Annotated in this window: 58 protein-coding genes, 9 tRNA genes and 1 pseudogene (2 of these 68 cut by a window edge); 23 read left to right on the top strand and 45 right to left on the bottom strand. The window is 54.9% G+C overall.

What is annotated here, in order from left to right; genetic code table 11:
- On the top strand, positions 1–770 hold the 3' portion of the coding sequence (gene uppS, locus TCELL_RS00330; RefSeq protein ID WP_014736740.1) for a polyprenyl diphosphate synthase. It extends 61 nt beyond the left edge of the window; the window shows 770 of its 831 coding nt (coding positions 62–831); the start codon falls outside the window, past its left edge; its stop codon occupies positions 768–770.
- On the opposite strand, the gene TCELL_RS00335 is transcribed toward uppS, so the two are convergent.
- The 5 genes from TCELL_RS00335 to amrS all read right to left on the bottom strand — a co-directional run bounded on the left by TCELL_RS00335 (position 771) and on the right by amrS (position 5,671).
- Entirely contained in the window at positions 771–1,679 is a 909-nt protein-coding gene (locus TCELL_RS00335) for a coiled-coil protein (RefSeq protein WP_014736741.1), read from the bottom strand.
- Positions 1,680–2,393 (bottom strand): acetate--CoA ligase family protein, encoded by a 714-nt coding sequence (locus TCELL_RS00340; protein ID WP_014736742.1) that lies wholly within the window; start codon positions 2,391–2,393, stop codon positions 1,680–1,682.
- Complete coding sequence (locus TCELL_RS00345; RefSeq protein ID WP_014736743.1) at positions 2,390–3,775, bottom strand: acetate--CoA ligase family protein; 1,386 nt, start codon at positions 3,773–3,775, stop codon at positions 2,390–2,392. Before TCELL_RS00345 ends, TCELL_RS00340 begins: the two co-directional genes overlap by 4 nt.
- A gap of 61 nt (positions 3,776–3,836) precedes the next feature.
- On the bottom strand, positions 3,837–4,616 hold the full coding sequence (locus TCELL_RS00350) for an ATP/GTP-binding protein (protein ID WP_014736744.1): 780 nt from the start codon (positions 4,614–4,616) through the stop codon (positions 3,837–3,839).
- A gap of 14 nt (positions 4,617–4,630) precedes the next feature.
- Positions 4,631–5,671 carry an AmmeMemoRadiSam system radical SAM enzyme gene (gene amrS, locus TCELL_RS00355; RefSeq protein WP_048163467.1) on the bottom strand — a complete coding sequence of 347 codons (1,041 nt, stop codon included), beginning with the start codon at positions 5,669–5,671 and terminating at the stop codon, positions 4,631–4,633.
- A gap of 142 nt (positions 5,672–5,813) precedes the next feature.
- On the opposite strand from amrS, the gene prs reads away from it, so the two are divergent.
- The 4 genes from prs (at position 5,814) to TCELL_RS00375 (ending at position 8,927) form a co-directional block, all read left to right on the top strand.
- Positions 5,814–6,704 (top strand): ribose-phosphate diphosphokinase, encoded by an 891-nt coding sequence (gene prs, locus TCELL_RS00360; protein ID WP_274379106.1) that lies wholly within the window; start codon positions 5,814–5,816, stop codon positions 6,702–6,704.
- Positions 6,701–7,699 (top strand): TRM11 family SAM-dependent methyltransferase, encoded by a 999-nt coding sequence (locus tag TCELL_RS00365; RefSeq protein ID WP_014736747.1) that lies wholly within the window; start codon positions 6,701–6,703, stop codon positions 7,697–7,699. Before prs ends, TCELL_RS00365 begins: the two co-directional genes overlap by 4 nt.
- Positions 7,696–8,448 carry a ribonuclease Z gene (locus TCELL_RS00370; protein ID WP_014736748.1) on the top strand — a complete coding sequence of 251 codons (753 nt, stop codon included), beginning with the start codon at positions 7,696–7,698 and terminating at the stop codon, positions 8,446–8,448. Before TCELL_RS00365 ends, TCELL_RS00370 begins: the two co-directional genes overlap by 4 nt.
- Before the next feature lie 215 nt (positions 8,449–8,663).
- Positions 8,664–8,927 carry a hypothetical protein gene (locus tag TCELL_RS00375; protein ID WP_048162780.1) on the top strand — a complete coding sequence of 88 codons (264 nt, stop codon included), beginning with the start codon at positions 8,664–8,666 and terminating at the stop codon, positions 8,925–8,927.
- Here the strand turns inward: TCELL_RS00375 and TCELL_RS00380 are convergent.
- From TCELL_RS00380 to thpR, 3 genes are read right to left on the bottom strand one after another with little or no spacing between them, the layout of a single operon-like run.
- The gene (locus TCELL_RS00380; protein ID WP_238529022.1) at positions 8,896–9,669 is read right to left on the bottom strand and encodes a serine/threonine protein kinase; all 774 of its coding nucleotides are present in this window, start codon (positions 9,667–9,669) and stop codon (positions 8,896–8,898) included. The two genes, TCELL_RS00375 and TCELL_RS00380, sit on opposite strands and share 32 nt — an antisense overlap.
- Positions 9,645–11,054 carry a CCA tRNA nucleotidyltransferase gene (gene cca, locus TCELL_RS00385; protein WP_014736750.1) on the bottom strand — a complete coding sequence of 470 codons (1,410 nt, stop codon included), beginning with the start codon at positions 11,052–11,054 and terminating at the stop codon, positions 9,645–9,647. The genes TCELL_RS00380 and cca overlap by 25 nt, the downstream gene beginning before the upstream one ends.
- Positions 11,051–11,617, bottom strand: a complete 567-nt coding sequence (gene thpR, locus TCELL_RS00390; RefSeq protein WP_014736751.1) for an RNA 2',3'-cyclic phosphodiesterase — start codon at positions 11,615–11,617, stop codon at positions 11,051–11,053. The genes cca and thpR overlap by 4 nt, the downstream gene beginning before the upstream one ends.
- 84 nt (positions 11,618–11,701) lie before the next feature.
- Here thpR and TCELL_RS00395 point away from each other — a divergent pair, with 84 nt between their 5' ends.
- Positions 11,702–12,277: an AAA family ATPase gene (locus TCELL_RS00395; protein ID WP_014736752.1), complete on the top strand. Its 576-nt coding sequence runs from the start codon at positions 11,702–11,704 to the stop codon at positions 12,275–12,277.
- Positions 12,237–12,626: an RNA-binding domain-containing protein gene (locus TCELL_RS00400; RefSeq protein ID WP_014736753.1), complete on the top strand. Its 390-nt coding sequence runs from the start codon at positions 12,237–12,239 to the stop codon at positions 12,624–12,626. Before TCELL_RS00395 ends, TCELL_RS00400 begins: the two co-directional genes overlap by 41 nt.
- 18 nt (positions 12,627–12,644) lie before the next feature.
- Here TCELL_RS00400 and TCELL_RS00405 read toward each other — a convergent pair whose 3' ends face one another.
- On the bottom strand, positions 12,645–13,856 hold the full coding sequence (locus tag TCELL_RS00405) for an HsdM family class I SAM-dependent methyltransferase (RefSeq protein WP_014736754.1): 1,212 nt from the start codon (positions 13,854–13,856) through the stop codon (positions 12,645–12,647).
- A 58-nt stretch (positions 13,857–13,914) separates the two neighbouring features.
- On the opposite strand from TCELL_RS00405, the gene TCELL_RS00410 reads away from it, so the two are divergent.
- Positions 13,915–14,020: transfer RNA gene (locus tag TCELL_RS00410), tRNA-Pro, on the top strand.
- A 5-nt stretch (positions 14,021–14,025) separates the two neighbouring features.
- Here TCELL_RS00410 and TCELL_RS00415 read toward each other — a convergent pair.
- The 4 genes from TCELL_RS00415 to gins23 form a co-directional block, all read right to left on the bottom strand.
- Positions 14,026–14,415: a thioesterase family protein gene (locus TCELL_RS00415; protein WP_014736755.1), complete on the bottom strand. Its 390-nt coding sequence runs from the start codon at positions 14,413–14,415 to the stop codon at positions 14,026–14,028.
- The gene (locus TCELL_RS00420; protein ID WP_048162783.1) at positions 14,399–14,668 is read right to left on the bottom strand and encodes a hypothetical protein; all 270 of its coding nucleotides are present in this window, start codon (positions 14,666–14,668) and stop codon (positions 14,399–14,401) included. The genes TCELL_RS00415 and TCELL_RS00420 overlap by 17 nt, the downstream gene beginning before the upstream one ends.
- 169 nt (positions 14,669–14,837) lie before the next feature.
- Positions 14,838–16,961 carry a minichromosome maintenance protein MCM gene (gene mcm / locus TCELL_RS00425; protein ID WP_014736757.1) on the bottom strand — a complete coding sequence of 708 codons (2,124 nt, stop codon included), beginning with the start codon at positions 16,959–16,961 and terminating at the stop codon, positions 14,838–14,840.
- Positions 16,954–17,535, bottom strand: coding sequence for a DNA replication protein Gins23 (gins23, locus tag TCELL_RS00430; protein ID WP_014736758.1), 582 nt, complete (start codon positions 17,533–17,535; stop codon positions 16,954–16,956). The genes mcm and gins23 overlap by 8 nt, the downstream gene beginning before the upstream one ends.
- Before the next feature lie 40 nt (positions 17,536–17,575).
- Between gins23 and TCELL_RS00435 the strand changes: the two genes are divergently transcribed.
- Together TCELL_RS00435 and TCELL_RS00440 are read left to right on the top strand one after the other, a co-directional pair.
- Positions 17,576–18,580: a replication factor C small subunit gene (locus TCELL_RS00435; RefSeq protein WP_014736759.1), complete on the top strand. Its 1,005-nt coding sequence runs from the start codon at positions 17,576–17,578 to the stop codon at positions 18,578–18,580.
- 9 nt (positions 18,581–18,589) lie between these two features.
- A complete protein-coding gene (locus TCELL_RS00440) occupies positions 18,590–19,873 on the top strand; it encodes a replication factor C large subunit (RefSeq protein WP_014736760.1) in 1,284 nt (427 codons plus the stop codon).
- Here TCELL_RS00440 and TCELL_RS00445 read toward each other — a convergent pair.
- The 3 genes from TCELL_RS00445 to TCELL_RS00455 are packed head-to-tail and all read right to left on the bottom strand — an operon-like array spanning position 19,860 to position 21,836.
- The gene (locus TCELL_RS00445; protein ID WP_014736761.1) at positions 19,860–20,051 is read right to left on the bottom strand and encodes a hypothetical protein; all 192 of its coding nucleotides are present in this window, start codon (positions 20,049–20,051) and stop codon (positions 19,860–19,862) included. The two genes, TCELL_RS00440 and TCELL_RS00445, sit on opposite strands and share 14 nt — an antisense overlap.
- A gap of 1 nt (position 20,052) precedes the next feature.
- Positions 20,053–21,294, bottom strand: a complete 1,242-nt coding sequence (locus TCELL_RS00450; RefSeq protein ID WP_014736762.1) for an ORC1-type DNA replication protein — start codon at positions 21,292–21,294, stop codon at positions 20,053–20,055.
- Positions 21,295–21,332: 38 nt separating this feature from the next.
- The gene (locus TCELL_RS00455; protein WP_014736763.1) at positions 21,333–21,836 is read right to left on the bottom strand and encodes a hypothetical protein; all 504 of its coding nucleotides are present in this window, start codon (positions 21,834–21,836) and stop codon (positions 21,333–21,335) included.
- An 86-nt stretch (positions 21,837–21,922) separates the two neighbouring features.
- Between TCELL_RS00455 and TCELL_RS00460 the strand changes: the two genes are divergently transcribed.
- Positions 21,923–21,998: transfer RNA gene (locus tag TCELL_RS00460), tRNA-Gly, on the top strand.
- 410 nt (positions 21,999–22,408) lie between these two features.
- Here TCELL_RS00460 and TCELL_RS00465 read toward each other — a convergent pair.
- The gene (locus TCELL_RS00465; protein WP_048162789.1) at positions 22,409–23,620 is read right to left on the bottom strand and encodes a hypothetical protein; all 1,212 of its coding nucleotides are present in this window, start codon (positions 23,618–23,620) and stop codon (positions 22,409–22,411) included.
- Positions 23,621–23,853: 233 nt separating this feature from the next.
- On the opposite strand from TCELL_RS00465, the gene TCELL_RS00470 reads away from it, so the two are divergent.
- From TCELL_RS00470 to rpiA, 4 genes are all read left to right on the top strand, one after another.
- The gene (locus tag TCELL_RS00470) at positions 23,854–24,615 is read left to right on the top strand and encodes a hypothetical protein (RefSeq protein ID WP_048162791.1); all 762 of its coding nucleotides are present in this window, start codon (positions 23,854–23,856) and stop codon (positions 24,613–24,615) included.
- Positions 24,616–24,678: 63 nt separating this feature from the next.
- A complete protein-coding gene (locus TCELL_RS07530; protein WP_238529023.1) occupies positions 24,679–25,881 on the top strand; it encodes a right-handed parallel beta-helix repeat-containing protein in 1,203 nt (400 codons plus the stop codon).
- 20 nt (positions 25,882–25,901) lie between these two features.
- Positions 25,902–26,471 carry an HD domain-containing protein gene (locus TCELL_RS00480; RefSeq protein WP_014736767.1) on the top strand — a complete coding sequence of 190 codons (570 nt, stop codon included), beginning with the start codon at positions 25,902–25,904 and terminating at the stop codon, positions 26,469–26,471.
- A gap of 4 nt (positions 26,472–26,475) precedes the next feature.
- Positions 26,476–27,207: a ribose-5-phosphate isomerase RpiA gene (gene rpiA / locus TCELL_RS00485; protein ID WP_014736768.1), complete on the top strand. Its 732-nt coding sequence runs from the start codon at positions 26,476–26,478 to the stop codon at positions 27,205–27,207.
- Positions 27,208–27,458: 251 nt separating this feature from the next.
- Here the strand turns inward: rpiA and TCELL_RS00490 are convergent, their stop codons facing one another.
- From TCELL_RS00490 to TCELL_RS00520, 7 genes are all read right to left on the bottom strand, one after another.
- The gene (locus TCELL_RS00490; RefSeq protein ID WP_014736769.1) at positions 27,459–29,279 is read right to left on the bottom strand and encodes a peptide-N4-asparagine amidase; all 1,821 of its coding nucleotides are present in this window, start codon (positions 29,277–29,279) and stop codon (positions 27,459–27,461) included.
- Between the two features lie 204 nt (positions 29,280–29,483).
- A complete protein-coding gene (locus tag TCELL_RS00495; protein ID WP_052307190.1) occupies positions 29,484–30,020 on the bottom strand; it encodes a translin family protein in 537 nt (178 codons plus the stop codon).
- 113 nt (positions 30,021–30,133) lie between these two features.
- Positions 30,134–30,263, bottom strand: a tRNA-Tyr gene (locus tag TCELL_RS00500).
- Between the two features lie 68 nt (positions 30,264–30,331).
- Positions 30,332–30,420 (bottom strand) — tRNA-Val (locus TCELL_RS00505).
- A gap of 97 nt (positions 30,421–30,517) precedes the next feature.
- Positions 30,518–33,511 carry a hypothetical protein gene (locus TCELL_RS00510; RefSeq protein ID WP_014736771.1) on the bottom strand — a complete coding sequence of 998 codons (2,994 nt, stop codon included), beginning with the start codon at positions 33,509–33,511 and terminating at the stop codon, positions 30,518–30,520.
- Between the two features lie 138 nt (positions 33,512–33,649).
- Positions 33,650–34,216 carry a hypothetical protein gene (locus TCELL_RS00515; RefSeq protein WP_014736772.1) on the bottom strand — a complete coding sequence of 189 codons (567 nt, stop codon included), beginning with the start codon at positions 34,214–34,216 and terminating at the stop codon, positions 33,650–33,652.
- Positions 34,209–34,793 (bottom strand): hypothetical protein, encoded by a 585-nt coding sequence (locus TCELL_RS00520; protein WP_014736773.1) that lies wholly within the window; start codon positions 34,791–34,793, stop codon positions 34,209–34,211. Before TCELL_RS00520 ends, TCELL_RS00515 begins: the two co-directional genes overlap by 8 nt.
- 179 nt (positions 34,794–34,972) lie before the next feature.
- Between TCELL_RS00520 and TCELL_RS00525 the strand changes: the two genes are divergently transcribed.
- A tRNA-His gene (locus tag TCELL_RS00525) sits at positions 34,973–35,072 on the top strand.
- Between the two features lie 277 nt (positions 35,073–35,349).
- Here TCELL_RS00525 and TCELL_RS00530 read toward each other — a convergent pair.
- Both TCELL_RS00530 and ade read right to left on the bottom strand, forming a co-directional pair.
- Entirely contained in the window at positions 35,350–36,498 is a 1,149-nt protein-coding gene (locus TCELL_RS00530; protein ID WP_014736774.1) for an MFS transporter, read from the bottom strand.
- 69 nt (positions 36,499–36,567) lie between these two features.
- Complete coding sequence (gene ade, locus TCELL_RS00535) at positions 36,568–38,325, bottom strand: adenine deaminase (RefSeq protein ID WP_238529065.1); 1,758 nt, start codon at positions 38,323–38,325, stop codon at positions 36,568–36,570.
- 77 nt (positions 38,326–38,402) lie between these two features.
- Between ade and TCELL_RS00540 the strand changes: the two genes are divergently transcribed.
- Positions 38,403–38,476 (top strand) — tRNA-Met (locus tag TCELL_RS00540).
- Between the two features lie 137 nt (positions 38,477–38,613).
- On the opposite strand, the gene TCELL_RS00545 is transcribed toward TCELL_RS00540, so the two are convergent.
- Positions 38,614–39,543, bottom strand: coding sequence for a D-2-hydroxyacid dehydrogenase (locus TCELL_RS00545; RefSeq protein ID WP_014736776.1), 930 nt, complete (start codon positions 39,541–39,543; stop codon positions 38,614–38,616).
- The gene (locus tag TCELL_RS00550; RefSeq protein WP_014736777.1) at positions 39,540–40,685 is read right to left on the bottom strand and encodes a pyridoxal-phosphate-dependent aminotransferase family protein; all 1,146 of its coding nucleotides are present in this window, start codon (positions 40,683–40,685) and stop codon (positions 39,540–39,542) included. Before TCELL_RS00550 ends, TCELL_RS00545 begins: the two co-directional genes overlap by 4 nt.
- Before the next feature lie 215 nt (positions 40,686–40,900).
- Here TCELL_RS00550 and TCELL_RS00555 point away from each other — a divergent pair, with 215 nt between their 5' ends.
- Together TCELL_RS00555 and TCELL_RS00560 are read left to right on the top strand one after the other, a co-directional pair.
- Positions 40,901–41,221: a hypothetical protein gene (locus TCELL_RS00555; protein ID WP_014736779.1), complete on the top strand. Its 321-nt coding sequence runs from the start codon at positions 40,901–40,903 to the stop codon at positions 41,219–41,221.
- 95 nt (positions 41,222–41,316) lie between these two features.
- A complete protein-coding gene (locus TCELL_RS00560) occupies positions 41,317–42,099 on the top strand; it encodes an inositol monophosphatase family protein (RefSeq protein WP_014736780.1) in 783 nt (260 codons plus the stop codon).
- Between the two features lie 37 nt (positions 42,100–42,136).
- On the opposite strand, the gene TCELL_RS00565 is transcribed toward TCELL_RS00560, so the two are convergent.
- Positions 42,137–43,234, bottom strand: coding sequence for a M24 family metallopeptidase (locus tag TCELL_RS00565; RefSeq protein WP_014736781.1), 1,098 nt, complete (start codon positions 43,232–43,234; stop codon positions 42,137–42,139).
- Between the two features lie 109 nt (positions 43,235–43,343).
- Between TCELL_RS00565 and TCELL_RS00570 the strand changes: the two genes are divergently transcribed.
- The 3 genes from TCELL_RS00570 to TCELL_RS00580 all read left to right on the top strand — a co-directional run bounded on the left by TCELL_RS00570 (position 43,344) and on the right by TCELL_RS00580 (position 45,626).
- Positions 43,344–43,568, top strand: coding sequence for a hypothetical protein (locus TCELL_RS00570; protein WP_014736782.1), 225 nt, complete (start codon positions 43,344–43,346; stop codon positions 43,566–43,568).
- A 116-nt stretch (positions 43,569–43,684) separates the two neighbouring features.
- Positions 43,685–44,020, top strand: a complete 336-nt coding sequence (locus TCELL_RS00575; RefSeq protein ID WP_014736783.1) for an FHA domain-containing protein — start codon at positions 43,685–43,687, stop codon at positions 44,018–44,020.
- Positions 44,021–44,033: 13 nt separating this feature from the next.
- Positions 44,034–45,626, top strand: coding sequence for a protein kinase domain-containing protein (locus tag TCELL_RS00580; protein ID WP_014736784.1), 1,593 nt, complete (start codon positions 44,034–44,036; stop codon positions 45,624–45,626).
- Positions 45,627–45,688: 62 nt separating this feature from the next.
- Here the strand turns inward: TCELL_RS00580 and TCELL_RS00585 are convergent.
- From TCELL_RS00585 to TCELL_RS07450, 13 genes and pseudogenes are all read right to left on the bottom strand, one after another.
- Positions 45,689–45,762, bottom strand: a tRNA-Thr gene (locus tag TCELL_RS00585).
- A gap of 65 nt (positions 45,763–45,827) precedes the next feature.
- On the bottom strand, positions 45,828–46,013 hold the full coding sequence (locus TCELL_RS00590; RefSeq protein WP_014736785.1) for a 50S ribosomal protein L40e: 186 nt from the start codon (positions 46,011–46,013) through the stop codon (positions 45,828–45,830).
- Between the two features lie 27 nt (positions 46,014–46,040).
- Complete coding sequence (locus TCELL_RS00595; RefSeq protein ID WP_048162803.1) at positions 46,041–46,589, bottom strand: nucleotidyltransferase; 549 nt, start codon at positions 46,587–46,589, stop codon at positions 46,041–46,043.
- Positions 46,590–47,062: 473 nt separating this feature from the next.
- Positions 47,063–48,730, bottom strand: coding sequence for a hypothetical protein (locus tag TCELL_RS00600; protein ID WP_014736788.1), 1,668 nt, complete (start codon positions 48,728–48,730; stop codon positions 47,063–47,065).
- A gap of 74 nt (positions 48,731–48,804) precedes the next feature.
- A complete protein-coding gene (locus TCELL_RS00605) occupies positions 48,805–49,272 on the bottom strand; it encodes an RpiB/LacA/LacB family sugar-phosphate isomerase (protein ID WP_014736789.1) in 468 nt (155 codons plus the stop codon).
- 375 nt (positions 49,273–49,647) lie between these two features.
- Positions 49,648–49,722 (bottom strand) — tRNA-Arg (locus tag TCELL_RS00610).
- A gap of 55 nt (positions 49,723–49,777) precedes the next feature.
- Positions 49,778–49,862, bottom strand: a tRNA-Leu gene (locus TCELL_RS00615).
- A 5-nt stretch (positions 49,863–49,867) separates the two neighbouring features.
- Complete coding sequence (locus TCELL_RS00620; RefSeq protein WP_014736791.1) at positions 49,868–51,295, bottom strand: ribonuclease FAU-1 family protein; 1,428 nt, start codon at positions 51,293–51,295, stop codon at positions 49,868–49,870.
- Positions 51,296–51,320: 25 nt separating this feature from the next.
- Complete coding sequence (locus TCELL_RS00625) at positions 51,321–51,599, bottom strand: stationary phase-response protein (protein ID WP_048162806.1); 279 nt, start codon at positions 51,597–51,599, stop codon at positions 51,321–51,323.
- 176 nt (positions 51,600–51,775) lie between these two features.
- Positions 51,776–51,913, bottom strand: coding sequence for a hypothetical protein (locus tag TCELL_RS07535; RefSeq protein WP_014736793.1), 138 nt, complete (start codon positions 51,911–51,913; stop codon positions 51,776–51,778).
- A 7-nt stretch (positions 51,914–51,920) separates the two neighbouring features.
- The gene (locus tag TCELL_RS00630) at positions 51,921–53,207 is read right to left on the bottom strand and encodes an IS200/IS605 family accessory protein TnpB-related protein (protein ID WP_014736794.1); all 1,287 of its coding nucleotides are present in this window, start codon (positions 53,205–53,207) and stop codon (positions 51,921–51,923) included.
- A pseudogene (locus TCELL_RS07580) lies at positions 53,182–53,388 on the bottom strand (recombinase family protein); the annotation flags it as partial. The gene TCELL_RS00630 and the pseudogene TCELL_RS07580, both read right to left, overlap by 26 nt.
- Before the next feature lie 453 nt (positions 53,389–53,841).
- Positions 53,842–54,060 carry a hypothetical protein gene (locus TCELL_RS07450; RefSeq protein WP_157864669.1) on the bottom strand — a complete coding sequence of 73 codons (219 nt, stop codon included), beginning with the start codon at positions 54,058–54,060 and terminating at the stop codon, positions 53,842–53,844.
- 286 nt (positions 54,061–54,346) lie between these two features.
- On the opposite strand from TCELL_RS07450, the gene TCELL_RS00640 reads away from it, so the two are divergent.
- On the top strand, positions 54,347–54,721 hold the full coding sequence (locus tag TCELL_RS00640) for an Sjogren's syndrome/scleroderma autoantigen 1 family protein (protein WP_014736796.1): 375 nt from the start codon (positions 54,347–54,349) through the stop codon (positions 54,719–54,721).
- Here the strand turns inward: TCELL_RS00640 and tmk are convergent.
- The 3 genes in view from tmk to TCELL_RS00655 are tightly spaced (each overlapping or abutting the next) and all read right to left on the bottom strand, a layout consistent with a single transcriptional unit that may run on beyond the window.
- Positions 54,711–55,328, bottom strand: coding sequence for a dTMP kinase (tmk, locus tag TCELL_RS00645; protein WP_014736797.1), 618 nt, complete (start codon positions 55,326–55,328; stop codon positions 54,711–54,713). The two genes, TCELL_RS00640 and tmk, sit on opposite strands and share 11 nt — an antisense overlap.
- The gene (locus TCELL_RS00650) at positions 55,309–55,698 is read right to left on the bottom strand and encodes an aconitase X swivel domain-containing protein (protein WP_014736798.1); all 390 of its coding nucleotides are present in this window, start codon (positions 55,696–55,698) and stop codon (positions 55,309–55,311) included. The genes tmk and TCELL_RS00650 overlap by 20 nt, the downstream gene beginning before the upstream one ends.
- Positions 55,682–56,790: the 3' portion of an aconitase X catalytic domain-containing protein gene (locus TCELL_RS00655; protein ID WP_014736799.1), read on the bottom strand. The gene runs 70 nt beyond the window's last position; only the last 1,109 of its 1,179 coding nucleotides appear in the window; its start codon lies off the right edge, out of view; it ends in the stop codon at positions 55,682–55,684. The genes TCELL_RS00650 and TCELL_RS00655 overlap by 17 nt, the downstream gene beginning before the upstream one ends.

The following is a 56,790-nucleotide window of genomic DNA, read 5'->3' on the forward strand; positions in this document are numbered from 1 at the left end:
GCTTCTTCGAGAAGAGAGTTCTTGAAGACATCTACGAGAGGTGGCTGTGGCTCCAGATCAAAGACGGCCCGTTTCCTACGCACATAGGCATAATCCCAGACGGGAACCGTAGGTGGGCCAAAAAGTTCGGTTTAGACCCTTTGACAGGGCACGAGACCGGCTACGAGAGGATTAAAGAGGTCTTGAACTGGATCTGGGAGCTAGGTGTGAGGTACGTAACGATCTACGCTATGAGTAGCGAGAACTGCAGGTTCAGGAACCGCGAGGAGTTCTATCACCTGCTCTCCCTGCTCAGGAGAGGAATTAGAGAAATACTGGAGTCGGGCGAGATCGATAAGAAGAGGATCCGAGTCAGGGTGATTGGGGACTTAGACATGCTCCCGCCGGACCTCGTCGACGAGATCAAGAAGCTGGAGGAGAGGAGTAGCTCGTACAAGGACAGGACGTTGATGATCGCCGTATGTTATGGCGGTAGACATGAGATAGTCGAGGCCGTTAAGAAGATTATTAAAGAGTACGAGGAGGGAAAAGTCGGCTTGGACGACATAAACGAAGAGACTTTCTCAAAATACTTGATGACGAGCGATATCCCAGACCCTGACTTGATCATAAGGACAAGCGGGGAGGTGAGGATAAGTAACTTCTTGTTATGGCAGTCCGCCTACAGCGAGCTCTACTTCTGCGACGCTTACTGGCCTGAATTCAGGAAAATAGACTTCTGGAGAGCTATAAGGAGCTATCAGGCCCGCGAAAGAAGGTTCGGGAGGTGATCACGCTTCCTCGCTTAACTCGTCGGGGTTCGAGTAGAGCAACTTTAGATCCTCGAACGTGAGCTTCTTAACACCAGACTTCAACTTCTCTTCGACCTGCTTCTTCTTTTCCTCGATTATCTTAGAGGTCTTCGTCCTCCTCAGCTCTTCTAGCTTCTTGTTATACAGCTCCCTTAACTCCCCTAGTCTAGACCTGTACTTATCGATCTCGCCGTTAATTTCGTCCAGCCTCTTCTGCTTCTCGTTTATCGTGTTCGTTAGGTCGTTAACAGCCTTCGTCTTCTCGGTCAGCTCCTGCCTCATCTTCGTAAGGCTCTCTTTGGCTTTCCCAACCTCCTCCGTCAACACGCCTATGTTGTTCTTCAGGTCGCTTATCTGTACACGCAGTGATGTTATGTACGCTCTCAGTTCCAGGTACTGGTTCTTCTCGTTTACAGCCCTACGAGCCTTCTCGAGCAGCCTCTCGTAGCGTTTTATCTTGTTGATGATCTCGTTCTCCTGCTCGAGTGATAGAACTCTCGTCTGCAGACTCCACTCGAGCCTGTTTATCTCGTCGACGATGGCGCTTATAGGTATCCTGACCTCCTTGTTTAGGTTCTCTACCTCGATCTTCTTACTCCTAGCTAGCTCTATAAGAGAAGAGTACTCCTCCTTCTTCGACTTCAGCTCCCCGATCAGCCTTCGCCTCTCCTCCACCAGCTTCTTGTACTTCTCCTTCAGGCCCTTGTACTCCTCTCTTAGCTTTTTGATGCTCTCGATCAGCCCTCTACGCTGGGTCCTTAGAGTTTTCAGCTCTGCTACTAACCCGGCTCTCTGCTCTTTAAGCTGAGAAATCAAAGCCCTCGTCTTGGACATCTCGTCTCCTATTGCCGTAAGAGACGGGTCCTCGTTAAAGCCGTTCTCGGCCACTCAACGATTCACCACACCAGCTCTGCTAACTATGACTCTAGCGTCGACGACGACCGCCCCACGGCTATAGGCTATTATGGGATTTAAATCGACCGAGATAATATAAGGATTATCCTCCATTAATTTAGAGAGCGACACGATCATGCCGGCGATAGCCTCCTTGTCCACAGGGGGTTGCGACCTGTACCCTTCGAGTATTCTACTCGCCTTGATCTCCCCTAGCATCTCGATAGCTTCCTGGTAACTCACGGGAGCCACTCTAAAGGTGACGTCTTTTAACACTTCCACGAATATACCGCCGAGCCCGAACATGATGACGGGGCCGAACACCTGGTCGCGTGTAGCGCCAATAATTACCTCCACGCCTGGCGGCATCATTTTTTGTACGAGGAAGCCCGTCAGCCTAGCCCCGGGTTGCCTCTCCTTGACGTTCTTCGTTATAGCCTCGCAAGCACGCTCGACTTCCTCGCCACTCTTCAAGCCTAGTACAACACCGCCGACGTCTGTCTTGTGGCTGATATCGGGTGAGACGACCTTTACAACAACCGGGTAACCTATTTTGTCTGCGACCTCCCTGGCCTTACGGCCGGTCTCCGCGAAGCCGTAGTCGGCGACTTTGATACCGTACAGCTCCATTAACCTCATTGCTTCGTGCTCGAGTAGCTTGGACCTCCCCTCTCTCAACGCCGCCTCTATAATACTGCCAGCGTTCAAGACACGCCACCTTGCATTCTAATTCGCGAGTAAGTATATAAAGCACTCAAAGCCCTCGCAAGTCTCTCGGGGGACTCGAACACCGGTATACCGTTCTCCTCGAGGAACTTTTTGTACTCCAGCGTGAGCCCTCCTCCTATTAGGACTACGAGCATAGGTTTACCGTACCTCTTGGCCGTCACAAGGTACTCGAAGAGCTCGCCTCTCAGGCCCGGAACCTGGGGTAGGGCCACTACGACGACTGCGTCCACGTCGTTTCTCGGCAGCAGCTCGTTCAACACGGTCATGAACCTCTGGTCGTCTGTGTCACCCGTCAAGTCTATCGGGTTCTCGACTATACAGTGAGGCGGGAGGACACTCCTCAGTCTCTCCTTGAGATCGGCGGGTGTCTCTGGTACCTCGAGGCCGTTGAGCTCGATGGCGTCTGTTAACATCACTCCTACACCCCCAGCGTCGGTCACGATGTAGACCCTCCTACCCTTCATCAATGGCTGAGTGGACAAGACCTTGACGAGGTCCATAATCTCGTCGAAGCTGACAGCCTCTAGAAGCCTGCTCTGCTTGAAGACCGTTGTGTAAAGAGTGTAGTCGCCGGCTAAGGCGGCCGTGTGGCTGGCTGCGGCGATACCTCCCCTCTTGGTCTTACCCGCCTTGTAGACAACGACGGGCTTAACCCTTGAAACCTTTCTCGCGGTGTCGATGAAGTCTCTACCCCGCCCTTCTCTGACGCCCTCTAAGTAGAGGAAGATAACGTTCGTGGTGGGGTCTTCCACTAGGTAGTTCAGCAGCTCGACCTCGTCTACGTCGATCTTGTTCCCGAAGCTTATGGCCTTCGAGAGGCCGTAGCCGTGGTGCGCCATCCAGTCGAGTAACGCCGACGCGAAAGCGCCGCTCTGGCTTATCACACTCACGTAACCCTTGGGCGGTCTCTTCATTTTGTCCTCTGGGAGGAAGAAGGTGTCAACACCGCTCCAGTTGTCTAGCACCCCTATACAGTTGGGCCCTATCACCCTAATACCGTGTTTAGCTGCGACCCGCTTTACCTCGTCCTCTAGCATAGCACCCTCTTGAGTACCGGTCTCCCTGAACCCCCCGCTTATTATTATAGCGCCCTTCACGCCTTTGACGCCCGCGTCTTCCAGTACCCCAGGGACTGTCCTAGCGGGGGTGGCTATCACTACTAGGTCCACTCGCCCCGGTATCTCCTGTACACTCGCGTAGGCCTTTAGCCCGAGGATCTCCTGGTAGTGCGGGTTAACCGGGTATATCTCGCCCTTGAACTTGTTCTTGAAGTTCTCCAGTATTACCCTGCCTACCTTACCCTCCTTCGGGGTCGCCCCCACGACCGCTACGCTCGAGGGGTTAAAGAAGAACTCGAGCACCTAGAGCACCACTATCACGTAATTTAGGCGAGGTAAAATAAGTTTTGTCTACCAATCACGCTCAGAGAACGGGGTTGGGCTCCTCTGTGTAGTAGTCCTCGCCGCCCGCCAGTACCCTCTGTAGGGCCGCGTATAGCTCGTCGAGACCCTCTCCCGACACGTTCGAGACTTTCACTACATCAAAGAGCATGAGCTTCTCGAGCAGTAGCTCTATCTCGTCTTTACTCCATATGAGGTAACCCGGCGAGTTTAGTGCCTCGGCCAGACTGTAGGGGTCTTCAAAGTACTCGTCTATTTTACCCAGCTCGTCGCCGGGTATCAAGTCCGTCTTCGTCACCACGTTGATCTGCGGGTATGCCAACCTAGCGTGAACAGAGGCCGACAAGAGGAGCGACGACAACAGGTTGTTTGGGTTCACGACCTGGAGACCGTCTATCAGGAAGAGGGAGGCTCTCCTGTTCTCACCTATTATCGAGTTGAGTATAATCGGCCCCGTCTCCCTGAACGCGAACACCTCCATCTGACCCGGGGTGTCTATGATGAAGTAGTTCGGGCGGAGCCCCTCGATCTCCTCTCTGAGGTCGTTTATTTTCAGAGCCAACATATCCATCGAGGCTATGAGAGCCCCGTTAGGCCCAAGCCCGTACTTCTCCATGACCTCTCGCGCGTCGACGTAGTCTCTCACGTCTACGTCCGGGTCATAAGGTAGTTTTTCTACGGCTGGATCGAGGTTCACAATCGCCGCGTCTAGGCTGTGGTCTTCCAGGTACTCGCGTAAACTCCCAGACAAGGTCGTCTTGCCACTGCCTGCTGTACCCAGCACCACGATGTAGTATGGCATGAGCTACACCTGCATTATATGTAGAATAGCCTTCTACCAGTACTACCCCAGTACCTCCCTTTGAAGTTCAGCTTGTACCCGCACTTCGGGCAGGTCAAGTCTTCTCTCAAGCCCCACTTGGTGATGAAGAACCCCTCTCTTTCGACAACCAGGGTGCCACACCTAGGACAGTAAGTGTTCTCTAGGGGGTGCCCCCACACGTTGCCTATATACACGTGCTTCAAGCCATGCTCTCTGGCCAGTTTCGCTAGTCTCTCCAGCGTCTGAACAGGCGTAGGGGGCACGTCGGACATGAGGTAGTCCGGGTGGAACCTCAAGAGGTGGAACGGCGTCTCGTCTCCAAGGTTCTCCACTATCCACTTGCTCAACCTCGCAACGTCCTCTTCTCGATCCCCGTAGACCGGCACCACCAGGTTTGTGATCTCGATCCACCAGCCTTGCCTCTTCATCTCGAGGATTGTGGAGTATATGGGGGTGGGGTCCCACACCCCCATGAACTTCCTGTAGAACTCAACGTTACCCCCAGCCTTGAAGTCCACAGTAGCGGCGTCCATGTAAGGTCCGATCTCCCTAACAGCCTCTTCAGTCATATACCCGTTTGTTACCATCGTGTTGAACAGCCCGTGCTTCTTCGCCAGTTTAGCAGTATCGTACATGAACTCGTAGAACACCGTTGGCTCGTTGTACGTGTAGCTTATACCCTGACAACCCAGTTGTAGAGCCCTCTCCACAACATCCTCGGGTTCAAACGGCTCTCCGTAGAGCCTATCTCTCCTAGACTGGCTCAAAACCCAGTTCTGACAAAACCTGCAATAGAAGTTGCAACCGACGGTCGATATCGAGAAAACACAGGCACCAGGGTTGAAATGCATAAGGGGCTTTTTCTCTATCGGGTCGGGGTTCGCGGCTGTCAGTAGACCGTAGACTAGCGTGTACAGAACACCGTCCTTGTTATATCTAACACCGCAAGCCCCGTACGCTCCCGGTACTATCACGCACCTCTTGTGGCAAAGATTGCACTTGACACGCCCTCCCTCGAGTCGCTGGTAAAACATCGCCTCTCTTACACCAGGTCTCTCGAGCAAATACACTCAAACACCCTCCAATGTGTATTGATTAGAGAGTCTCATAAACGTGTGGTTACGGTTTATTATTCCCGTGCGTTATTCCTCTCTTGGTGAGACCTCTTTGCTGATCGTGCCTGGCTCCAACTTTACTAGACAATCGATGGAACTGGCTAAGCTCCTCGCGGCAGAAGTGGTCGAAGTCGAGAAGAAGGTCTTCCCCGACGGAGAGGTCTACGTGAGGCTCAAGGGCTTGCCGTCCGACCTCGGCTCCACCTGTGTCACAGTGGCGAACACCATGTACCCGAACCAGGACACCGCTCTCGTCGAGACGCTCTTGCTACTAAACGCGGTCCACAAGGCGGGTGGGAGAAACGTTGTTCTCGTCGCACCATACCTCCCGTACATGAGGCAAGATAAGGTGTTTCTCCAAGGAGAGCCCGTATCGGCGGAGGTGGTCCTAGAGGTGCTAACAAGGACAATAAAACGGGGTCTGGTAGTCGATGTACACAACCCGGGCATTCTCGGGAGTAGACCCTGGATCAATATACTAGTATCCGACATATTGGTAGCCCAGGCTTTGAAGTACGTCGCCGACCCCATTGTCATGGCCCCAGACAGGGGGGCCTTGGAGAGAGCCAGTTTTGCCGCCAGCAAGTTGAACCTAGAGTTCGACTACTTGATAAAAGAGAGAGACAGAGTGACTGGTGAAGTTACTGTGAAACCGAAGAGCGTGAGCGTGGCGGGGAGAGACGTGGTGATCGTAGACGACATAATAAGTACCGGCGGGACGTTGGCGGAGGCTGCTAAGTTCCTGCGTTCGCAGGGAGCACGCAGGATCGTCGTGGCGGCCACGCACGGTCTACTAGTTGGTGGAGCCATGAAGAAAATCTATGAGGCCGGGTTCTCTAAAATAATACTCGCAGACACTCTGGGGGTCACTCACAACAGCCCGAGTATCAACTACGTAAGCGTTGCGGAGAGGATTAGCGGTTTCCTGAAAGAGGTCTGTTTAGAGCAATGAGTACTCTCTACTACATCTTGTCGGGCGAGAATGAGGACATCTCGGAAAGCGAGCTTAAGACACTCCTGGAGCTCTACGACAGGGGGCACAGCGTCTTCTGCTGGCCGATGATATGCGTGGTGAGGCACTCTAACGAGAGTGCTTGGAAGAGGGTTGCCGAGAGAGCTAGTAATGTGCGAGAGGTTGGTCAGGTGTATGACCTCGGATCTCTAGCGGGCTGGGAGGACGTAAACGTACTAGCTGGTAAGCTCAGGGACCTGGCAAAGGGCTCCGAGTGGATCCACGTAACACAGCTCCACAGTTACTGGGGGGGCGAGGAGCTGAAGAGGCTAGCGGGGGTGTTAGAGGAGAAAACCGGGCTAACGACCAGGTACCGTCGAGGGCCTTCACTCAGGCTGATTTTCTCGGGCGGGATTGTAGTAGTGGGTAGGACGCTGTTCAGAGCTAAACGTAGACCGGTCTACACGAAGGTCTTCGACAGGAGTTTCGCGATTACTCCGTCGCTCGCGAGAACTCTGGTAAACCTATCAGCGGTTAAAGAAGGTGGAGTCCTACTAGACCCCTTCGTTGGAACAGGGACGATAATCCTGGAGGCGCGCTCGATCGGGGTGATCGGAATAGGGGTGGACATAGACTGGAGTATTATAAACGGGCTCGCGAGGAACCTGAGGCACAACAAGAACCCTTCTATACCTGTTTTGTCAGACGGGAGTCGCGCCTCCTTCGCGAACATCGACGCTGTCGTCACAGACCCTCCCTACGGTAGAGGTGCTAGCACCAGGGGGGTCGAGCTACGGGAGCTCCTCGAGAACTTCTTATCCAGGGCTCTCGAGAGTGTGGTTAAGTGGGGGCGGGTCGTGTTCATGGTCCCAGCGGAGGTCGAGCTCGAAGTAGACGACGTTATCACACGTGTAGGTGGTTTAATAAAGAGTAAACACTATATGTACGTTCACAGTAGTCTAGCCCGAGTAATATACGTGGTCGTACCGGTTTGAACAGTAGGATCGTTTTCCTAGGGACGGGGGCGGCCATACCTATCAATAGGGGTTTACCCTGCGTAGCCCTCAAAGTAGACTCATCCATCTACTTGCTAGACGCAGGTGAGGGGTGCCAACACAGGCTGTTCAAAGCAGGGCTCAGCCCGCTCAAGGTCAAGACTGTCTTCATAACGCATGGCCACGGAGACCACTACCTCGGCCTTTTCGGCTTAGTACAGTCAATGAACCTACTGGGGAGGGAGAGCGAGCTAAACGTGGTGGCACCAGAGCAGGTAGTGCAACTGATTAGTGGAGTTCTCGAGAGCATGTTGGAGAAAGTTGGGTTCGAGGTCAACGTTGTAGTTGGCAGAACAGGAGAAGTGTACAAGGAGAACGACCTCGAGGTAACCCCGTACCCAGTGTGCCACACCGTGGAAGCCCACGGCTACTTGGTTAGAGTCGGGGACAAGACTGTGAGCTACACGGGCGATACCAGGCCTTGCCCCAGCATAGTGGAGTTCTCAAAGAACGCAAAAATCCTGATACACGAGGCTACATTCGCGAGCGAGTACTCGGAAGAGGCCCTGAAGCAAGGACACTCTACAGCAAGGGACGCTGCTTTAGCCGCCAGCGAGGCCGGTGTAGGGTTGCTAGTGCTAACGCACCTTAGCTCCAGGTACAAGGACGACACCGCGATTTTTGTTGACGCGTACAGGTTCTTCAAGAAGCTAGTCGTGGCAAGAGACTTCATGACCCTCATACTCTAGACGTTCAACTAGACGGCCCTACTCTCCCTAATTAGTTTCGCCTTACTGCTTCAAGATTTAAGGGAGATGGCTTTAACTACATTACACGACCTATTTAAAACTTGAATACTACTTAAAGGCTTGCCACGGTTCAGATTTAAACAAGGGAGTAAATTAATATGTACCTACTCCTTATACCGCGGTATTACCGGCTTATTATACATCGGTGCATTCTGATGCCAATCAAGTACGTGTGCAGCCACTGTGGTGAGGTCATTTTCGAGTTCAGATATGTGGGGCAGGACTACTACGGTATCCCCACTCCTCAGGAGGTCTACAACCTATACGGTGGTGTATGCCCCCACTGCCACAACGAGCTGAGGATTCCAACAGTAAAGGACATCACGATCAGGCCTAGGCTTTACAGCCTCAAGCTGGCTAGACTACCAACAAGCCTCTCTGCCAGTACTATAGCTGTACCAGCCCAAGGCACCGCTTGACGTTATTCAGGTTTTCTTCGTTCACTGAGTTCTTGTACGCCCTAAGCGTCTCCAGCACAGCGTCCTCTTTTATATTGAGTGCCCTCTTGAGTTGGTCGGAGTATTTGAACCTGTGGAGGAGGTACGAGACGAGCTGGGTTAGATTAGAGGGCTTACCACTACGGCTCGCAGACTCCCAGTCCAGTACCTTCACGCCACCTTCGCACACCATTATGTGTGAGCCGGGCCTGTTTAGTTCTCTATGAAATAAGCCGTGCTTGTCTAGGAGGAATAGAGCGTCGAGCACTCTCGACACTGCACTCCTTACCCCCTCGACGTCCCCTTTTACGACCAGCCTAGCCAGGCTCTCCTCGAAGGGGGTGCATTTACTCGAGTCGAGGTACTCCATGAAAACGTAGTCGTCATCGTAGTAGTAGACTCGTGGCGCGACTCCGAGCGTGCTCGCATAGGAGAGGAGCTCTCCTTCAGTGGCGAGGCTTGCCCTGCGGCTATCCAGCCTCCTGACCTTTAGAGCACCTAGTCCGTGCACCGCGTGTAGTGCTAGTACGACTACTGAGGTGTAGCCTTTCCCCAAGACCCTGATCCCCTGGAACAGTTTGCCCTCCTCGACTAGGCTTAGAAATCCTGCCCTGACCAGTCTCGAGACGCGGTCACTTAACTCGGCGCAGCTCGGTTTAGGAAAGCACAGTACTCTGGAGACGTAGGTGTCCTGCTTCTCTAACTCGTGCACTCGAGAAGCCAAGACTCGACCTTCCCCAGTGACGCCCGCAGGAACTCCTCACCGTACTTGGAGGCTATCTCTTTAAGCTTCGCAGGTGTGAGCTCGTAGACTGTGGGGCTGCTAGCCTTGAAGTGTGGTGATACAAGGTATTCGCGCTGTTTACTCTCTAGTAACTCGACAGCTCGTAGAACAGGTCTTCTGGACACAGACATCAACCTGCCATCCCTATCCAACCACAACTTAACGGACTTACCAATGTGCTTCGAGACAAAGTCTGACACTCTGTCCAGCTCGGAGAAGGGCGGCCCCTCGTACAACTTGTACGCGGGTTTAGCGCATTCGTCGAGCTCTACGACAATGACCCCTTTCCTGGAGTCGTCTGTCCAGGCCGACGAGTGATAGACCAAGAAGTCGTGCCCAGACAGTAGTTTTACACAACGGTCTCTAACCCTGTCGACTTCACCCCATACAACCTCGGGTGGGAGCGGTTTCTCGGACTCGACCTCAACTACCACGATACACCTACCTCCTAGCGAACTCTCGAGAGTCTCGAGGTCGTACTCGACACGGTTCTCGAAGAAGGTCTTACTCGGGTGTCTCAGGAAGCACTTCGAAGCTAGTATGAACCTCGCCAACTTCTCGAAGCTCACGGCCGCGGTGACGTTCCTTGCGTGGTCCACGGGATCCGGCATGTAGATGACGCTGTCAGGGTACCTCTTCGTGAGTACTTCCACGGATCTCCTAAACAGCCACTCCTCGCCCAGGGTGTTCACGTACACCGGCGGTCTCCACTCGGATGCCGCACGCAGTACGTCCAGGAAACCCCCGTAGGCGATCACTAGTAGCTCTACAGCGTAACCCGAAAACCCCTTTGTCTTTATCTCGGCCCCGTACGAGCCAATACCCTTCATAAACTTCTTGAGTAGCCTCACGTCGTTGTTTAAACCCCCCTTTAGATGGGAGTTCACAAACTCTGTGTGGAAGGGTGTCCTGTCCACGGCCGTCCTTATTCGAGATGGAGAACTCAACTTGTAAGCCGGGACTATGTCTGCCTCGACGTCCTCCACGAATACTCTAATATAGGGGTGCTCGGCGTATCTTATCTCGACCCTCCCGACGTCTCTAACAGCCTCCTTGATTAATTCGAAGCCCTTGGTCTTCACATCCGCGACAGACCAGTCCTCGGGGTACAAGACGAAGACGTCGATGTCCCGGTCTCCCCTGAGCCAGGTGTCGTGTGCCACGCTGCCTTGTAGGGTGACCTCAGCCCACACGTTGTTCCTTCTTAGGTGCTCTTCTAACCTGGTCTTAATGATCTCGTAGACTCTTGTGATCTTCTCTCTCTCGTGGGGTGTCGGGGTGATCTCGTCCAGTACGCTCTTCAGCAGAGCCTCGAGGTCCGTCACTTCAGCAGCTCGACCTCGCACACGTCTTTATATACCGGCCCCCTCGGCGTGAGGAAGCTCTCCTTTAACACCACTCTATCTGCTGTGAAGCTCCCGAAGTCTATACCGGTAGAGGCCTTTATCAGCCTAACAAGCTCACTTATACCTCTACTACTCCTAACTCTCGCCAGCGTTACGTGGGGTATGTACTCCTCCCTGTCTGGCTGAACACCCAGCTTCCTTAGCTTCTCCTCGTAGAAGTCGTGTATTTTTGTTAACTCACTAGACCCCTCTAGTACTCCAGCCCAGACGACTCTAGGTCTCTCAACAGAAGGGAAGGCGCCTACACCGCTAACGTGTACAAGGAAAACCTGGTGTCTTAGGCTTTTCACGACGTCGCATACACGGGATACTACCTGGTCGTCCACTTCGCCTATAAACCTTATCGTGATGTGCAAGTTCTCGTCCTCGACAGGTTTGACGTCCGCTCCCGTCGACACGATCTCTCTAATGTACTTCGCTAAATTCGCAAGAACCTGCTTGTCTCTTATGTCGACGGCTATGAATATCCTGTGTAACGGCACGCTAACGACACCCTCGTCGTGTAACTCTAGATAAATACAAGGTTTGATATATTCGATTAATAGGCTTTTACCCCGTGGTCTGAGATGATACTGGTACTCTTGACCGGAATGCCTGGAGCAGGGAAGAGCATAGTAGTGAAAGCAGCAGAGGAGATGGGACTGCCGGTTGTCAGCATGGGCGACGTTGTTAGAGAAGAGACCTTGAAAAGGTACGGGATTATCACCCCCGATCTGATGCTGAAAACTTCTTCGGAACTCAGAAGAGAGCACGGAGACGACTACATCGCGCTCAAGACCATAGAGAGGCTCCCGAGAAAAAGCGGGATCGTAGTCGTAGACGGTGTCAGAAGCCTGGTCGAGGTAGAGACCTTCAGAAGAGCAGGTGATACGGTGATAGTAGCCGTACACGCCTCCCCGAAAACCAGGTTTAAGAGACTCCTTAAGAGAAACAGACCAGGGGATCCCAAGAGTATAGAGGAGTTTAACGCCAGGGACTCCCTAGAGCTGAGCTTTGGGATCGGCTCGGTTATAGCCCTCGCCGACTACCTCATAGTCAACGAGGGGAGTTTCGAGGAGGCGTATAAGGAGGCTAAGAAGATATTAAGCAAGGTGGTCTCGAATGCCAAGGGTAACAGTGGAGGCCGAAGTACGTCCGACTGAAAGCGTAGAGAAGGTCAAGAGGGCGGTCCAGAACTTCTTCGCAGGGGATCTACTGGTTTTAGAGGTAAGAGAGGGCTGGTTTATAGTGAGAGGGGTTTCAGACAGCATTGAGTCCCTGCGTGCTCTGCGGGACAGGGCAAGGGCTGAAGGGATCGAGCCCGCTCTGAGGAGCTACCTTGTCAAGAATAGGAGGGGCAATACAACGAGCCTTATGCTACACAAACAAGCAGCGTATGTTGGTAGGATATCACTAATAGACACGCCAAAGGAGTCTCCTCTAGGCCCAATCACGATAACTATAGAGGGCGACGACCTAGACCAGTCTATTGACTACTTAACCAGCTCGTAGAGGTGCCGGCATCCTAGGTCAGTCTCGACCCACCAGTCTGAGCGGTATCGGTACTAGGTTCTCGAGCTCGTTCTTCGAGACCTGCGTGTTACCCGTTATGGCGCTGACCAGCCTGTTCACGAGGCCCGAGTTCAAGTACTCTACCAGCCTCTCCAACTCCTCGAGTCTCGCCTGGCTCGGCGGGTAGACCACGTTGACGTGGTTCTCCGCGACGAATACCACGCCGGGTGGTACCAGGGCGGCCTCTAGTCTGAGCCTCTTGGGGTGGCCTGTGACCCTCTTCACGACTATCGCAGGACCCCTATCCACCGGCCCGCCCCACCTTATGTACTGGGGTCTCCGCCCGCTGCCAAGGACTAGCCTCCCGCTCCTGATGTTGTGGGACCATATGAGGAGGACGCCCTGTCTGGGGTCGTCGGTCAGCTTGTCCTTGTGCTGGTTCCATACAACCCTGCCCGTCTGGACTCTGTAGCCCAGCCCCCCTAGGGTCGCTGAGCCCTCGAATACTTTCTTCAGCTCCTCCGCCTTCTCGGAGAATATGAGTGTGTTTCCCCGCCTGAACACGTACCTGCCCGTGTTCGGCGCCTTCCTCAGGACTAGCACCTGGAATGTGTGGTTGACCTCCTCGAAGACGTAGGGGTCGTCTACGACCCTCATGTAGGCTATGTCCGCTACCCTCACGATGTACTCCCTGAGCTTCTTGAAGTAGGCCCCGTTGTTCATAGAGGAGGAGACGACTAGGCCCAGCCAGCCGCCGGGCTTTAGTAGCCTGAGGGAGAGGTAGACGAAGAGGGCGTAGACGTTGACACGCCCCCAGATCACCTCCCTGAACTTCTCCCTTACCCACTCGCTGGGCTTGAACTCGTAGTACGGGGGGTTCGTGACCACTACGTCGAACTCCTCCCTGAACGGCTTTGTAAGCGAGTCGACGACCTCGACCCTAGCCTCGGTCACCACCCTCCTAGCTATTTCAGCCAGCCTGGGGTCCACCTCCCAGCAGTAGAGCTCGGGCTCCACGAAGTACCCCCGGGCAGACAGCAGGAACTCACCAGTCCCGCAAGCCGGGTCGAGGACTCTCGGCCCCACGAGGCGGGGGATGTGCTTCAGCACCTCCTCCCTCAGCCACCTAGGCGTGAAGAACTGGCCCCTCCGAGACCTCTCCTCCAGCGGGAGGGCCTCCAGCACCCTCAGCGTCTCCGGGTGGAGTTCGCCCTCTAAGTTAACTCTCATTAGATATACCCGTGATTAGGTTTAATAGAAGGGTGTAGACTAGTATAATAGTACTCGAGGGGCCGTCGTCTAGCCTGGCTAGGATGCCGGCCTGGGGGGATACCCCGCCTAGCCGGGTTGTCCCGGAGCGCCGGTGGTCCCGGGTTCAAATCCCGGCGGCCCCATTACCTCAACGGGCTTTAACTTTACCCAGGAATCTCTCCTTGTCGACTATGTATCTCTCGTGTAGCCCTTTGCCTATTGTCTCATTGTTGTACAGGGCTTCGACTTCGAAAAGTATTCTCTTACCGTCGAACTCGACAACTTTGGATTTCACTACAACCTTACCTCCAAGAGGTGCTGGTTTTAGGTGTCTCACGTTCACCATGGTGCCAACAGTTGTATACTGTGGAGGCAGGTACTTCTGGACGCAGTTTAGGCTCGTCTTCTCCATGAAAGCTATCATGCTGGGGGTAGACAGGACTGAGACTGTGCCTGAACCTATATGCGATGCGGTGTGTTTCTCTTCTACGACGAACTCTTCTACGCACTCCTCGCCTACTTTAACTTGGATGCTCATTTACACCTCCTTGTTTCTGGAGGTACCACTTGACTCTGCTATTCCACATCGAGGGGGGAGTCCAGAGCACCCAGGCCGGTACAGCCTTAATCAGTTCGTAGGCCTCCTCCCAGGACTCGAGGCCTAGTTTACGGGCCAGCTCGTCCAGGCTCATGGGCGCTTTCAAGTAATCTCTCAACACAGCGAGCGTGTTCTCGTTAATCTCGACTTCCTTTCCACCGACTTTAACGACGAACACCACCTCTTCGCTCATACCGTAAACACCCATAGTTTGAGGAGATTAAACGGATTTTATAATCTTTTACCTATAATTCTACCCGATGATGACGCGTTCCAGCACAGACCTGTGAAGAGCTCCTTACGCCCCACTGAGTGTTTCAAGTAGTTCCTGCGGGAACTACCCGAGCATGACTGCCTATAAGTCAGTATCTCGAAGTCTTTGCGAGCTTCCCAGGCATCGGCTCGTAAAGTTCCCCGCTATTCTTGAGGTACTGGATCATCTCGTAGACGAAGTCTTTCTCGAATCCTTTCTCTCTAGCCAGTTTAACTAGCTGGCTCACCTCGATTTCTGGCACCTGCTCGAATGTCTCGTTGAGGAACCTGACAAACTCCTTCATTTTCTCCCGCTTGCTCCTTGATACACCTGTCTCAAGGACGTCAATGTCGATGGTTTTCGACTCTATGTCGAATCCGACCTTCCTCAGAGTAGCGTACATTAGCCTTATAGCCTCCTCGACATCTTCTATAGTGACCTTGTCTTTCAGCGCCATTTTAGCGTGCGCCTCAGCCAACCTGATCAGGCCCTCTAACTGCCTGGGCGTTATAGCTATAGGTGGTGGCGTCTTCAAGTCCTCGCCCTTGATACCGCCTTTACGCATAGCCACGTAGAACTCCTCTATCAGCCTCATGGCCTCCGGGGTCAACTGTGGTCTAACGTACTTCCTAGCGTAGCTCACGTACTTCTTCAATAGTTGCGGGTCTATGAAGGGCTTAGCCTTCTCAATATCGCTGTGTACTCCTAGTATGTGCCTCGCGAGCCTCCTGTCCTTTTCGGGTAACGGGACGTCCTGGATAACGAAGATGAGATCGAACCTGGATAGGATCGTGGGCGGCAAGTCGATGTTCTTACTTATAGGCTGGGTGAGGTCGTAACGCCCAAACCTCGGGTTGCCCGCCGCGAGGACACTGGCTCTAGCGTTCAGCCTGGCAACTATACCCGCCTTCGCTATACTGACTGTCTGCTGCTCGAGGGCCTCGTGTATTGCGCTCCTGTCCTCCTCCCTCATTTTGTCGATCTCGTCTATGGCGGCCACCCCACCGTCGGCGATCACCATCGCCCCCGCCTCCAGGTAGTACTCGCCCGTGGTCTTGTCCCTTAAGACCGTGGCCGTGAGGCCGGCCGCCGTGGAGCCCTTGCCACTCGTGTAGATACCTCTCGGCGCTATCCTGGCAGTGTACTGGAGGAGCTGGGACTTTGCCGTACCCGGGTCTCCTACGAGTAGTACGTGTATGTCACCCCTAATCCTGGTACCGTCGGGCATCACCTTCGGTACCCCGCCGAAGAGCAGTAGGGCGATCGCCTCCTTTATGTCGTGGTACCCATAGATCGACGGGGCGATGCTGGCAACGATCTTCTCCCTAACCCAGGGGTCTCTGGCCAGCTCTCTGATCTTCTCCTCGTCTTCCCGCGTGATCTCGATCTCTTCCAAGACCTTCTGTTGGACGTCGACGTGGTTTGCCTCTATGTAGAACGAGAAGACCGACCTACCCATAGCCTTCTGTACTGCTTGTGTCGGCATTACTCTCAGAACTCCCGTTATGAGCGCTCTGTCGCCGGGCCTGGCAGAATCCACCAGGTCGCCTGTTAACACTACTTCGATACTCCTCGGGATCTGGCCGGGCGGTATCTCCTCGGGCCTCTCCTGGACCACGACCTTCTGCCAGTCGACGAACTTGCTCTTCTCTAGGTCGATCTCGAACCTGCCCGTCCTGCCGCAGACAGGGCACACGACGGGCTTCTCGATCCTCTCCCCCATCTCTCCGTGCTCCGGGAAGTCAAATTCATGGGTATCCCCGTCTGGCGTTACGTGGATGTAGTGTGCTTTAACGAGCTTCGCCTCGACTCTCGTGACCCTGGTGACGATCCCCTCGACAGCGACGAACTTACCTATGTAGTCGCTCGTCAGCTCCCTTATCTTCAGCACTCTGGGCGGCTGCCTGATCCTGACGTAGACCTTGCCGACTACCTCCTTGTACTCCGGCTGCTCCTTCTCCAGGTACTCCATCAGCGCCGAAGAGAACTCCTCTAGAGCCTGGTCGGGTTCTTCCTCGACGTGTCTGGCCAATTCCCTGTCATACAGGATCACGTCGCTGAAGTCCACCACTAAGCTCTTTTGCATCATGTGGGTCATTCTAAATATTCTCTCTCTGTACTTGAAGACGCCCGCGGAGTCCCTGAAGTCCTGGAGGAACTTGTAGAACTTCAATTTCCAGTCTACGGCCCTCTTGACCTCCCTGCCCTGTACCGCCTCGACCACGCTACTCACCAACCTTCTTCTTCCAGAGGGCCACTATTGCCCGTAGTGTCTTCAAGAGGTACTTCTCCTCCTCGCTAAGCTTCTCTTCAACGTCTTGCTGCACGTCTGGGAGGAGCGAGTAGTTGACCAACTTCCTAACCCGCGACTTTAGGAGAGAGTCCATTGCGTCCTCTATTTTCTTCAACTCCTCGAATTTCGACAGGTCACCCGTAGTCTTGGCCTCCTCGGTTAAGTCGCGCCTCGCCTTGAACATCGTCATGTAGAAGAACCCTTTCAGCTTGTTGGTGAGAGGCTTCGAGTAGGCGGTCTCCTCGTTGTAGGCCAAAACAGAGAGGCTCTCCACGGGTATCCTGGCGTCTTTTATCTTGACGTAGCCTTTCTTCGCAAGTAAGTCCGCGAGCCATCTCGGGACGGTGTACTCCCCACCTTTGACAAGCTCTAGAACCCCCTCGAAGGTCGTTAGCCTTAAACCGTCTTTGTAAACCTCGATCTTCACCGAGTCCTCCTCGAAATCCCTCTTAAGGAATTCCATTACTCTCCCAAAAACCAGCTCGAAAAGCATCCGCGCCCACACCACTATCATATCCATTAAAAGTGGTTTATTTACCCAGTACCAGATAGAGATGAACAGGGGTCGATCTTATTTGAGCGAGCAACCCCTCCTTTTATGGGCTGAGAAGTATAGGCCCAGAACCCTCGACGAGGTCGTAAACCAGAAAGAGGTCGTGGCAAGGCTCAAGAAGTTTGTCGAAGAGAAGAACATGCCCCATCTCCTGTTCGCAGGACCGCCTGGCACAGGAAAGACAACCCTAGCCCACTGCCTTGCCCACGACCTCTACGGTGATAACTACAGGCAGTACATGCTGGAGTTGAACGCGAGCGACGAGAGAGGCATCGACGTGATAAGGAGCAAGGTGAAGGAGTTCGCGAGGACGAGGGTTGCCGGCGAGGTACCGTTCAAGATCATACTACTGGACGAGGCCGACAACATGACAGCCGATGCCCAGCAGGCCTTGAGGCGGCTCATGGAGCTCTACACCGCGACGACGAGGTTTATCCTGATAGCCAACTACCCGAGCAAGATAATAGAGCCTATACAAAGCAGGTGCGCGGTGTTCAGGTTCACCCCGTTATCTAGGGAAGACGTTGTAGAGAGGCTGAAGTACATAGCCGAGAAGGAGAACGTGAAGTATAACACAGAGGCACTCGAGACTATACACGAGCTCTCCGAGGGGGATATGAGAAAGGCGATAAACATTCTACAGGCCGCCTCTGCCCTCGGCGAGGTCACAGTAGAAGCGGTTTACAAAGTCGTCGGGCTAGCACACCCCAAAGAGGTGAGGCAGATGCTACAGCTGGCTCTAAGCGGCAACTTCACCGAGGCCAGGAGCAAGCTAAGAGAGCTCATGTTGAACTACGGCCTCAGCGGCCTAGACATAATAAGGCAGATACACAGGGAGATCTTCTCCAGCGACATAAAGTTGTCCGACGAAGCCAGGATCATGATCGCCGACTACGCCGGCGAGATACAGTTCAGGCTAGTAGAAGGTGCAGACGACGAGATCCAGCTAAACGCCTTCCTCGCACGCCTCGCGTTCATGGGGAAGAAGTTCAGGCCCACATCGTAGGGTGGTTTATTGAGTGAGCGCTTACCGTGGATAATCAAGTACAGGCCCAAGAACTTGGACGAGTTCGTCGACCAGGAGGAGGCTAAAAAGGTTTTTATAAGCTGGTACGAGGACTGGAAGAAGGGGGAAGTCAAGAAGAAGGCTGCCCTGCTATACGGTCCTCCGGGGACCGGTAAGTCCAGCTTCGTACAAGCCTTCGCGGCAACCTACGGGCTTGAACTCTACGAGATGAACGCGAGCGACTACAGGCGTAAGGGCGACATAGACAGGCTACTGAGAGTCACCGCCTCTTCGGGTAGCCTCAGCGGAAGGGGCAAGCTGATATTTCTCGACGAGGTAGACGGGCTGAACCCGAAGTCCGACGCCGGGGGGCTGGAGGCGATACTTCAGCTAATCGAGAACTCTAAACACCCCGTTGTCATGGCAGCCAACGACGCGTATAACCCCAACATAAGGCCTCTCAGGGACGTGTCTCTCCTAATCGAGTTTAAGAGACTGAGGGAAGGCGCCGTTGTGCAGTTGCTGAGCAGGATCTGCGAGAAGGAGCGAGTCCGCTGCGACAAGGACGCCCTAGACGTGATAGCGAAGAGGAGCGAAGGCGACTTGAGGAGCGCTATTAACGACCTCGAGGCCATCGCGGAGGCCTATGGTAGGGTCACGAAAGAACTGGCCATGTCCGTGAGCACTTATAGGGACAGGGAGTACGCCCCGTTTGAAGTGCTGAGAAGAGTGTTCAACGCCAAGTACATCTTCCAGGCGAAAGATGCCGTGAGCTCCGCCAACATAGACTACGACACGCTGAAGGTTTGGATCAACGAGCACATACCCACCTACTACGAAGACCCCGAGGAGGTCTCGAGGGCCTTTGAAGCCCTGAGTAGGGCGGACGTGTACATGGGCAGGATCATCAAATCCGGGTCGTGGGACCTACTGAGCTACGCCATGGAGATGATGGGGCCCGGAGTCGCCTACGCTAGAAAGACTTACAGTGGGAAGTTCAAGGCGTTCAAGTACCCTGAGAGGTTTAGGCTGCTATCCGAGACCAAGAAGGTCAGAGAAGTAAGGGATAGCATTGCCGAGGCCCTAGCTAGGAGGCTACTAACAAGCAAGGCTACTGTGAAGTCTGACGTCATACCATACCTGAAGGTCATCTTCACGTCAAACCCGAAAATGGCCGCCGGCATTGCTAAGGCCTACGGCTTGAGCGAGGACATGGTCAAGTTCCTCGCGGGGAGTAAGGCCAGCGAGGTAATGTCTTACCTGAAGAAGCATGCTAGAACTAGGAAGACCTGAGCTTGACGATCCTTAGCCTACCGTACCTCTTCTCCTCGACTACCCCCTGCTCGACCAGCTCCACAACGATCTTCTCTAGGACAGAGAAGTGTATCCCGGTCAACCTAGACAGCTTCGTTATGTTCAGCTCGCCGTGTTTCCTAAGGGTTTCTATGACCAGTTTTCTCCTGTCGATCATTCTAAGTCGCACCAATCGCGATCTTCCTCTTGATCAAGTCCAAGAGGTACTGCTCGAGCATGTCTAGGGGGCCGTAGTTTATCCCTATAAGTGTCGTCCTACCTTTCATACCTTTCCCGCTAGACTTTGCTTCTATTACACCCGCCTTCTTAAGGTTCATCACGTACTCGTATACCTGGGTGTGTCTTCTGGGCTGCTGGCCTAGAGTCTCGCAGACCAGCTCGTACTCTTTCTCGACATCGCCTATCTTGACGTACGGGTTGCCGGTTCTCCTCAAGAGTCTCACCGCCGCGAGGAGGATGAGCAGTTCGTGTAGGGAGCTGTAGTTTATCGCCTCAGACACGTTGACGATGTCCCTGCTGATTTTCATGATCGCCTTTCTCGCGTGCTCCAACGTGATCCTCTTAGCCCCTTCGTTCTCGGCCATTACGCCGGCTATCATCAGGACTTCTATGGCGTGCCTAGCGTTCCCTCCCCCACCCTTATCGTGCCCCTCGTAGTCGGCGATGAACTTCAGTACTGTGTCGTCGTAGGTACCCTCGTAGAACGCCTTGCTGGCCCTGTACCTCAGTATGTCGAGTAACTGTGCCGAGGTATAGGGCTCCAGCTTAATCATGTGCCGTAGCAGGTAGCTCTCGAGCGAGGGGTCTAGAAGAGAGAGCTTGGCGGTGTCCTGGGAGATGAAGATGAAGTTTAGCCTCTTGACAGGTGTCTCGAACACGTCGTAGGCCCGGACTATGAAGTAGACAGCGTCCCTCCCGGCGAGGCTTGCGAAGTAGTGGAACTCGTCCAAGGATATTATTGCGTACTGGTCTGTCTCGTCCAGGTACGTTAAAAGAGCCTCGAACATCTCCCTCGCGGACAGCCCCCTCGAGGGCAGGGGGGCGTTTAGCTGCCTGGACATATCGGCTACAACGTTGTAGAGCGTCCTGTTGCTGTGGCAGTTCACGTGGGCGTACTTCACCTTGTAGCCCTTGGTTAGCGCGTACCTAGTGAAGTCCCGGCCGAAAACCCTAGCGGTAGCCGTCTTACCCGTCCCGACACCGCCTATTAAGAGGACTCTCTGGGAGAAACTACCAGGCGAGGATACGAGGTGCTTAAAGTAGGACGCTAGCTCCTTTAACTCCTTCTCCCTGTGGGGTAGGGTGTCGGGTATGTACTCTGGTGTGAGGCTCTCCTTGCTCTTGAAAATCGACGGCCTCTCAACTTCCTCTTCTATTATCTTCCAAACGTCCTCGCCCAATGAAAAGGACACCTGAAACTTTCAGCCTTCTAATAACACTACGTCTCCTTAAAAACCGCCTTGCACAGCCCTTTCCCAAGCAGTATAGACTCCTTGAACACCATTATGTAGAGACAAGTCGGGGAAGACTTGTCTACGAGACCCCCTGCTCTCTCAATGTACTCTACGGCCATACGCCACACCTCGCTTGAGACCCCCCTTACACCAAACGACTTTACTCTCAACCTGACCCTCTCACCCGCGCGGACGATCAACCTGATCGCCGCTTCCAGTTCCTCTAGCCTAGAGAGAACTCTGTCCACGGGAACAATGTTCTCTACAAACCCGTACTCTCCTCCCTTGGCTCTGTTGTATAGTAGTCTTGGCTCGGCACTAGAACACACGACCAGCACATCTGGGAACCCCGTCTCGACGACAACGATATCGGGGCTCACTTCGAACAAGACGTCGCCTATTTCTTCCTCGCACCAGGCTCTGGTACCAGTCCGGCAGGTTACAAGCAGGGCGGGTCTCCACCCGTCATTAGGGCACTTCAGAGGCAAGCCCCCCTCCTCACTCCACTCGCTAGGGCGTCAGCTCTCTCCGAGGTAAGTTTTAAAAGCAAAACCATTTAATTAACTATGGTTGAGCGGCGGTCGTCTAGCCTGGACTAGGACGCCGGCCTGCCACGCCGGAAATCCCGGGTTCAAATCCCGGCCGCCGCACTAAAAACAACCACGGCTTCTCAAACCGTGCCCGAGACCTTGTTTATCACGGTTACAGCAACCTACTCGCCAACGAAGGCTCCGACACTAACATCCATGATACAGATGGGCTTGCCATCGAAACTAGGTACTTTAATGCGCGCCCTCCTCCAAGAGTCACTGGAAACGTGGCTCCGACGCTCCACGCGGTAAAAGTCGTGAGAGTATCAGCCGCACAGTCTTGAAGAAATTAAGTGACACTTTGATACGTTAACCGCTGTGCACCCAGCACCACGTGCTTGTTAGTTGCGCGTTTTTGCACAAGCGAGTTGACAGCAGTTAACACCGTACAGAGCCCTGTGAAACAGGCTGTGACTACTAGGCGGCCGATGACCACAGTATTCTTAGTTGTTGAGAGTACAGTCACGCCTTCAAGTCTTGTACAGTAAAATTGGGTAGCTCAATGTCTCATTCAAGTCCTCCAATTTCACGTTCAATACAGCTAACATTACATTGTTGACCTCGAAGACCTTGTCTACCCCGCCTCTTCTTCCAAATATCATCTGGAGTTTTCTTCCACTTACTCTAGCTTCCGAGTACTCCGCTTCTAGCTCCTCTTCCCCTATGATCTTCAGTGAAACTGTTTTCTCGTCAATCTTCAACTCATTGTCTAGTAAATATGCATCTATTGAAACTGTAAGCTCGCCACCCTTAATCTCTGCTTTGTGAGGTTCTATGCCCTTGTCTGTAGACTTATTCATGTAGACTAGTAGGGGAGGCTTAATGCTCTTTAAGTGTAGGAGGGACCCCTCTTCTCTAGATAATCTCCATGGAACATATATGGCTAAGTGTATGTGTTTTTCCTCGTCAGCGACGACACCTATAGCTTTTCTAATTCCATAAAGGTAGTGGAGGTCTGCTATTCTCTTTAACTCCATAGACAGGTTGTATTTACTATTATAGTAGTATGTTGGTTGCTTAGTCTTGGAATCAATCCACCCACCCTTAATATCGACTACCAAATTTTCTTCGAATAAGTAGATGTCCCCTGATGATAGGCCTGGTCTCACGTGTGAGGGTACTATGGGAGCTTGCATTATCGAGAAGGGTAGAAACGGCTTCCTGCGATCTATGAGGACGTAGCAGGCCTTAAGCTCGTTCTTCAGTCCTGCTAGATCCTCAAAGGCCATACGCTCTAGTTCAATAGGCTCTTTCTCCATGCCAAGAACTTCCTTGATGATCTTGCTTAGCTTGCTTAAGGTATCTTCATCCCCATGAGCCACGCCCATTACTTCGCTCCACAGGAAGACATACTCTTTTGATAATTGCCTATAGATTTCAGAGACTAAGTACCTCCCAAGAGCCCATCCACGTTTTCTAGACCGCTTAATCCACTTAATGAATCCATCCAAATCAGGCTTAATAGTGAAGTAAAGCCATTGTAGTGTCCTGTAAACGGGCACTCTAAAACCATAGTCTATATAAGCCCAAGGGTATGATTGTGCTTGCTCGGCCAAGGACAGGAAAACTAAGTAATCGGCAATATGACCGCTGGATCTCGAAACGTGCTCATAGAAGCTCTTGAGAATCTCGCCGACTTTATTAAATCTACTATACCAGAAGGAGGCCACCACGGATTCCAAGGCTCATACCCACATGGTATTCCAGCACAGGCCCATTATATACAAGATCCTCCACAGCGCTTACTTGAAGGTGTCACCTTGTAAGAGCACGTAAACGGCTAGTTCGTCTCCTTTCTACAGTTGGTGAGAGAGGTACACAGCAATGTTCCTTCTACACGCGCCGGTCGACTCTATGTTGGAAGATTTATGTGTCTACACTTAATCACTACACATAGGCTACGGTGTATAGGAGTTTGCCCCACGTGTTCTTCGAGGCTAGGGGGCGGGTGCCCGGTGACTTCCTGTCCTTTGTAGAAGAGGTGGTCTCGGATTTTTACAACGCGGTGGAGACAGCGCCAGAGATACTGGAGGTCTATGTGTTCGAGTCTACGTGGCTTAAGAGGCGGTTCCTGGAGGACGAAGCCCGGGAACTCGGCGTCCTAGTCGTAGGGGACTACCCCGTCTCCCACGACGCGTGGCGTGGGTGGCCTAGGATCCACTTGGACTACGAGAAACTGAAGAACCTGCAACCACGCACTGTAAGGGCCCTACTCGCGCACGAGTGCGCCCACGCTATACTACACGGCTCGCTATCGAGTTACTTGATACGTGTAGAGGGTTGGACAGAAGAGGAGCTAGGAGAGGGCTTCATAGAGGGCCTCTACCTGGCCTCGACCGTTGTAAAAGACCTTGAAGTAAGCGCGTTTCTGAAAGAGAGGGGTCTCTACGACGTGCTAGCGGACTACTACAGCTATGTTAGGGAGGAACTAGCGGGTACGGATTGTGAGGGTCTCCACGGCCTCTTAGACTTCGCGAAGCTCGCGACTCCCTGCGCCTTAATAGACTGCGACCCACCCCCGTGTATACTGGCGAGGGGGTGTTGCGCTAAGCGCTGTGAAGATATAGTAGAGGTCTTACGAGAGGTCTCCAGGCTGAAGACGGGTCTCAGTGAGAGAGTAACCTTTCTATTAAGGAGGATAAAGGAACTAGTGGGAGAAGAGAGAGTGTGCTTGTAGGGTGGCCGATGTGCGGAGGGTCTGGGGTTGAACGTGGGGGATGTCATTCCTATATTAATCCTCGTGACCTGCGTACTACCCGCTGCTCTCTCGGGCCCCCTTTCAGTCCACGCAACTCTTAGCAATACCCCGCCCAGCTCTTGCGATAACGGGGTTGGTCTCGCCGTCGTTAACGCTGTTGGAGTAGTGATAAGTGGACACAATATGACAAATTGCCTCTACGGCGTGTACATTGCTAACTCGAGCCACGTTACCGTCCGGGACCTCTTCGTCTCAGACAACGTTGTAGCAGTTGTCGTAGTGAACTCCCAGGACATCTCCATCGTGGACACAGTTGCGGTGAGGAGTCTAACCGGGGTCGAGATCGTTAACTCTAGCGTCACAATCTACAATTCTACGGTCGAGTCGAACATGGACGGGGTTGTCGTCTTAGCCTCCCCTAATTTCACCATGCACGGCACCATAGTAGCTTATAACACCGTGGGGTTGAGGGCCTACAACACCTCGGGCGGGTTGGTTTACGGGAACGCCTTTATCAACAACGTACAGCAAGTGGCGTTAGAGAACAGCGTTCTCCAGTGGAATAGCACCTACTACGGGAACTACTGGTCGGACTACAAGGGGGTAGACGCCGATGGAGACGGTGTAGGCGACCAACCCTACACCATCGACGAGTATAACGTGGACTGGAAGCCTCTCGTGCGATACCCGCCGTTAATCGGAGGGCAGGTCAACACGAGCACGACCACAACCACCACTACACCACCTGTTACCGAGACAACAACAACGGCGACCACGACAACGGCGCCTACCACGACGAGCACAACGGTCCCCACCGAGAGCGCTCACACTACGACGGCTACAACGACCACGGGTACCACTACAACTATATTCTCCACAACCACTACCGCACCGCCGTTCTCGTCTACCCCGGTTCATACAACGGTAACAACTGCACTGCCAACACCTCCTTGGTCGTCAACCACCAGCGGGGGTGAGAGAACAAGCACGAGCAGTCTACAGAGCACGACCACCTCTACGACAACGCAACCAAGATACACGGCGTACAGCACTTCTACCACTCTTCAGAGTTCGCCGTGGACCCAGCAGAGTACTCCGCAGACTACTGCCCCTGCAACGAGCCCTGAGAACCCGGGTGCTACGACCCTCCAACCTAGCCAAGTAGCTGCCTACCTGGCCTTGGGCCTAGCCTTACTAGTCGTTGTTTTAATAGCGAGAAGTGTTACTAGAGTTCGGAGGAGGTAAGTAGTCCGTCGGGTGGTCGGTTGTCTAGTAGAGACGAGTTGGACAAGCTACTGGCCTTGTACAACATCCCCAGGGCTGGGTGGCTGATCAGAGGTGTGCCAGCCGCCTTCGCCGAGGATGTGGCTTCTCACTCGTACCTCGTAGCTGTCCTAGCTCTGAGAATCGCGCACGAGGCTAGAGGCTGCGGTGGGGGGATCGACGAGGGTAAGGCCTTGACCATGGCCTTAATACATGACTTGCCCGAGGCGCTCACCGGCGATATACCGAGGCCCGTGAAAGAGAGGCTGGGAGACGTGGTGGGGAGACTAGAGGAGGAGGCCCTGGGTAAGCTTGGCTTCGAGTACCTCAAAGACCTGTACGCGGAGATGGAGTCGGCTACTAGTGTCGAAGCCATACTCGTCAAGATAGCAGACGACCTGGCCACCTACCTGAGAGCCGTGTCCTACCTCAACAACGGGTTCGAGGGGGTAAGGGACATCGTCGAGAACACGCGGTCTAACGTGATGAGCCTGGTACCGAGGCTTCCCGGAGGGTTAAGGGAGTGCGTGCAGAAATACGTCGCAAGCCTACTGGAATACAAAGCCAGGTGAGCGGGTGATCGGTGTGGAGACCGAGGTGGCGAAGAGGAACGCCGCGTATAGGGCTGTCGATATCGTCCTAGAGAGAGGGTACAAGCTTATCGGCGTCGGTACGGGGAGCACGGTGGAAAAGTTTATCGAGGAGCTCTCGAAGAGGCTCGGAGCTAGGGAAGGCGTCCTCTTCGTGCCGTCCTCTATTAGTACAGCACTCTTATTGAGGCGAGAAGGGTTCAGAGTCCTAGACGCCTCGACCGTGGACTTTGTAGAGGTATACGTCGACGGGGCCGACGAGGTCTCGGAGGACGGCTCGATGATCAAGGGCGGTGGCGCGGCCATGACTCTCGAGAAAATACTGGCATACAGCTCGCTGTTCAACGTCTTCATAGTGGACTACACTAAGAAGGTCAAGAGGCTCGGCGAGAGACACCCACTACCAGTCGAGGTCGTCCCGCAGGCGCTCAACATCGTGTTACGCAAGCTTAAGTCGATGGGCCTCGAGGCGGATGTCCGCGTATCTGGGAGAGGCAAGTACGGCCCCGTGGTCTCGGACTTGGGGGGCGTCATCGTCGATGTGAGAGTGCCCGAGAAAGCGGACTTGAACGAGCTGTCTGAGACAATAGAGTCGATACCAGGAGTTGTGTCGACCGGGTTCTTCAAGGGGTTTACCGACCTGCTAATAGTAGGGTACAGTGACAGGGTCGAGGAGTTGAGGTTTACCAGGAAAAAAGGTGTTCACCTGGCTGAGTAGACCGTTTGTCCCTTGACGTTCATTCCAATTAATTTTCACTCGGTCGCGTCGCTCGGTCGCGTCGAGGGACTTCCGCCTCGCCCACAGGTCACGCGCGATCACTATGGGTTCACGGGCGGCGGTCGAGCCCAACGGCACGGGGCTCCCATCTAGGTTGAGGCCCGCGGGGCTTGGAGCAGTGCTCCCACCGCCCCGCTGGAGCGCCTTGACGATCGAAGGTGAACGGAGGCAGAGCTTATAAACTTTACCTCTTACCACCAATTATTAACTACCCCTACAACGTCCCTCTCGAGCGCGTAGACTAGTGGCGGGTACGTGGTGGAGCCTACTGTTAGCCTGTTAAACCTGTACAGCAGGCTTGCCCCGAGCTTGAGATCGTAGTACTCGCTCTTGGTGTTCTTCGCTGACACGCTCGAAATAGACGTTATAATTGCGCCTGTAGGCGATACGTACAGCAGGTTAGCGACCATGCCCCCGTAGGCGGACACGGACTGCTTCATGTACGCTGTAACGGGGTAGCCGTACAAGTTGGTTGCGTATGTCGACTCGTACGAGTGGGAGACGAACACCCTCATCACGTCCTGCGCGGGCACAGGGCTACTTACTGTCGCCTTGCTTATGTCACCTTGCGGGACCACTATTTCGTAGTAGTTCATTCTTATAGAGGAGCTCTCGGTCCTCGCCGCGAAGTTCGTCCCCCACCTGCTCTTGAACCCCCAGACCTGGTTTAGCGTCGTGTTCCACCAGACGTCGCTGTAGGCCTGGCTCCCCGAGGCGTAGACGTAGTAGTCTGTTATGTAAGTGTACGTCGATCCGCCCACTGTTATACTGAGTCTAGCCGTGTTGACGTAGCTCGACGTTACAGTGTAGACTACGCCTCCAGCTACGCTGAGCTGGTTCTCAACGCGAGAGAACACGGGGTTGTCGCCTAGGAACGTGTAGGAGACGCTCTGGCTAGAGAGTTTGAGGGCTATGGACCCGCCTACAAGCCAGTAGTTCATGTTGTTGCTCACGGTTATTGACAGGTTGTGCGTCCCCACCAGGAACGGTAGGTAAGGCGTAACGTCGACCACAAACGGGTGGAAGGCGTAAGTGTCGATAGCGGGCACAGGTCTCCAGAGGAATGGCAGTACCCCTCCCGTGTAGATGTATGGGAACGCCTGTGTCACCGCGACCAGCCTACCATCGGAGTAGACCATTATGAACCTGTCCGTGGGTATGTTCGTCCACCAGAACTCGTCGTACGACGCGCCCTCGGCGTACAAGTAGAGGAAGGCCTGAACAGCGTTGGACGGTATGTTGACGACCTGCCACGCGACCGGTTGCCTGGTGTTCAGCGTGACCCACGCTATCCCGGAGGTGTTCCAGAGAGGTAGGACCGCGTCGGGGACGTCTGGCGGCGGTGTCCCGGGGTAGTAGAGTAGGCTAGCGTTGACCACAAAGTACCCTGTCAGCCCTAGACTGGGTATGACCCAGTTGTTGAGTATCATTGTGAAGTTGTGAGACCCGCCCACCAAGACTGGGTACAGGTACGTCACATCCGCGACTAGCGTGTAGTTGAATCTCTGGGCCGTAGTCCCTATTAATAGAGGTATGCCGTCCACGAATATCCAGAGAGCTCTGTCGTAGTTGACCCCGGGCCTACCGGGGACAGCGCTCTGTAGCGTGACGTTGACTCTCAACAGGATCTTTGAGAAGCTACCCGACGGGAGGCTCACTACAGCTGTTGAGGGGACTGGCGGGTAGTTGGGGTCTGAGAGGTTGTTTGAGGCAGCGTTTACCAGTATCGGGACTTCGACGGGCTGGACTGAGGGGACGTAGCCGGGGTAGTCCTGCCAGCTCCAGAAGCCCTGCGTGTTGACGCCAGGTCTACTGTCGAACCCGGCGTACAGCGAGTAGCCTGGGGGTATGATCGGCACCGCGTAGGCCTGCTGAACAACCCTCTCTGAGAGAGGGGACACCGCAAGGCTCCTTAACCTAGTGTCCGGTTGTACACTGCTAGAGACGGGGAGGGCTTGCAGGACGGCTACCAGGAGGAGACCCAGCGCTATTACTATTAGAATTCTCCGCATTACACCACCAAAGTGGAATTATCTCACAGTCAAGGTTATAAGTATTGACCATTACCTGCTGCGTACGGCTACCTTCTATACTTACTTGCTAAACACACACATAAACCACAAGGTATATACGACGGGAGAGTAGAGGGTAGGGCTGACAGCCTACAAGAACACTGCTGGACAACGGCCCGAGGACGGTTAGGCGGGGGCAAAGTACTACTTGGAGAGAGCCCCTGCTGCTAACCTAGCGTTCTTGGAGTATATGAGGAGCTCTTGCGTCGTCTCGATGAGTCTCCTAGCAGTGTCTATCTTATGCCTGAAGCCGGGGAGAAGGGCGTCCGGGAAACTGACCTTCCTCAGGTTGTCGTAAACGTACTTCATCAAGCGGAGGACCCTCTCCGCCTCTTCGAGTTTGCCTATGAGTAGCAGGTCGAGGGCGTGCCTCTTGAGCTCGCCGATGAAGTCCGCCAGCCCTAGCAGGTACGAGACGTGGTCTACGCCGATCTCGGCTCTGCTCGGCACTCTGCCCTCGGTTATCGCGTAGTAGGTCATATACGCCTCTACGTACTCGACTAACGCCCCCTGCAATATTCCGCTGTATAGTATGTCGGGGTGCTCCGCCAGCACGCTACCCAAGCTGATGTAGACGTCCCCGGCTCTCCTGATGTTCTCGAGAGCCCGCGGCAGGTCGCCTGCGTGTATTAGGCGGGTGGCCTCGGTCGAGTACCTCAGTATCTCCCTAGAAGCCTTCAAGACTTGTTCTCTAACCTTGTCCTTGACCGAGAGGTATTCGATGGCCTCGTTAACCTCTTGTTCGAGCCCTATAGTTGACCACCTCGTTGAGGGTAGGACGGGAGGGTTAAAAATCCCGCCGGGGGGACTTGAACCCCCGACCACCCGGTAACTGCCGACCCACCCTCATCCAACCCCAGGGCGGGTAGTTTGGTGGGCGGGTAACCCCTACAGCCGGGCGCTCTGCCGCTGAGCTACGGCGGGTTTACGCGCCAGACCAATCTCATTATATAGAGACTGCCCTTTTATAAGCAATGCCTGCGAGGGTTTAGTGGGCCCGCGGGGACTTGAACCCCGGGCCTCCGCCTCTCCTAGCCTTGCTTGTAAGGGCGGCGTCCTAACCAGGCTAGACGACGGGCCCCAGACTATGATTATGATGATGGAGAGGAGGGTTTTAAACTTGGGAGTAAGGCCCCTTAGGGGCCCGATGTTTAGAAAAAAGAGTTGTGGTCGGGGTTTTATCCAGCTAGCTTCCTGTGTAGTACTATGACCTCGTATATTGCAGCAGCCGCAGCAATCAGCGCTAGTATGAGTGTTACCAGCACGTAGTTGGAGACGGTGGACACCTGAGAGCTCAGCGCTGACTGGGCGGAGTCGATCTTGCTCGACAGGCTCGACTGAGCGGAGCTCACGGCGTTCGTGATAGCGGACTGGGCACTGCTGATAGCGTTGCTCAGGCTGCTTGTGCTACTGTCGATCTTGTCCGACACGGCGCTTATGGCGCTCGACATGTTGGCGAAGCCTTTGTCCACCTTATCGCTTAGAGTCGACAGGCTGCTCGACAGTGTGTTCACGCTACTGCTCAGAGCGTTCACAGTGGACTGCAGCCCAGACACTACGCTGGACAGCGAGTCTACGGTTGCCCTTATCACGCCCACAGTTGTGCTGATTGTGGCTACAGTGCCGTTTAGACTCAGTACAACGCCCTGTATTGTGCCCACGGCAGTCTTAATTTCTGCCACAGTGCCGTTGATGGACACTACAACTGGCTGTATAGCCTGTACGGTCGTCTTTATCGTACCCACGTCAGTCTTGATGGTCGCTATGTCGCCCTGTACCGAGACCAGTGTGGCGTTGATCTGCTGTAGGTTCACGAGTATCTGGGACACGCCGGCCTTTATAGCGATCACATTGTCTCTAATGAGCTGTATGTCAGCTATGTCGTTGAATATACCTATGTATGTCGGCGCGGACAGGCTGCCGTCGGGCATTATCATCCTCAGCTCGTAAATGCCGGGCTCTAGTACAGGTATGTAGAGGCCTGGGAACACGCTCGGCGACAGCACGTCGGTGAGGGTGCCGTTGGGGGTGATCCTCCAGTTGGTCACGTGCATGTTAACGCCCATGATACCGTCGTTGAGGTTCTGCTTGTACGCGCCGCCGGCAATAGTGTCTAGTACCGTAGTCCTAATGGCTACGCCAGCGACGCCGCCGGTAGCACCGTACGGCAGACCTGTAGCTACGACCTCAGCCACGTAGGGGCCAACAGCTACTGCCGGGTTGAGGTAGAACCCTGGTAGTACCTGGAATGACGTGATGCTCGGGTTAGCTATGTAGACAGCCTGTACCTGGTCGTAGCCTCCAGATATCCTGCCGACGAACACCCATATCTTGTACTTTGCTCCGGGTAGTGTCGGGAATATGAACCACGTCGAGAAGCTACCCTTGCTGTCTGTTGTGGTGTACGCGACTAGGATACCGTCGGGCAGGAAGCTCGATAGGTTCTGCCCGTAAGCGGCGAAGTAGCTCGGGTACAGTAGCCTCAGGTCGACTGGTGGAACTCCCTCAATGAAGACTAGCACTGGCTGGTTGGGGTCGAAGCCGACGCCGGACACCGTCACGTTGGTGCCGAGAGCAGTCTTCCACAGCTGTACGACATTTGTAGGCGCGGTGACGTTAATCCCGCAGACTGTCATGCCCGAGACCAGGCAGTAGTACGGGCCTGCGAAGCTACCCGAGACGACACCAATGCCTGTGTTAGGCTCAACTCCGACAATGCTGGTGTACGGCCCTACTGTACCGGCTGGTGGCGTGAAGTAGGCTGTTGGACCGACAGCTATGTTGGTTCTAGCCGAGAACCTCAGCTGGACGGGGGCGGTGATGTTCTGGGTCTCACCGATCTCGTGGCCGCCCCTCACTATGGCCGAGGGCATTAGGACTACTACAATGTTGAAGCCGTCAGCGTCGGGCAGGAAGTTGTAACTGTCGATCTGCGTGCCAACCACGACGCTGGAGATCGTCAGGGTGTTGTCTGGAATGTCGACGTCAATGAATATGTGGGCTGGGACGCTTACAGTGCCAGCAGCAGTCGTGATGTTGCCTGGGGCGAACGCCCAGCCGAACACTATCACCTTGGCACCAGGGCTGGTTACCTTGAGAGCTGGCATAGAGGCCGCCACTACGTTATAGGCTGTAGAGCCGAAGGCGCCCACGTAGGCGTTGTAGTCGTAGGCCTCTATGTACGCGTTGAAAGTGATCACGTCCTTGAACGTGTAGCTGGCGTTGGTCGACTCGGTGACAATGACCGTGTAGGTGCCTCCAGGTATGTGGCCTATATACAGGGCGGTAGAGAACACGCCGTAAGCGTCAGTGGCGGCTATGACGGGTATCGTCTTGATGTAGTTGTAGAACGAGTTCCTGAACGTTATGTCTATTACGCCCACATTGGGGTCGAAGCCGGTGCCCACTACTAGTAGCTGGGTTATGTTCTCCTCGAGATCTCTGACAAAGGTGCCGGATATTGTGAGCAGGTCGACGTATACGCCTGTGTTGGGGTCGTAGAACCATAGGGCTGGCACAACGTTTATCGTGGTGCTAGCTGTGACGACGCCGTCGGTGGCTACTATCGTGTAAGTGCCCTTAGGCATGTTCTGGACCGACCATATGTATGTGAACACGCCTCTAGCATTGGTCTGAACGGAGCCGATCTGGACGTTTGTCTCGTTGATGTAGATGGTTACACCAGCGCCAGCTGTGAAGCCCACACCAGTTATGTTTACGATCGAGCCTGGTATTAGGCCACCCATACCGCCGGACTTGACAGTCGTGACGTTGAGTATCAGCTTGGGCACTAAGGTGAACGGCACGTAGTCGTAGGTGTTGGCCTCGAAGCCTGGGACGAAGGCATACACAGCGTAGTTAGTCGCGTAAGGGACGTAGGGCACTACTAGGACAGCCTGGAACTTACCGCCCTGCCCGACAAGTGCTAGTGTGCTAGCTAGGACCTGGTAGTTGCCTGGGGCAGGCGCTGTGCCTGTGTAGTTTACGAACGACACGTTGACCGTGTAGCCTAGAGGCGCTACGCCTGTAATTACGATGACGTCGCCGGGAGAGCCCTTACTAGGGGTGACTTGTAGCTGTAGGTTGCCTGTGACTCCTGCTACTGCCACTATTGGCGTTACTATAGAGGCGATTATTAGGGCGAGTACGAGCGTATAGGTTACTCTACTCATTCCACCACCACACTCGGACTGATAATTGATAAAGGGGGTTGGTTTTTAAGGGTGCGTACACAACCCTAAACCGATCATTAGATCCTGTGCACAGACCGCGGGAAGAGCTGTGCCCTCGTGGGCAGTCCAGGTTTCATGCTAAGCCTTGAACTCGACGACTATTATGCCTTTAGAGACCTCCTCTCTCAGTATGGTATAGCCGAGCCCTGCTAGCAGGCCCTCAATAAAGCTGGCTGTCATACTCGTCTCAACCTCGTCCATGACCGTGGAAACGCACATAAGCTTATAAGAGTCTCCCTGCTCGACTACCGAGACCTCGTTTAAGTCCCACCTGGTCTTCTCGAGAAAAGACCTCACGATGTCGAGCGACCCCCTGTACTTGTTCCTAATGTACAGCCCGTAGGCCCTCCCCGCCTCATAGAACACCCTCCGGACGTCGTCGCTGTCGCCCGTCTTCTCCAGTAGGGTCTCTACTACCTCGTGGGGGACGAACACTGCTCCGAGCTTCTTCTCTACCTCTACTACCTTGAGGAGGTCTATCAGCTCCTCCATGTTGTAGCCCATGTCGAAGGCCTCTACTACCTGCCTCAGTACCCGGTCTAGTAGCTTAGCAAGCGACTCGCCTCTAGCGTAGGCTAGCCTCGCAAGCCTCTCCAGCACGTCCTCCGAGACGTATATTAACTTCTTCCTGCTCGCGTCAGGCATTGCCCGATCTACCTGTCACGATCACCGTCTTACCCACTACCTCGCTTGAGTCCACTCTGTACCCGAGCCCCTCTAAGAAGCCCTCTACCATGGACTTGAACAGGTCTGCGTACTCCGGGCTGAACCGAGGGCTGGTGACAAACACCTCGACCCCGTCACCCAACTCCCTGACCTCGAACTCGGGTATGTCCCAGAAAATCCAGGTCGCCATGCTCTTGAACTGAGATAGGGCCCTCTCGCCGTACTTCGCTTTAAAAGACTTGGCCATCCACACCCCCGCGTCCCTCCAGGCCGCGTGCGCCTCCAGGCGGTTCCTGTAAGCCATCTTAACCATGGCCTGGAAGAGGTTCTCGAGCAGTAACACGAAGCCTGACTCACGTATTTGCTTGAAGAATAAGAACTCGTTGACAACACCCGTGATCGAGTACCCCTCCTTCTCTGCCTTGATAGCCACCTCGAAAAGCTCGTTCACGTAGTCGTACAAGCTGTAGCCCCTTCTCCTGGCGATCTCCTTTACCGCGTCGATCAAGTCCTCGCGGGCCGCAAAAGTCTTCCTCCTAGCCGACACAAAAACCATCCTCAGGTATAGTTAAGTCGCCCCGAACTTAATAACGTGAGTGCGCGGAGGTCGAAGCTGGGAACCACGATATAGCGTGAAGATTTAATAGGTTCACCAACACTATTCATCAACCGATAAAGGGCCCGGACATAGAGCGTAAAGCGATGATGAGCTTGGGCCATTAAGCAGCGAAAATGGCCCGGGTAGCTCAGCCTGGTAGAGCGCCGGGCTGTGGACGGCCCCTAATAGGGGCCGGCACAGACCCGGAGGTCCCGGGTTCAAATCCCGGCCCGGGCCCTTCATTTGACTTAAGCGTTTCCCTTTAATGCACGACACGAAGTAATGAGTATTGGGTCGTTCTACTCTCTGAGACCCGTTTAAGGCGTGTCTCTGCTAGTAGAGCCCCGAAGGTCGGAATAGCAAGCTTAGAATTCGACGCCCCTAGTCCCCGAGATAGAGTCCTCTAGAGACGCCTCATTACAGTCTTGGCCTCTAGAATGTCGTCTCTAAAGCCTCACGTGCCCCCTGACCTGTGTAACCGCATGAAGCCCTGAGATGATGATAGGCACCTGGTTTACCTGGGGCGATCCCCATTGCTTCTCGACTTAGAGTAAGCAATGACTATGGAGGAGAGGGCCGCTGCTGTGATGAAACACCCTGCTCTCAGCGTGTTAGAGCCCACTAGGGGTTGAGCTGGTAGGAGGAGGATACCGCCGAGGCTTGTGAAGAATATGACCTGTCCAAAGCCGTGAGTTCTGTTGTTCTCCCTACTCCTCTCCGCGACGTACGAGTACACTGACGTGTCTAGGAACGGGTATAGGGGGACCAGCCAGAGCAGGGCCGGCACGATACCGCTTGTCAGGGCGAACAGCCAGTAGGTGACTAGGTAGGAGGCGCTCGACGCTATGTAAACGTTTAACGGACCATACTTGTCGACTACGCGGCCCGACACCAGCCTCGCGAAGGGGCTTATAAGGGAGCCTATGAAGCCGTAGAACAACCCGTACAAGACGTACCTTGTCCCCTCGTCTACTTGTGAAAACAGCTCGTCTATACTCCTGCTAAGCTTTACAGCGCCCACAGCGAAGAACATCTCGCGGGCGAATACGATTAGGGTTAAAGACGTGAGGAAGGCTGTCAACCCTCTGTCCCTTAGCCCCCACTCAATTTTACTGTAGCTAGTGCTCTTCCCCGTAGGGCTTAAAGCCCAACCCGCTACGAACGTGGTCGCGAATAGGAGGGCTATTAACAGGAACACGAGAAAGGCCCCACCCAACTTGTACACGAGGCCAGATAGTAGGGCTCCGACCCCGAAGCCTAGCCCTGTCGCGATTGTGAAGCTACTGTAGGCCTTACCGTACTCGCCCGTGACCTCCTGGAACACGGAGGAGATGACGCTCGGCCACGATAAAGCCCACAAGAGGCTCGACAAGCTTATGACAGCCGAGAAAGCGTAAGGCTCCTTAATGAAGCTCGACGCGACGATCGGTAGCGAGGAAAGGCCCCCGATCAGAATACTCTTTCGGCCGAGACGCTGCTCTAGGAGAGCCGCGAAAAGCGAGGCCATGCTCATCCCCCATTCTAGACCTGCCAGCAACATGACGACCCTGCCCGCCGACAACTCGTCGACCAGGTACCTCCGCGTAAACGAGTAGTAGACTCCCCATCCCAGAGTGTTAACGAAGGCGACAGCCGCGTAAGCGCTCTTCTTGTCCTTGAACATCGCTCCACCACGCTGGTTGACGGCACCTTGTTAGCCTTCTTATTGTACTCGCCCGTGTTTAAAGCTGATTCATCTGTAAACCTCGATGACCGGGTCGACCAGCTTGTAGTCTACAACTAGACCTCTGTCCGTGATCCCGATCTCGGGGACAGACGGCAACGAAACGAACTCTAGCTGCATGAACGGATTGGGGAGGCTCAACCCCAGCACGTGCCTCGCGATGTACTCGAGTCTGTTTAACCTCTCCACGACCTCCTCGTAGCTCCTAGTCGACATCAACCCAGCGAACTCTAGAGGGAGCTCCGCCAATATCTCACCGCCCATTACGGCGACGAAGCCCCCACCTATCTCGCTCAGCCTTCTCACAGCGACGTACATGTCTAGAGGGTCTACGCCAACTACCACTATGTTGTGGTGGTCGTGTGACACGCTTGAACCTATCGCCCCCTTCTTCAGGCCGAAGCCCCTCACAAAACCCTTGCCTACGTTGGGCAGCCCCTTGTGCCTCTCCACCACTGCTATGTGGATGATGTCGCGCCCCACGTCCCCAATTACTACTCCGCTTCTAACCCCTAGCCACTCTCTTAGCTCCTTCTTGAGGATCTGCCCAGGGATCACTCCTATCACCCTCACTAGGGCCTTTCTACTCTCCGAGCCGACTTTTACCACAAGGTCCTCCGCCTTTAGACCCTGGTTGACTCTCACGGTGTTCCTCGCCCACTCGGGTAACTCGACCCGCGGGACCTCGAACATGAGTCTACCTTCGTGGTACACAGTCTCACCGTCGAAGACTACGGTCCTTATACCCAGCTTCTCGAGACTGTCTACGACCAATACGTCTGCTTTACGACCTGGGGCCAGAGAGCCTATTAAGTGGTCTAGCCTGAAGTACGTGGCGGGGTTTATAGTCGCCATCTGAACCGCCACGATAGGGTCTAGACCCTCCTCAATAGACTTTCGTACATTGTAGTCGATGTGCCCTTCTCTCAAGATGTCCGTGGGATGCTTATCGTCGGTGCAGAACATCAGTTGGCGGTAGTCCCTGAGCCTGCCCACCAATCCCTTGACCACGTCGGTGAGGTTCCTCTCGCTACTACCCTCTCTCACCATGACTGCTACACCCCTGACCAGCTTAACAAAAGCCTCGTCGCCGGAGACAACCTCGTGGTCGTCTGTAAGCACGGCTGACGCTAGCGCGTTAACGAAGTCTTCCTCTACTACTCCAGCCATGTGACCATTAGACCTCTTCCCGAGCTTCAAAGCTGCCTCAACCCTCCTCAGGTAGCCCGGATCCCTCAGTATGTTCTGGTAGTTCAGCTCGCCAAGCGAGACAGCGGATTCTTCTCTGAGCAGCTCCTCCACATCTCTGTCCTCTAGTACGGCACCTGTAGTCTCTAGCCCGGGTGCTGTGGGGACCCTGGATGGGACTTGTACGAACACCCTGATCTTCGACATCCTACTCATCTCCACTAGTAGCCTGACGCCTCTTACTCCGAGGACGTTGGCTATCTCGTGGGGGTCTGCCATGAGAGTGGTGACACCGTGTGGTATGAGGAGGCGTGCTAGTTGCTGTGGGACGAGTAGTGTGCTCTCGATGTGGATGTGGGAGTCTATGAAGCCGGGTAAGAGGTAGTGACCCTTAACGTCGAGTACCAAATCGGCGTCTCTGACTCTCTTAGTCAACCCGATGATCCTGTCCTTGTAGATCTCGAGGTTCCCCTCGACAACGCTGCCGGTAAACACGTCGACGATACGCGCGTTCTTTAGGAGAAGAGTCGGCCTCCTCCTACCGGCGGCCGCCTCGAAGTACTCGATAAGGCTCCGCACCAAGAACAACACGCCACTTCATTCAACTGAGCTTTAAAAACCCGTGTAGAATAATATAGATAACGGCGGGGTAAAGCAGCGGGGTAGGGCAGCCAGGTAGCCCGCGGGGCTCATAACCCCGAGGTCGGTGGTTCAAATCCACCCCCCGCTATACCCCTGCCGCGAGGCAGGCCCCGCCATTACCACAAAGCCTCTTTTGTTTTCCTCGATCTTCTCAATTACCTCTGTTAGCTGGTATTACAGAGGAACAAAAAGATGATAAGAGATGAAAAAGAGACGGAATAAAGTCTACTTCAGAAGCTCGGCTATTTTCTTGGCGACCTCTATCCCGGCTTGATCCTGGGCCTCCACGCTACTGGCACCTATGTGTGGGGTCAAGACCACGTTGTCTAGTTGGAGTAACGGGTGGTCTTTCGGCAATGGCTCTTCCTCGAACACGTCTAGTGCTGCACCTGCTATCCAGCCTTCTTTGAGGGCCTTTACCAGGGCATTGGTGTCGACTACCGCGCCTCTAGCCGTGTTTACTAGAATAGCCGTCTTCTTCATCAGCCTCAGCTTCTCCTCGTTGATCAGGTGAGTCGTCTCGGGCGTCAAGGGGACGTGAAGGGAGACGATGTCTGCCGTCCTGAGCAGTGTGTCTAGGTCTACACACTCGGCGTTGAACTCCCTCCCAGCCTCTATGTTACACTGTCTATCCGTGTAGATGATCTTCATGCCGAACCCGTAGTAGCAGATCCTAGCCACCGCCCTGCCGATCCTGCCGAAGCCGACTAAGCCTAAAGTCTTGCCCTTCAGTTCTGTGCCCACCGCCTCGTGCTTCACCCACACGCCCTCTCTCATCTTCCTGTCACTGAACGCGATTTTCCTCAGAAGCGCCAACATCAAGCCTACGGTCAACTCGGCTACAGCCTGCGTGACCGACTCGGGGGCGTTCACGACTTTTATACCCCTGCTCTCGGCGGCCTGGACGTCGATGTTGTCGAGGCCTACGCCAGCCCTGGCTATTACCTTCAACTGGTCGGCAGCCTCGATGACTCTCCTTGTTACTCTAGGTTTGCTCCTCACGATTATCGCATGGAAACCCTTGATGAGCCTGGCCAGCTCGTCTTCGCTGGGCTCGTGTACCTCGACTACCTCGAAGCCTTGAGACTTCAGGTAGTCTACTGCGCTCCTGCTGATCTTGCTCGCGACTAGAACCCTGTAGACCACGTGCTTCACCTCTTGGCAAAGCCGAGGGAGGCCAGTACTTCCTTGAGGTTCCTGAACAGCTCTTCTATGTCCTCCTGGGTGATGTAGCCCATGTGCCCTATCCTGAACGTGATGTCCCTGACCTTACCGTAGCCCTTGGCTATCTCTATCCCCCGCTTCCTCAACTCCTCGTATATCACAGGCCCCTTGATACCCGGCGGGTTGTAGACTACTGTTATGGTAGGGCTGTAGTAGCCTGGCTCGGCGAACAGCTCTAGGCCAAACTCGAGGACTCTTCTCCTTATCGTCTCGGCTCTCTCAGCGTACATCTTGAGCCAGGCATCTTTACCACCCATCCGGTCGATGATCCTTAGCATTACGTCCAGCCCTATGATTATCGAGATCGGCGGCGTTGTCGGGGTCGACCACTGCTTCTCTAGGAACTCCCTTATTTCTAGGAGGTCGAAGTACAGGCCTCTCTCTGGTATCTTTCTGGCCCTCTCGAAGACCTCCTCGCTGACAGCCGCCATGGCCAGCCCTGGCGGGAGTCCAAACGCCTTCTGGCTACTGGCGAAGACTAGGTCTATACCCCAAGCGTCCACCTTTATGTCGGCCGCCCCCATCGCCGATACAGCGTCTACAAAAACCAGCTTCCCGTGCTCCTTTGCGACCTTAGCCAACTCTCTCAGCGGGTTGAGAACGCCGGTGCTCGTCTCGTTGTAGGTTATCGTGACGGCCTCCACGTCCGGGTTCTTTTTAAGCGCGTCGTCCAGCTCCTCGGGCTTAACAGCCTTGCCCAGCTCCTCCTCGAGAACAACAGGTACTCTCCCGTTCCTCTCCACGGTCTCCTTGTACCTGTTACCAAACTCGCCTATCACCGTGACTAGAACCTTACCTCTGGGAGATATCGCGTTCCTCACGCTGGCCTCCATGAAGCCGGTCCCACTGGAGGGTATCAGCAGGACTGTGGCCTTATCAGCCTCAAGGAACTTCTTCAGCCTCAGCGTAGCGTCCTTGTGGAGCTCCTGGTACTCCTTAGACCTGTGGCTGAACATCTGGAACTTCATTGCCTCCAGCACTTCTGGGAAGCAGGCTACCGGACCTGCTGTAAACAGCCTCATTTTCCTAGGCCACACCAGTTGCTCTACTTCTCTTACAACGTCCAGGTACATGGGATCCCCCACCGATTACGTGATATCGAGTGCAAGGTATATTTCCTTTACTACCCCCACGTAGAGTGCGGACAGTAGTCTGTAGAAGTAGAACAGGGATGCTGCGGTCCCAGTCGCTCCACCTACATCACACACTCAGTCCGTCTCTGCCAGGTCATCCCGTGTGGTAAGATTTTCAAAACCGGATTATATATCGTGTAGTAGGATGGTAACATATGAAGGTCTACTTGAAGACAAGGGCAGGCAAGTGGATACTCGTCAAGGGCTGGCTTAAGCAGGTCTCCACGAGGTCTGGGAAGAGGACTCAAGGCTATGCCTTACTAGGCGAAGAGACCGACCCTCCCGAGGTCGAGGGTGGGGAGGAACTGGTAATCCCTGCGTCGGGCTTCTCGAGACTATTGTCAAAGGTCGTCAACGCGGGGGAGGGAGTTGTAGTAGTCGAGCAAGTGGATACAGAGCACCTGCGCGTGCGGGGCAAGAGCGAGGATGTTAGAAGAGTCGCACAAATAGCGAGAGAGCTGAAGATTGTGGAGTAGGGCTCCTCCACGGGTTGGTTTAAATACGCCCGATCCTACATCTTAGATAAATTAATACAGGCAGGCCTAGGTTTTGTCGGAGACGAGGCGTTTCAATGGACGTTCTGGGGCTGAGGAGTGAGGTAGGCTGGATAGGGACAGAGCTAGTCCGCTTCCTGCGGGAGAACATAGGTAGAGCTGAGCTGGGCAGGGAGATTGGAAGAGGGATTACAGGGGACACGACTAGGAAAATAGACTTGATGGCAGAGGAGTATCTTGTAGATCTCTTCAAGTCCAAGGGGATCAACGCGTGGGTCTTGAGCGAGGAGAGGGGGCTCTACGAGATCGCTAGAAACCCAGACTACCTGGTCCTGGCCGACCCTCTGGATGGCAGTTTGAACTACGTGCTTGAGATACCCTTTTCAGCCGTCTCTATAGCCGTGTACCCCATGAGCGAGCTAAGTTACGGGAGGGTCGTCTACGGTTTCGTCTCCAACGTGTTCAGGGACGAGAAATACGAGTACTTCAACGGAGTTGTCTACTTGAACAATGAGGAGTACAAATTCTCTGCGAGGGGCAAGGGGCTTATCTGCATCCACACGATCAACCCAAGGCTGGTAGAGAAGATAAGGAAGTTCGTCTTAGACAAAGGCGGGAGACCTAAGTTGAGAACGCTGGGCGCTGCCTCGCTTGAAGTCCTCTACACGGCTATAGGGAAGATGGAGTACTACATAAACGACATCGGTAAACTGAGAATAAACGACATCGCAGTAGGGCTGGCTGTAGCAGTGAATAGGGGGTTGAGGGTCATACTGAGGCCTCCGCTTAATAGGATCAGCCCCACGAGCATAACCGTCCTCGACGAGGTCTGGATCACGCCGGGTGAATACGGGCCGTAAAGAAGGTTGGTTCTCTCAACTTTGTTCGCCCGCTAAATCAGGCCTCTAAGACCTGGCTAAGACTCGAGGACAACACCCTGGCACCCCTCTCGTCTACAAGCACGTCCTCTTCTATCCTAACCCCGACAACGCCGGGTATGTAGACACCTGGCTCGATCGTGAACACCATGTTCTTCTCTAGCACAGTCTCGTGGCCGACTCTAAGGTAGGGCGGCTCGTGGACTACAACGCCGATTCCGTGTCCAAGTCCGTGTATAAACCTCTCCTTCAGCCCGTGCCTCTCCACGACAGCTATAGCCCTCTCCGCCACCTCGCCGGCTTTAACGCCCGGGTGTACGTAGTCGAGCGACTCGGAGACCGCCTCGACTACCACATCGACCAGCCGCTTGAACTCGCCCGGTATACTCCCAACCTTTACGACCCTCGTGAGGTCGCTGCACCTCCCGCCGATTCTCACCCCGACGTCTATCACTATTAGGTCGCCCTGCTTCACCTTCGCAGTTGTAGGTGTGTTGTGGGGGTAGCTGTTGTTGGGAGAGGTGGATACTATGAGAGGGAAGGCGTAGTCCTCGACCCCCATCTTCCTGACAGCCCCCTCGAAGACGCCCGCGAGCTCCGCCTCGGATACTCCCACGTCGACCGAGTCGACCACAGCCCTAATGCCCTGGATCGTGACGTCGACGGCTCTCTTTATCAGCTCTATCTCCCAGTCCTCCTTGACCATCCTGTACTTAGATACGTCGTCCGACACGTCGACATACTCTCCCAGGCTCCTCATGACGACCCCCATTAAAGGTGATGTGAACCGCGCGTCGAGCCCGACCTTACCACCCCCCGCAAGGGTCTTAACCAGCTCGGCCCAGTCCTTGTTGACGACACGCGCATCAGACGGCTTCAGGGTCTTCGAGAGCCCGTAGACCTCTACACCAGAGGCCTCGAGAGAGTCCCTGTACCTGTAGTAGTCTAGGAGCGGGGTGTACACCTGCGTAGACCTCCTCCGGCGGTCGTAAAACAGTAAGACGATCCCGTCGGCTAGGGACTTAACACCGGTAAAGTACTCGACGTTCTCCGGCGACACTATAATGACGGCGTCCAGCCCGCGTCTCTCCGCTATCTCCTCCACTTTCCAGAGCATGCTTCTCAAAAACAACCCCTCAGCGTACAGTATTCCTGCGTTATTTTAATAATGCTTTTCTCGCCGATCTTAATAAGCGCTAAATCGACTAGGTTTTACAAGTGAGAACATGGCCCAGGTGACGAGGACCGAGAACGGCTACCTTTGCAGGAGAGACGGTAGCCTGATGTATGTCGTCTACGAGTCGGAGAAGACCATGGACAACAAGCTTAGGGTCTCTATAGCCTACAAGTGTCCTGTCTGCGGCTTCAGAGTGGAGACGGAGACACTGGAGATGACTAGGGGGCGGGACTCGTATACGTTGACCAGGACTGTCAGGAGGCTGCCAGCCTAGCAAGCGCAGTCGCGCGCGGCGTGTACAGCTAGAAAGATTAATTTACCAATTTTCTTTAATCAATCATATTGCATAAAAATTAAGTAGGTGGAATATTTTATTGAGAGGCGTTTAAATTGTTCAGAAGGAAGGTAAAGAAAACAGGGAAGGTCATCGAGCTGACTTTAACCGAGTCGCCGCACCCCCTTCCCGCGGTGAGCTGGGAGTTTCCCCCAGGGGAGTACGTTTTAGGCCGTAACCCCACGTGTGACGTCGTGTTACTAGACCCTACTGTGTCGAGGCTACACGCGAGGATATACTTCAGTGACGGAGAGTGGTTTATCGAGGATTTGGGTAGCACTAACGGGACTGTTGTTGACGGGGTGGAGATCAAGGGTAAAGGGCCGGTCAGACTAAAAGACGGCAGTAGGGTTGTTGTCGGGAAGTCCGTACTAGTTGTTAAGTTCAAGTAGGGACAGATGAGGTATGGTGCTCAAAGAGTACGCTAATATCGAGGAGTTGAGCGATATCCTAGGCGACCCTCTTCAGATATCTAGACTTCTACTGAGGATAAAGTTCGAGGTAGCTAACAAGAGGGCGCCGTTTAACGAAGCCCTCGGCGAACTCGAGAGGACGGCTAAGTCTAGTATCAAGGACCACCAGGCGGTCTACTTCCTGCTGAGACACGAGGAGAGGAGTAGGGTCATCAGGGGTGTTCTCGTCGGGGACTACGTGATAGCTTTGACGGTCGAAGAAGGCGGGGTTATCAGGCTGAAGGGTAAAGCAGCCTTCAGCGAGGTGGCGACCTCCTACAAAGCCTCGAACCCGGTGATCAAGGTTAGCTACGCTAGGATAACACCCGACGTTGTAAAGGATACACCCATCGAAAACTACCTGAGGGAGATCATAAGCAGGGTGTCCGAGGAGAAGCCACCTAACATATGGGTGGGAAGGCTACTCTACGACTACAAGGTAGTCGAGGCGGTGTCGGACAAGGGCGGTTTCACCTACGTTTTGAAAACCGTGGGGAAAGACGGGCTGACATACGTCTTCAAGATACCCAGGGACAAGCTACCCAACGGGACACTACTCGCTCTCTCAGGCCCCGAGAAGATCAGCGATTTCATGAGGAGCTACATTAACGTGCTCCAGGTGTGTCACCCTGACAAGGAAGAGATCGCGAGGTTTTTGGCGAGGGCGGGGCTTGGGGAGGCTTTGTACAACGAGCTCAGCCTGTATAAGAAGTACGTTTTATGCCCTCACGGATTCGTACTCACACAGGAGACCTACGACGCCGACTCGTACATCGATAACCCGCCTGTGATCATAGAACCCTTCGCCGACCTGGGCGACTTGCAAGACTACGTCAGTAGGAGAGGGGTGGACGCGAAGTTTATCGCCAGCGTGGGGCTGAGAGTAGCGGGGGCTCTAGCACTAGCACACGCGCTCAGCATACTACACCTCGACGTGAAGCCGCACAACATCCTACTGAGGAGCGACCCTAAGGAGCCCTACGGTGTCCGGCCTTACATCAGCGACTTCGCTAGTACGGGTAGGGCTGTTGAGGGGTGGTATAAGCCCACGAGGCTCACACCGGAGTTCGCGGACCCGCTATCCCTCCTAGAGATGAGGGCCGGGTTTGACTACGACGTGTACTCGCTGGGGTTGACTCTTCTGACAACGCTGACATCCAAGAAACTCCCCCACAGGACACTGGTCAACCTCCTAGCACTAAAGTACGTGTATGGGATGGACATCAGCGTAGAACCCTTCCTCCTCGACTACCCCGCGTTGGCTACTTTCCATAAGGAGGTAGAGCCTTTGTTCAAGAGCCTGGCCGAGGGCAGGGTCAGGGTTGGAGAGCTTGTCGAGAGGGTGATCCCGCTGGTCTTAGACCGCGACAAGATATCCATGGACGTGCTGTCGAGAGAGGTCGATAAAGACCTCTTCGCACTCCTATCCAAAACCATCACCCTTAAGAGAGAGGACAGGTTCAAGAACGCGCTGGAGTTCTGGCTGAGCTTCAAGAAACTGCTACAGGATAAGAAGTGGGAGGACGCGATTCCCAAGCCCTCGTGAACTACGAGGCTACCGGCTACGCCATGCTCCATGCTATGTTAGAATAGAAGGTTGGGTTTCCAAGCCGCGGCCGGGATTCGAACCCGGGACCTCTGCCTTACCAGGGCAGCGCTCCACCAGGCTGAGCTACCGCGGCTCTTTAATTGTTAATAATGTAGCGAGATTTAAAACTTGCTAGCCTTACAGGACCTACGTAGGAGTTTAGCTCGTCTTAGCAGCTGTCCTGACAGCTTTCTTGGGCCTCAGTGTACCCACCGAGTGGCATCTCCGGCACTTGGTCGCACCAGGCGGGTTTAACGCGCCGCACCTACGGCATACAGTCTTGTTGAGCACTCTGTCGTAGACGATCTTCAGCTTGACTGGGTCGTTGATCGGCGTAAGCACCACCTCTAGCGTCTAATTGTTCGAGGGGGTTTAAAACTTAAAGCCTACGCTCCTCAGCCTCTCGGCTATGTCCTCCGACTCCTCGGGGAAGTAGCTTAGTGTAGTTTCGAGTAGGCTCGTATTCAGCTTACCGAGCTGCCTGTAGTAGTTTCTAAGCTTGTCCAAGTCTACTCCCTGCCTAGCCTTCAGTACAAAGTACTGCTCGGGGTGTAGAACCCTCACTTTAACCCCATTTATAGAGGCCTGCCGCGTGTTGGCAACTACTTCATCCGGTATATTGAAGTCCATGATGTTCTCGTAGAGCTCGACCTCTACTGTCTCACCTTCAACGTTAGCGATCAGCTTTAGTGTGCCCAGCTCTGTTAAACCGACCTCCCACCCCTCCTCCGCGGCTAGGCTCCGGTAGAAGTCCTCGTTTGCGACAGGACTGGGCTCTATGACAAAGAGGTCCAAGTCGCCCTCGAAAACGTCCTTGTTTAGTGCGAGCTCTACAGCTGTACTACCTATCACAACGAACTCGACGCCCCTCTTACTGATTTTCTCGACAACCCTTGCCAGGGCCTTTCTACTAAAGGACACTACCACCACCTACTCTTCGCTAAACATCCCCTCGGATACCTCATTATCGGCTATTAAGGTTTTATGCCCATTCTTAGTTATGTTACTCAACCTTTGATGCCTACCAGGCTGCCCTCTTTATTCAGAATAAACAAAAACAACGCAGGGGCTCCCCGAAATAGTGAAGCTGAGTACTCTTGTATGTGTAAAATGGCCTCCACCTGTTTCGATACTAGCATGGAAAGCGCTAGTAGAGTCGACCGTGGAGACGATACTGTACCTCGAGAACGAGTAGGCTCTTTACCCAGCCTCAGATAACCCTATTAAGCCGTCTCCTTGACCACGTCGCCCGTGGACTCGCACCCGCCCTATTCAAGTCAAGGCAACTATATAACAGGTTGTATACGAGAACCTCCAGACTACTGTTCGACCGATGCGGATAATCCTAGACGACGTCCTGGCACGGGATGTCTAAGCCGACGCTTCTCGGCGGGCTAGTCGCGAGTGCGGAAGATCTTAAGTGGTCTGGATGGTATTGTCTTGAGTCCCGCCAAGAACAGGTAATAGGCTACTGTGGCGAACACTCCGAGTTTAAGCAGTACTCCTAGTGTGTCTAGCAGACCCGCAACGGACGGAGGGGTAAACTGTTGGCTGTCTAGAACTCTTTTTATGGCCTCTAGCGCGGCAACCGTGGACTCGAGGCTTGTCTCGCCAGGTACTAAATATACCCTGACATATAGTTGAGAAGTGGTGGACCTGTCTCTTATCAAGACGGGTAATAGGGCGGCTGCTATCGTACAGCTCGTATTCCACTTGCTAGCCTGCACGAGATACACGTGTACACCGTTCACATCTTGAACCCATGATCTTACAACACTGTATCCTTCCAAGCTGAGGTCATAGTTCCACGCGTGTAGGAGTGTGGGTGTCTCGGCGACCTCAACGACCGCGTGATAGGATGCCTTATTACTGCTGAAGGTCACGTGCCTCACGTTCAGTACGCCTAGTAGGCCCGCCGTAGCAGGGTCGCTCCAGGCACTCTCGATCTTGAAGCCCGCGAAAATGTAGTTCTCGGGCCTTGACACAAAGTCCCAGGCGCTGACTCCCGGGGAAGTTATCGTGTACCCCCACGAAGTGTTTATGGGGCTTAAAACCGCTACCAGCGTCGTGAAAGCGAGCAGTAGCAGTAGTACTAGACCGGTTACAGCCCTCACGCCCGCGTCGGCTTTACCGCGAGAGGCCTCTTTACTACCGGGAGTATCGGAGATAAACGACCCGGATACCAGGTATACGGCGAAAATAGACGAGGCCGCTACATATATTATAGTGGGGGTGTAGCTGAGAGCACCCCAGGCGAGGGGGATACCTTCATACCTTACCGCCTCGACCAGGACGACCGCTCTCAACATTTCGCCGACAAAACCGATCAGGAGCCCTACTGCGACAGATAGTAGGGCGAGCACGCTCTTCCGTCTAAGGCTCAAAGTATTCCTAGAAACTACCCAGAGTACCACTGGCAGCAGTGCAATCGTCGACGTGAGAGGGGTGTACCCGAGACGTATTGATACCAGTGGCACCTCCACGGGACCGTAACTAGTGTGGACAGTTATCTGCCCGAAGCCGTCTCCGTAATTAAACGTCGAACCGGTTATCCCCGCCGCGATCTCTCCCGCTGCTCTCGAAAAGACTTGCGCCGCGTTGTCGAGGGAGCTCGCCGGGATCGGCGTTAACAGCAGTACTAAGAGGTAGGGTACAAGGGCTCTCGTGCTAGTTGGTGTGAATATGAACAGTAGTGTGGAGAATACAAGTAGGCTGAAGCTCAGACCCCGGTAGAAAGTCGTGTACTCACCTACTAGGGGGGCTACCAGGTAGAAGAACACCGAGAACAAGACCAGCAGTAGTGTCGCGAGGACCTTACTAACACTGACCTCGAACCTGAAGACCTCGTCTCTCAAGGCAAGGTAGAGCACTAACACCGCGTTGCCTAGAGCGATTAACAAGTAGGAGTGTACGTCGCCGAGTATTACTATGGCTACATCCCTCACGTAGTCCCTGTATAGCGTGGAAATAAGGAGAGCAACTATGCCAGCTAGTCCAGTTAAACCGATGAAGAACGCTCTACGAGAGGTCGTGTCCGGGGGTGCGCTCTCCAGCCCTGGCACATCCACCACGCCGCGGGTCTAAGCTGAGCCTCTGGATAGTCTCCTAGTTGCGGGTAAAAAACTACTCTCGATCCTTACGCCCGCCCTTTGGAGCCCCTGAACTCCCCGTCTATGGACTTAAGTCTCTCGATGTTCTCTAGTTCGGAGGCGTCGGGGGCCTTTACGGATAGCCAGGCGTCTATGATCTCCCTGGCGAGAATGTCTGTTACGAGCCTGCCACTCATCGCCAGCACATTTGCGTCGTTCCACAACCTAGCACCGCGCGCGGTCTCGGGGTCGTTGCAGAGAGCAGCCCTGACACCTGGGATCTTGTTCGCCGCGATCGAGACGCCCGTCCCCGTGTAGCACACCACCACCCCGAAGTCGGCCTCACCCCGGGCGACGGCTAAGCCCACTTCTCTCGCTACCAGCGGCCACGGCTCCGGCTTACCAGTCTTCAGGGCGCCTACCACTACTACCTCGAAGCCCTTCCTCCTGAGGTGCTCAACCGCCTCCCTAGCACAAGCGTACAAGTCGTCCGAGCCGACTATAGCCCTTGGCAAAATCGCATCCCTACCTATACGCAACATGGTCTTAGTGCCTTAAATTCGTTGGTCGAGAACGTGTCCTCGAACAGGCCTTTCTCTTGGACGGCATCAATGGCAGTTGTACTCTACTCGTCGGCCTCGCCGAGACCTACCACCTCTCTTTACGAGCTCGTACTCACCCCCTCAGCGATTTTCTAGACCCCTCGAGAGCTCCAGCTGCCTAAGGCCGTCCCGGTCTCTACTGGAAGCGCCTACAGGACGCAGACAACAATAGACATTCACCATAAAACAGTATTCCAACGAACAACCGAGAAGAAACCCCAGCGTCTACTCCGTTGAAGCAAGCGGCGAACTCTACTCTCGCTCTGCTAATAGCGAGTTTAGCCTCGACGGGCCCGCCGGGACTTGAACCCGGGACCTCCGGCTCCGAAGGCCGGCGCCCTATCCAAGCTAGGCGACGGGCCCTAATCTAGTAGTGTCTTATGAACTGTAATTAACTTTTGAGGACTGCTACGAGCAGTGCGGGGGGTGGGATTCGAACCCACGCAGGCCTACGCCATCGGGTCCTAAGCCCGACCCCTTTGACCTAGCTCGGGCACCCCCGCTCTAATTATTTCTGTTGATTCTTCCACGGGTTATAAACGTGAGCGGTAGGGTTGCTTCTAACCTTCTCGACTTCCTCGAGCGCTCTCCTGTAGAGACTTTCGCTGAGCGCCTTGCTCCTCCACGCATCTTCCAGTTTATCGAGGTCTACGACCTCGGGTACCCCGTCTCTCCTGACCACGACATCTACCTCCAGGTCCAGGTACTCGACTACACCCTCCCCGACGTCCGGGGGCGTGTTGATGTTCACGTACGTGCCCAGGTAGTCCGAGCCCCTGTAGTAGTTGTGGGATATGGTCCAAGACGACGTGTCCACCACCATGTAGTCCACGTCCCCGGGCATCTTCTCCACCCCCAGCCCGTCATATACACCACCTGACCTCATTACCCTCTTGAAGACGAGGGTCAGCCCTCCCCGCCCCGCCTCCACTTTCTCTAGCACACCGGGTGAGAGCTTTACGACCCCTCCGTCCGGCTTAACCTGCCTGAACGAGAACTCCCGCCCGACCTGCTTGTACACCAGGTAGCTGGAGAGTAGGGCTGTGCTCTCCCTCGTTATCGCCTTATTGGACAGCAGGTACTCGGTGTAGTCCACTACCTCGTCTAACCCCATGTACTTCAGCTGGTGGTGCCCCATCGCTGTCGGGGCGACCCTACCCCTCAACTCGTCCAGCCTAGCCTTCGCAGGCGACGTCAGGTATACTAGGGCTATGGACTCGCCCTCGTACAGCACTCCCACGTCGCCCCCGCTCTTCAGCTTCGCCTCGAAATCCCTCAAAACCCCGAGTAAAAAGTCGATCTCCCTAGACACCTCGTGCGGGTCTGCGTACTGGCTGTTACTCCTGAACCTCACGCCTAGACCAGACCCCACGAGCTTGGAGACCGCCAGCGCCGAGAGCTCTGCTTTCTTCGCCGGGTCTCTGATGAACTCCGAGAACTCTATCTTTCCTCCTTTAATGAGGGAGACGTAGAGCCCGTCGAACCTCAGCTCCCTGGAGACTACGGCCCTCTCCCCCCTCCTAAACGAGGGCCTTGCAACGGACACGACCACGAGGTCGCCCTCTCTTCCGTGGCACGCGCGCAGGACCCCCTCAACCCCGCCCGGTAGCTCTAGTACACACCCGCCCTCCTCGAGCCTGCTGACCCGCGCCCTCACCACGGCATGGAGACCAGGCCTCCCCCACCAGACCACTACGTCCCGTAGCTCCGTGGTGATCGAGTCCAACACTTCTCTGACCCCTTCAGGCTTGCCGAGGACTACGAGCGTGCTCGGCTCCTCGGAGTCCTTCACAGTGACCTCGGCAGGGGAGGTGTCGAAGGGTATCCCCAGCCTCTCTCTGATCACACCCGACGCTTGTACGACCCTGAAGCCCCTCAACAGGAACAGGTAGGAGAGCGCAGTTGACGAGATACCTCTGACTCTGACGCTCGTCAAAAAGGTGAACCCCGTTCAGGACCAGCTAGTCGTGTATTGTCTCTAGGATCGCGATGACCTGCCAGATCTTCGTCCTAGCCGACAGCGGCATGTTGGGGTCTTGGCTGACCTGGTCGAGCACGCTCACGGCGTTGGCCGCCCTCACGCCAGGCGTAAGGTTCTCGCTCCTCAGGTAGTTCAGCGCCTCGGTGGCAGCCCTCCTTATGTTCCTGGGGACAGCCGTGTCGTTGATGATGGAGAGCAGCAGGTATATCGCGTTGTTGATCTTGGCAGTATTATCGGGCACCCTCACCCCGGAGGACACGCCGACCACCCCCACTTCTCTAATGTGTAAATGGCGATTAAAACAGTGTAGGGGCACCGCCCCGAAGACTGCCGTATGCTCCTGGCCCGCGCGGCACGGGTCGGCGCCGAGATAGAAATGGAGCGCCCGGCTTATAGCCGGGAGAAACAGATGTGAACGGGGAAAAACTGTTTGAGTCAGGCGGTGGAGGAGAATCCCACGCTTATTACGTAGGACTCCCCGCCCTCGCTCATTACTATTTTGAGCTTGTGTTTGAGGTAGCCCGGAGGAGACACGCCGTTAACCGAGACCGCTACGAGCGTTTCCCCATCCACGGTGCTTTTAATTGGTTTCAATTACTTTTAATTCCGTGGGTGGGGTTGGCCCTTGGTGCGGGTTCACTAGCTTCACCCGCACCTCATGGGGCCCCGTCGAGCCCAACGCCACGGGGCTCCCATCTGCGGTCAGGTGCTTCAACCCTATGTTTACGGCCCCGACGACGTCCCTGTCTAGGGTCAGCCCGTTGCTCAGCCTGGCCAGCCTTAGGACGACCTTGGCTACCCTCACCCTCCTCCCTCTCACCGCAACGCGGATCACAGAGGGGGCGTAGCCCTTGATGGGCTCCCCGCTGAAGGGATCCCTCGAGGAGGAGTACGCCTCCGGCACCTCGACGACGTGTATGGGCTTGTTGTCCAGTACCTCCACCAGCTTCGAGACGCTCCACTGGTGGATCCTGTGCCTGAGGTTGTTGCTCCCCGCCCTGCTAACAAGCCTTCTCTTGCCCTTGTGAACATTTCCAACAACCACGACGGCGCTGTTTATATAAGCCAGCTCCTCGATGAACCTGGCGACCTTGTAGATAATGTCCGTCTTCCTCTCCCCCTCCCTCAGCTTCCTAAGTGCTTTCTTCACGCTCCTATCCTTTGTCGACTTGCCCCCAGTTATTCTCTTCCTCCTCTCAGAGTAGGCAATAACTATCCTACCTAGGTTAGTTTCAATTCTGTAGACGTCGCCGAGCCTTCCGTTCCTGAATACCGCCAGCGTGACGTTGTTCTCATTAACATCGACAGCAATGACATTGTTAGGGTTGTAGGAGACCTCGAAAACCCTCCTGAACGTCAAGTATACGAGAATCCTCTTACCAGCGGGCTTGAGCTTGAGTTCACTAGACAGTTTCCACCCACCGTAGAGATACCTCACCAACTGTCTAGTATACCTCAGGTTAAGCCTAATCCAGCCCCTATGAGTCCTGAGCTCCACGTCACCACCAACCAGCCTCCAATCCTGCGAGTCAGAGTAGGTCACCGTGATGTTCTTCACCACCGGCTTGTCGCCCTGCGCGAGCCCCTTCTTCTTCAACCTCAGGAAGCTCCTAGCCCTCCTGACCGCGTCGCGGTAGCAGCCCTTGATCACCCTGGTCGGTAGCCAGGGGTACTCCTCCCTGAACCTGCTGTAGAACACCCTGTGTAGGGTGGCCTGCGAGGCGTTGTGCTCGACCGCGTATTCGACCATCTCCTGGAGCATGGCTCTGTATGCTTCAAAGACCTCCCTAAGCGCTCGCCTGCCAGCACTATTAACCCAGCCTTCTAAGACTACTGTCCTCTTAAGGGTCTTTAACAGCTTGCTCAACGGCCTCCACCACCTTCCTGTACTTGCGGCTACGCTTGCCGTAGATTTTGCCGGCGAAGCTGGTGACGATCGCCATTAGGTCCTCGACTAGCTCCTGGTAGTAGTCTTTGGGCTCCTGGTCGAAAACGACTACTACTCTCACACCATATGCCTCGAAGAGCTTCTCGAGATAGGTAAAGCCTGTCGGCGAACAAGCAGTCTAGGATGTCGTTCACCACGGCGTCGGCGGCGATGTTGGAGACCATGCTAACCGTCTGCGGGTCGAGGTCGCTGAACATCCGCTTCAGCTCCTTGGTCATGCCGACGTGGTCGAAGACGATGTGCAAGAGGACGTGGGAGAGGACATAGGGCTCCGTGTCCTTGAAGTCCGCGACACGTGGCGTTAAGGATATCGCCTTCCCGTCTGTCCACGCTGGAGCCGGCGGTTCGTAATCTGGTACTATGAAGACCTCGGTTTTCTTTAGTAATTCGGCGAGGATTGGCAAACCCCCCGTCAGCAGGCTCTCCACCGACTGCTCGTACAAGGCCCTGCCTAACTTGTAGAGGTCGTCCACCCCTCTCCCTCCTTCTGTGTAGTCCTCGGGCTTAGGCGGCCCCTCGCGGGGCTAGGTGGTCCGGCCGCGGGCATACCCGCCTACCCCTGCGAGACATGCCTTGAGACGCCGCTCGCCCCCAGAATGCTGTTTATAGTCCCCTCTAGGGTCCTCCGCCTCGTCCACAGGGTTTTTGACACCCCCGCGGGCTCACGGGCGACCGTCGAGTTCAACGACGGGGGACCCCCGTCCAGGGGTAGCCCGCCTAGGCTCGGAGCAGCACCTACACCGCCCGGGCGGCCCGGTAGCCTCTCAAACACTCGGCCCCGACCATCTGTAAAAATTTTCCTCAATATTACTTATAAACGTTTAACCCACGCTCTCTTGGAAAATCTAATGGTACGCTTTGCTAGTGGTGTAGCGGGTCGTGAGGGTCGCGGTCGTACGGGGGGAGGCCGACAACGCGGCTGGGGGAGGGGGAGGCGTATGCCAGGGGGGTCGTTGAGTACCTGGAATAGAAGCCCCCGTGCCGAGGGGCCCTCGCTGGCGCTAGCTTGCAATTAAAACCCTCTATAGATATTTGGTATCCATGTGTGGTCTGACTTGGTGGAGGCTGAAGTAGACCCCGTCAAGAAGATGGCCGAGCTTATCAAGGCCGGGGCGGTAATGCTGGCCGAGACATGCCCTTACCCGGGCTGCGGCCTCCCTCTGTTCAGGCTGAAGACGGGTGAGGTGGTCTGCCCCGTCCACGGTAGGGTCTACTTGGTCAAGACCGAGGAAGAGGCCAGGGCGGTGAAGACCTCTGTGAGCCTGGCCATGACGCTGGACAGGATTGAGGAGAGGGCCTTGATGGAGATGAACGCCATGCTGAGCGAGAGGGGGGAGATAGACCCCACCGAGCTGATAAGGTGGCTTGAGGTCGTCGAGAGGGTGAGGAGGATCAAGAGCGTCATCGCGTCTAGGCCTTCCTCTACGAAGTGAGCCGGTCGAGCAGGGGCCTCACCAGACCCCAGACGTCCCGGAAGACTTCCTCGAGCCCCCTGCTGGAGTCGACTACTACGAGCAGGCCTTCTCTGACCATCCTCAAGTAAACCTCCCTGACCCGGGAGAGGAAGTCGACCCTCTCGTACTCGGGAAACCTCGACGGGACCCCCTTCTTCCTCGCCAGCCCGAGCGAGGGCTCTACGTCGAGGTATACTGCCAGGTCGGGCCTCGGCGCGAACCTGTTCACCTCCAAGACCCACTCGTAGGGTGCCCCCGAGGCGGTCTGATAGGCGACGCTACTGTAGAAGTACCTGTCGCACACCACCACAGCGCCCTCCCTCAGAGCCGGCTCTATCACCGTCTTCCAGTGTATGAGCCTGTCCAAGGCGTAAGCCAGCGCGTCGACATAGGCGTCCCTAGCGCTGGAGTACTCGCCTTTAACGGCTCTGACGATGCTCGAGTCGTAGGGCTCGTAGGTGTAGGTTGCCCTGTAACCCAGCTCGCCAAGCCTGCTTATGAGGATGTTGGCGATGCTCGTCTTCCCCGAGCCGTCCAGCCCCTCGAGGACTAAGAACAGGCCTCTCCTACTCGAAGTGTAGCTCAATGTAGTCTCTCCCCTTCTCGTGCACGAGCACTGCTCTTTTAGAGCCCACCTCTTCTAAAAACCCTTTCCTGACCTGGAAGAGGGGTATATCCGCCATGATGCACCCCGTAATGATGATGGGCTCGGGCTCCTCCACCAACATGCAGCTCGGCTCTCTCCCGTAGTACTTCAGCGCGTAGATAACGTAGGAGCCCACCGTACTCCCGCGCCCGCCCCTGAAGGCCAGCGCTACGCCGGCTATCTGCTCGCCCACCGACCTAAGCGTGCCGGCCGCGGGGTCTACCTCTCCGAAGAAGCTGATGTAGTCGTTGTAGACGCGGAGGGGGGCCCGGCAGTCCCCGTCCACAAGGACTCTAACCCGCTCCCTCACCGTAGACAGCCCTTATCACCCCCAGGGTGTTCGTCAGGTAGTACTTTGCTTTTAGTTGCTTACTCAAGTAGAAGACCGCTTTACCGGAGTTCGTCACGAGGTGGTCGAACACCCGCGTCAGCCTGGAGACTACAGGGCAGGTGCCAGCGGCCACGTCCACGCCCAGCCTACGCAACCGCAAGACCTCGATGTAGTGTCTCTCGTAGACCTCTACAGGTATCGTTATTAGGAGCCTCCTGTCTCTGGGTAGCACACCCCGCTTCACGACTTGCCTATATATCTCGAGGAACTCCCACGGGTAAAGGTGGGGGCATCCGAGGTAGCCCAGTATGCTACCACCGCCGGGCTCCGTACCTATATACTCCTCTACATCGCCCCACTCCACCTCGACCTTGTCCACGAGATCAGTCGAGTAGAACCCCCTGGGCGTCACCCCTTCCAGGACGACGAGGGCGTGGGAACCCGAGGCAGCGGACGCCGCGAGCATTATCTTCAAGTCCGCCAAGCCCTGTCCAGCACCCCTGACGAGCGGTATCTCCCTGACCCTGCAGCCCAGCCATAACCCGAGAGCTCCCGGGTTCCCTCTAACGCGTGGATCCTTAACGTAGACCAGGACTCTCGCGACCCTGTTCCCCGGGTCGTGGAGACCCGCGTAGTATGTGAAGCCCGTTAACGCGGAGGCCAACGCCAGCGGTCCCCCCTCCCGGTTCGTGCTCGCTCCGAACACGCTGTTGGCCACTGCGACAGCGCTACTCTCGCCCCAGGCTAGGAACTCCCCCTGAGCCGGGGGCCTGTGGTAGTACGGGATGCAGGTGAAGACCGGCTTAAACCCCATTTTGATTAGGGAGTCGTCTATCACAGCCTGTTTCCTAGCGTAGGAGCCGTCTATCAACTCCGATAAACCCGAGTAGTCGACGCACCCCGGGTTGACCGTGGTGTATACCCGAGCCCTGCCACCCCCGAGAAACAGGCTACGGATAAACTCGAGCCCGGGGTCTAGGATGTTAGAGTAGGAGACCCCCGACACGTGGGCGTGGGCGACCTCGACTAGCTTTGTGGCCCCCAGCGCCTCACCCGTCTTGACGATTATAG

It is taken from the genome of Thermogladius calderae 1633, assembly GCF_000264495.1.
GTDB lineage: Archaea > Thermoproteota > Thermoprotei_A > Sulfolobales > Desulfurococcaceae > Thermogladius > Thermogladius calderae.

Bases quoted from the DNA above. Each gene is read 5' to 3' on its own strand.
- TCELL_RS00350 (WP_014736744.1), bottom strand. From the start codon at position 4,616: ATGCCATACTACATCGTGGTGCTGGGTACAGCAGGCAGTGGCAAGACG.
- amrS (WP_048163467.1), bottom strand. From the start codon at position 5,671: ATGTTTTACCAGCGACTCGAGGGAGGGCGTGTCAAGTGCAATCTTTGC.
- TCELL_RS00365 (WP_014736747.1), top strand. From the start codon at position 6,701: ATGAGTACTCTCTACTACATCTTGTCGGGCGAGAATGAGGACATCTCG.
- TCELL_RS00375 (WP_048162780.1), top strand. From the start codon at position 8,664: ATGCCAATCAAGTACGTGTGCAGCCACTGTGGTGAGGTCATTTTCGAG.
- TCELL_RS00395 (WP_014736752.1), top strand. From the start codon at position 11,702: ATGATACTGGTACTCTTGACCGGAATGCCTGGAGCAGGGAAGAGCATA.
- TCELL_RS00400 (WP_014736753.1), top strand. From the start codon at position 12,237: ATGCCAAGGGTAACAGTGGAGGCCGAAGTACGTCCGACTGAAAGCGTA.
- TCELL_RS00405 (WP_014736754.1), bottom strand. From the start codon at position 13,856: ATGAGAGTTAACTTAGAGGGCGAACTCCACCCGGAGACGCTGAGGGTG.
- TCELL_RS00415 (WP_014736755.1), bottom strand. From the start codon at position 14,415: ATGAGCATCCAAGTTAAAGTAGGCGAGGAGTGCGTAGAAGAGTTCGTC.
- TCELL_RS00420 (WP_048162783.1), bottom strand. From the start codon at position 14,668: ATGAGCGAAGAGGTGGTGTTCGTCGTTAAAGTCGGTGGAAAGGAAGTC.
- gins23 (WP_014736758.1), bottom strand. From the start codon at position 17,535: ATGATAGTGGTGTGGGCGCGGATGCTTTTCGAGCTGGTTTTTGGGAGA.
- TCELL_RS00435 (WP_014736759.1), top strand. From the start codon at position 17,576: ATGAACAGGGGTCGATCTTATTTGAGCGAGCAACCCCTCCTTTTATGG.
- TCELL_RS00445 (WP_014736761.1), bottom strand. From the start codon at position 20,051: ATGATCGACAGGAGAAAACTGGTCATAGAAACCCTTAGGAAACACGGC.
- TCELL_RS00490 (WP_014736769.1), bottom strand. From the start codon at position 29,279: ATGCGGAGAATTCTAATAGTAATAGCGCTGGGTCTCCTCCTGGTAGCC.
- TCELL_RS00510 (WP_014736771.1), bottom strand. From the start codon at position 33,511: ATGAGTAGAGTAACCTATACGCTCGTACTCGCCCTAATAATCGCCTCT.
- TCELL_RS00515 (WP_014736772.1), bottom strand. From the start codon at position 34,216: ATGCCTGACGCGAGCAGGAAGAAGTTAATATACGTCTCGGAGGACGTG.
- TCELL_RS00520 (WP_014736773.1), bottom strand. From the start codon at position 34,793: ATGGTTTTTGTGTCGGCTAGGAGGAAGACTTTTGCGGCCCGCGAGGAC.
- TCELL_RS00530 (WP_014736774.1), bottom strand. From the start codon at position 36,498: ATGTTCAAGGACAAGAAGAGCGCTTACGCGGCTGTCGCCTTCGTTAAC.
- TCELL_RS00550 (WP_014736777.1), bottom strand. From the start codon at position 40,685: ATGTACCTGGACGTTGTAAGAGAAGTAGAGCAACTGGTGTGGCCTAGG.
- TCELL_RS00555 (WP_014736779.1), top strand. From the start codon at position 40,901: ATGAAGGTCTACTTGAAGACAAGGGCAGGCAAGTGGATACTCGTCAAG.
- TCELL_RS00560 (WP_014736780.1), top strand. From the start codon at position 41,317: ATGGACGTTCTGGGGCTGAGGAGTGAGGTAGGCTGGATAGGGACAGAG.
- TCELL_RS00565 (WP_014736781.1), bottom strand. From the start codon at position 43,234: ATGCTCTGGAAAGTGGAGGAGATAGCGGAGAGACGCGGGCTGGACGCC.
- TCELL_RS00570 (WP_014736782.1), top strand. From the start codon at position 43,344: ATGGCCCAGGTGACGAGGACCGAGAACGGCTACCTTTGCAGGAGAGAC.
- TCELL_RS00580 (WP_014736784.1), top strand. From the start codon at position 44,034: ATGGTGCTCAAAGAGTACGCTAATATCGAGGAGTTGAGCGATATCCTA.